At 73.2% G+C, this 57,671-nt stretch carries 45 protein-coding genes (2 of these 45 cut by a window edge); 30 read left to right on the top strand and 15 right to left on the bottom strand.

Annotated features, from left to right (window positions below):
* A protein-coding gene (locus tag ACFYZL_RS06525; protein ID WP_384745773.1) for a helix-turn-helix domain-containing protein crosses the window boundary here: on the top strand, positions 1-912 show its 3' portion. 228 nt of this gene lie to the left of the window's left edge; the window shows 912 of its 1,140 coding nt (coding positions 229-1,140); its start codon lies off the left edge, out of view; its stop codon occupies positions 910-912.
* A 91-nt stretch (positions 913-1,003) separates the two neighbouring features.
* On the opposite strand, the gene ACFYZL_RS06520 is transcribed toward ACFYZL_RS06525, so the two are convergent.
* Both ACFYZL_RS06520 and ACFYZL_RS06515 read right to left on the bottom strand, forming a co-directional pair.
* Entirely contained in the window at positions 1,004-2,164 is a 1,161-nt protein-coding gene (locus ACFYZL_RS06520; RefSeq protein ID WP_388676618.1) for a copper resistance D family protein, read from the bottom strand.
* Positions 2,165-2,321: 157 nt separating this feature from the next.
* Positions 2,322-3,131, bottom strand: coding sequence for a TIGR02452 family protein (locus ACFYZL_RS06515; RefSeq protein WP_388676616.1), 810 nt, complete (start codon positions 3,129-3,131; stop codon positions 2,322-2,324).
* 322 nt (positions 3,132-3,453) lie between these two features.
* Here ACFYZL_RS06515 and ACFYZL_RS06510 point away from each other — a divergent pair, with 322 nt between their 5' ends.
* The 6 genes from ACFYZL_RS06510 to ACFYZL_RS06485 all read left to right on the top strand — a co-directional run bounded on the left by ACFYZL_RS06510 (position 3,454) and on the right by ACFYZL_RS06485 (position 8,776).
* Complete coding sequence (locus tag ACFYZL_RS06510; RefSeq protein ID WP_388676614.1) at positions 3,454-3,765, top strand: hypothetical protein; 312 nt, start codon at positions 3,454-3,456, stop codon at positions 3,763-3,765.
* Positions 3,766-3,831: 66 nt separating this feature from the next.
* Entirely contained in the window at positions 3,832-4,104 is a 273-nt protein-coding gene (locus ACFYZL_RS06505; RefSeq protein ID WP_384745779.1) for a DUF3253 domain-containing protein, read from the top strand.
* 653 nt (positions 4,105-4,757) lie between these two features.
* Entirely contained in the window at positions 4,758-5,627 is an 870-nt protein-coding gene (locus ACFYZL_RS06500; RefSeq protein ID WP_388676938.1) for an endonuclease/exonuclease/phosphatase family protein, read from the top strand.
* Between the two features lie 39 nt (positions 5,628-5,666).
* A complete protein-coding gene (cseB, locus tag ACFYZL_RS06495; protein WP_384745780.1) occupies positions 5,667-6,455 on the top strand; it encodes a two-component system response regulator CseB in 789 nt (262 codons plus the stop codon).
* Between the two features lie 16 nt (positions 6,456-6,471).
* Entirely contained in the window at positions 6,472-7,746 is a 1,275-nt protein-coding gene (locus ACFYZL_RS06490; RefSeq protein WP_384745782.1) for a sensor histidine kinase, read from the top strand.
* A 241-nt stretch (positions 7,747-7,987) separates the two neighbouring features.
* Positions 7,988-8,776, top strand: coding sequence for a tetratricopeptide repeat protein (locus ACFYZL_RS06485; protein WP_388676611.1), 789 nt, complete (start codon positions 7,988-7,990; stop codon positions 8,774-8,776).
* A 212-nt stretch (positions 8,777-8,988) separates the two neighbouring features.
* Here the strand turns inward: ACFYZL_RS06485 and ACFYZL_RS06480 are convergent, their stop codons facing one another.
* Positions 8,989-9,195: a hypothetical protein gene (locus tag ACFYZL_RS06480; protein WP_388676608.1), complete on the bottom strand. Its 207-nt coding sequence runs from the start codon at positions 9,193-9,195 to the stop codon at positions 8,989-8,991.
* Positions 9,196-9,613: 418 nt separating this feature from the next.
* On the opposite strand from ACFYZL_RS06480, the gene ACFYZL_RS06475 reads away from it, so the two are divergent.
* Positions 9,614-11,836 (top strand): ATP-binding protein, encoded by a 2,223-nt coding sequence (locus tag ACFYZL_RS06475; protein ID WP_388676605.1) that lies wholly within the window; start codon positions 9,614-9,616, stop codon positions 11,834-11,836.
* A gap of 542 nt (positions 11,837-12,378) precedes the next feature.
* Here ACFYZL_RS06475 and ACFYZL_RS06470 read toward each other — a convergent pair.
* Positions 12,379-12,771 carry a hypothetical protein gene (locus tag ACFYZL_RS06470; protein ID WP_388676602.1) on the bottom strand — a complete coding sequence of 131 codons (393 nt, stop codon included), beginning with the start codon at positions 12,769-12,771 and terminating at the stop codon, positions 12,379-12,381.
* 395 nt (positions 12,772-13,166) lie between these two features.
* Between ACFYZL_RS06470 and ACFYZL_RS06465 the strand changes: the two genes are divergently transcribed.
* A complete protein-coding gene (locus tag ACFYZL_RS06465; protein WP_388676599.1) occupies positions 13,167-16,727 on the top strand; it encodes a S8 family serine peptidase in 3,561 nt (1,186 codons plus the stop codon).
* Between the two features lie 131 nt (positions 16,728-16,858).
* On the opposite strand, the gene ACFYZL_RS06460 is transcribed toward ACFYZL_RS06465, so the two are convergent.
* Positions 16,859-17,590, bottom strand: a complete 732-nt coding sequence (locus tag ACFYZL_RS06460; RefSeq protein ID WP_388676596.1) for a DUF4839 domain-containing protein — start codon at positions 17,588-17,590, stop codon at positions 16,859-16,861.
* A gap of 364 nt (positions 17,591-17,954) precedes the next feature.
* Between ACFYZL_RS06460 and ACFYZL_RS06455 the strand changes: the two genes are divergently transcribed.
* Positions 17,955-18,515, top strand: a complete 561-nt coding sequence (locus ACFYZL_RS06455; RefSeq protein ID WP_384745793.1) for a DUF4396 domain-containing protein — start codon at positions 17,955-17,957, stop codon at positions 18,513-18,515.
* Positions 18,516-18,606: 91 nt separating this feature from the next.
* Here the strand turns inward: ACFYZL_RS06455 and ACFYZL_RS06450 are convergent, their stop codons facing one another.
* Entirely contained in the window at positions 18,607-19,026 is a 420-nt protein-coding gene (locus ACFYZL_RS06450) for an arsenate reductase ArsC (protein ID WP_384745794.1), read from the bottom strand.
* A 106-nt stretch (positions 19,027-19,132) separates the two neighbouring features.
* On the opposite strand from ACFYZL_RS06450, the gene ACFYZL_RS06445 reads away from it, so the two are divergent.
* Genes ACFYZL_RS06445 through ACFYZL_RS06435 form a run of 3 tightly spaced genes read left to right on the top strand, consistent with a single transcriptional unit; the run spans position 19,133 to position 21,324 of the window.
* Positions 19,133-19,447 carry an ArsR/SmtB family transcription factor gene (locus ACFYZL_RS06445; protein ID WP_384745796.1) on the top strand — a complete coding sequence of 105 codons (315 nt, stop codon included), beginning with the start codon at positions 19,133-19,135 and terminating at the stop codon, positions 19,445-19,447.
* A 39-nt stretch (positions 19,448-19,486) separates the two neighbouring features.
* Positions 19,487-20,269 carry an aquaporin gene (locus tag ACFYZL_RS06440; protein ID WP_384745798.1) on the top strand — a complete coding sequence of 261 codons (783 nt, stop codon included), beginning with the start codon at positions 19,487-19,489 and terminating at the stop codon, positions 20,267-20,269.
* Positions 20,266-21,324 (top strand): ArsO family NAD(P)H-dependent flavin-containing monooxygenase, encoded by a 1,059-nt coding sequence (locus tag ACFYZL_RS06435; RefSeq protein ID WP_388676591.1) that lies wholly within the window; start codon positions 20,266-20,268, stop codon positions 21,322-21,324. The genes ACFYZL_RS06440 and ACFYZL_RS06435 overlap by 4 nt, the downstream gene beginning before the upstream one ends.
* Positions 21,325-21,364: 40 nt before the next feature.
* On the opposite strand, the gene ACFYZL_RS06430 is transcribed toward ACFYZL_RS06435, so the two are convergent.
* The 3 genes from ACFYZL_RS06430 to ACFYZL_RS06420 all read right to left on the bottom strand — a co-directional run bounded on the left by ACFYZL_RS06430 (position 21,365) and on the right by ACFYZL_RS06420 (position 23,221).
* The gene (locus ACFYZL_RS06430) at positions 21,365-22,180 is read right to left on the bottom strand and encodes a sulfite exporter TauE/SafE family protein (RefSeq protein WP_384745802.1); all 816 of its coding nucleotides are present in this window, start codon (positions 22,178-22,180) and stop codon (positions 21,365-21,367) included.
* Positions 22,181-22,361: 181 nt separating this feature from the next.
* Positions 22,362-22,856, bottom strand: a complete 495-nt coding sequence (locus tag ACFYZL_RS06425; RefSeq protein ID WP_384745804.1) for a GNAT family N-acetyltransferase — start codon at positions 22,854-22,856, stop codon at positions 22,362-22,364.
* Positions 22,853-23,221 (bottom strand): ArsR/SmtB family transcription factor, encoded by a 369-nt coding sequence (locus ACFYZL_RS06420; protein ID WP_388676587.1) that lies wholly within the window; start codon positions 23,219-23,221, stop codon positions 22,853-22,855. Before ACFYZL_RS06420 ends, ACFYZL_RS06425 begins: the two co-directional genes overlap by 4 nt.
* 218 nt (positions 23,222-23,439) lie before the next feature.
* Between ACFYZL_RS06420 and ACFYZL_RS06415 the strand changes: the two genes are divergently transcribed.
* From ACFYZL_RS06415 to ACFYZL_RS06400, 4 genes are all read left to right on the top strand, one after another.
* Positions 23,440-23,646, top strand: a complete 207-nt coding sequence (locus ACFYZL_RS06415) for a hypothetical protein (RefSeq protein WP_388676584.1) — start codon at positions 23,440-23,442, stop codon at positions 23,644-23,646.
* A 60-nt stretch (positions 23,647-23,706) separates the two neighbouring features.
* Positions 23,707-25,071, top strand: coding sequence for an NAD(P)-binding domain-containing protein (locus ACFYZL_RS06410; RefSeq protein ID WP_388676582.1), 1,365 nt, complete (start codon positions 23,707-23,709; stop codon positions 25,069-25,071).
* Between the two features lies 1 nt (position 25,072).
* Positions 25,073-26,302, top strand: coding sequence for an MFS transporter (locus ACFYZL_RS06405; RefSeq protein ID WP_388676579.1), 1,230 nt, complete (start codon positions 25,073-25,075; stop codon positions 26,300-26,302).
* A gap of 268 nt (positions 26,303-26,570) precedes the next feature.
* Positions 26,571-27,059, top strand: coding sequence for a carboxymuconolactone decarboxylase family protein (locus tag ACFYZL_RS06400; RefSeq protein WP_388676576.1), 489 nt, complete (start codon positions 26,571-26,573; stop codon positions 27,057-27,059).
* 199 nt (positions 27,060-27,258) lie between these two features.
* On the opposite strand, the gene ACFYZL_RS06395 is transcribed toward ACFYZL_RS06400, so the two are convergent.
* Complete coding sequence (locus ACFYZL_RS06395) at positions 27,259-27,861, bottom strand: barstar family protein (protein WP_388676573.1); 603 nt, start codon at positions 27,859-27,861, stop codon at positions 27,259-27,261.
* 232 nt (positions 27,862-28,093) lie between these two features.
* A complete protein-coding gene (locus tag ACFYZL_RS06390; protein WP_384749934.1) occupies positions 28,094-28,372 on the bottom strand; it encodes a hypothetical protein in 279 nt (92 codons plus the stop codon).
* A 145-nt stretch (positions 28,373-28,517) separates the two neighbouring features.
* Between ACFYZL_RS06390 and ACFYZL_RS06385 the strand changes: the two genes are divergently transcribed.
* From ACFYZL_RS06385 to ACFYZL_RS06335, 11 genes are all read left to right on the top strand, one after another.
* Positions 28,518-29,024, top strand: coding sequence for a DinB family protein (locus ACFYZL_RS06385; protein WP_388676570.1), 507 nt, complete (start codon positions 28,518-28,520; stop codon positions 29,022-29,024).
* 591 nt (positions 29,025-29,615) lie between these two features.
* The gene (locus ACFYZL_RS06380) at positions 29,616-36,977 is read left to right on the top strand and encodes an amino acid adenylation domain-containing protein (RefSeq protein WP_388676567.1); all 7,362 of its coding nucleotides are present in this window, start codon (positions 29,616-29,618) and stop codon (positions 36,975-36,977) included.
* 108 nt (positions 36,978-37,085) lie between these two features.
* Entirely contained in the window at positions 37,086-38,654 is a 1,569-nt protein-coding gene (locus ACFYZL_RS06375; protein WP_388676563.1) for an argininosuccinate lyase, read from the top strand.
* Entirely contained in the window at positions 38,620-39,600 is a 981-nt protein-coding gene (locus ACFYZL_RS06370) for a kinase (protein ID WP_384749944.1), read from the top strand. Before ACFYZL_RS06375 ends, ACFYZL_RS06370 begins: the two co-directional genes overlap by 35 nt.
* A 2-nt stretch (positions 39,601-39,602) precedes the next feature.
* Entirely contained in the window at positions 39,603-41,870 is a 2,268-nt protein-coding gene (locus ACFYZL_RS06365; RefSeq protein WP_384749947.1) for a pyridoxal-phosphate dependent enzyme, read from the top strand.
* A gap of 74 nt (positions 41,871-41,944) precedes the next feature.
* Positions 41,945-42,169: an MbtH family protein gene (locus ACFYZL_RS06360; RefSeq protein WP_189741799.1), complete on the top strand. Its 225-nt coding sequence runs from the start codon at positions 41,945-41,947 to the stop codon at positions 42,167-42,169.
* The gene (locus ACFYZL_RS06355; protein ID WP_384749950.1) at positions 42,162-43,979 is read left to right on the top strand and encodes a condensation domain-containing protein; all 1,818 of its coding nucleotides are present in this window, start codon (positions 42,162-42,164) and stop codon (positions 43,977-43,979) included. Before ACFYZL_RS06360 ends, ACFYZL_RS06355 begins: the two co-directional genes overlap by 8 nt.
* Complete coding sequence (locus ACFYZL_RS06350; RefSeq protein WP_388676557.1) at positions 43,976-47,191, top strand: amino acid adenylation domain-containing protein; 3,216 nt, start codon at positions 43,976-43,978, stop codon at positions 47,189-47,191. The genes ACFYZL_RS06355 and ACFYZL_RS06350 overlap by 4 nt, the downstream gene beginning before the upstream one ends.
* A 19-nt stretch (positions 47,192-47,210) precedes the next feature.
* Complete coding sequence (locus ACFYZL_RS06345) at positions 47,211-50,462, top strand: amino acid adenylation domain-containing protein (RefSeq protein WP_388676554.1); 3,252 nt, start codon at positions 47,211-47,213, stop codon at positions 50,460-50,462.
* 125 nt (positions 50,463-50,587) lie between these two features.
* Positions 50,588-52,126 (top strand): amino acid adenylation domain-containing protein, encoded by a 1,539-nt coding sequence (locus ACFYZL_RS06340; protein ID WP_388676551.1) that lies wholly within the window; start codon positions 50,588-50,590, stop codon positions 52,124-52,126.
* Between the two features lie 47 nt (positions 52,127-52,173).
* Positions 52,174-53,511: an MFS transporter gene (locus tag ACFYZL_RS06335; RefSeq protein ID WP_388676548.1), complete on the top strand. Its 1,338-nt coding sequence runs from the start codon at positions 52,174-52,176 to the stop codon at positions 53,509-53,511.
* Here ACFYZL_RS06335 and ACFYZL_RS06330 read toward each other — a convergent pair.
* The gene (locus tag ACFYZL_RS06330) at positions 53,505-53,732 is read right to left on the bottom strand and encodes a response regulator transcription factor (protein WP_384749964.1); all 228 of its coding nucleotides are present in this window, start codon (positions 53,730-53,732) and stop codon (positions 53,505-53,507) included. The genes ACFYZL_RS06335 and ACFYZL_RS06330 overlap by 7 nt on opposite strands.
* A 252-nt stretch (positions 53,733-53,984) precedes the next feature.
* On the opposite strand from ACFYZL_RS06330, the gene ACFYZL_RS06325 reads away from it, so the two are divergent.
* Entirely contained in the window at positions 53,985-55,019 is a 1,035-nt protein-coding gene (locus tag ACFYZL_RS06325) for a LuxR C-terminal-related transcriptional regulator (RefSeq protein ID WP_384749967.1), read from the top strand.
* Between the two features lie 99 nt (positions 55,020-55,118).
* Positions 55,119-55,685: a hypothetical protein gene (locus tag ACFYZL_RS06320; RefSeq protein WP_388676544.1), complete on the top strand. Its 567-nt coding sequence runs from the start codon at positions 55,119-55,121 to the stop codon at positions 55,683-55,685.
* Positions 55,686-55,773: 88 nt separating this feature from the next.
* Here the strand turns inward: ACFYZL_RS06320 and ACFYZL_RS06315 are convergent, their stop codons facing one another.
* The 3 genes from ACFYZL_RS06315 to ACFYZL_RS06305 form a co-directional block, all read right to left on the bottom strand.
* Positions 55,774-56,022 (bottom strand): hypothetical protein, encoded by a 249-nt coding sequence (locus tag ACFYZL_RS06315; RefSeq protein WP_384757785.1) that lies wholly within the window; start codon positions 56,020-56,022, stop codon positions 55,774-55,776.
* Between the two features lie 175 nt (positions 56,023-56,197).
* Positions 56,198-57,529 carry an MFS transporter gene (locus ACFYZL_RS06310; protein WP_384757783.1) on the bottom strand — a complete coding sequence of 444 codons (1,332 nt, stop codon included), beginning with the start codon at positions 57,527-57,529 and terminating at the stop codon, positions 56,198-56,200.
* 84 nt (positions 57,530-57,613) lie between these two features.
* Positions 57,614-57,671, bottom strand: the end of a protein-coding gene (locus ACFYZL_RS06305) for an MbtH family protein (RefSeq protein WP_388676540.1). 143 nt of this gene lie beyond the right edge of the window; only the last 58 of its 201 coding nucleotides appear in the window; its start codon lies off the right edge, out of view; the stop codon is at positions 57,614-57,616.

The following is a 57,671-nucleotide window of genomic DNA, read 5'->3' as shown; positions in this document are numbered from 1 at the left end:
GACGACGGCGGTGACGCGGCCTACGAACTGGGCCGCGGTGAGGTGCGCGACGGCCGTTCGATGGACGCGCTGCTGAGCGCCTACCGGGTCGGCGCCCGCGTGGCCTGGCGATGCCTGGCGGCGGGCGCCGTCCCCGCGGGCCTGCCCGCCGCCGAGGTCGCCAAGTTCGCCGAGCTGACCTTCGCCTACATCGACGAGCTCTCCGCCGCGAGCGCCGCGGGCCACGCCGACGAACTGGCCGCCCAGGGCCGGGCCCACGAGCGCCACCTGGAACACCTGGCCCGCGACCTCCTCGCAGGCGCGAGCCCGGACGTGCTCCTGGCCTCCGTTCAACGGGCCGGGTGGCAGCCTCCGGCTTCACTGACCGCGGTCCTGCTGCCCGCCGACCAGGCCCGGCCCGCCTTCCGCACGCTCGACCCGAACACCCTCGTCCTCGACGACCTGCCGGACGCCACCGGTGTCCTGCTCGTCCCCGACGCCGACCGGCCGCACCTCCTGCGGCAGCTGACCGACCGCGCCGCCGTGGTCGGCCCGGCACGGCCATGGAGGCGCGCGTCCGCCTCGTACGCACGAGCCGCACGCGCGCGCTCCCTCTCCTCCGATATCCGCGACACCGAGAGCCACCTTCCCGAGCTGGTGCTGAGCGCCGACGCGGACGCCTTCGCGGACCTGCGCGCCCGCGCCCTCGCGCCGTTGCGGACCGTGTCCGTCACGACCGCACGGCGGCTGGAGGAGACGCTGCGGGCGTGGCTGCTGCACCAGGGCAGGCGGGACGAGGTGGCGGCGGCGTTGTTCGTCCATCCCCAGACCGTCCGGTACCGGATGTCGCAGCTGCGGGACCTGTTTCCGGATCTCGCATCGCCGCACCGGGTCCTGGAACTGACCCTGGCGGTCGGTCTGCGGACCGGCTGACGGGTATGGGCCGGAGTGTGCAGGAGGAACGGCGAGCGACCCCGCTCCGGGCCGGCCTCGGCTGCGGAGCGGGGTGATGGGGGGTATCGGGTCAGGGAGTCAGTGGGGTCTGGCGTCGGGCGAGGGCGTCGGAGGTCTTCGCGGTGATGTAGAGCGACGCGATGAGCGTGAGGGCGATGGCCCCGCCGACGGCGAGGATGCTTCCGGTCGCCACGGGGGCGGGGCTGCCGGGCTCCCGGGCCGATCCGGTGAGGAAGGGGACGATGGCCAGTACGCCGACCCCGAGCGCGACTTCCGCCCAGACGACCTTCGGGAAGTGGCTCAGCGTCAGGCGCAGGAGCGAGGCCTTCTCGTCCGCTTGGCGGGCACGGGTGATGCGGGGCATCAGCCAGAACTGGTTGGCGGCGCCGGCCGCGACCATGCCGAGCACCAGCAGGATCTTGATCAGGAGGAAGACGCCGTACGTCGTGGTGAACAGTTGCCCGACGCTGCCCACGTGCTTCCAGGACATCCACAGGCCGGAGATCATGACGGCGGCGACGCAGATCAGGGCGACGAGGCTGAAGCGTCGCCACGTGTCAGCCCAGAGCAGGCCGGCGTTCTCGCTCAGCTGCCGGCGGGCACCGGCGAGGCCGACGAGCACGGCGAGGCCGCCGAGCCAGAGCGTGCCACCGATGATGTGCGCTTGCCCGAAGACGAGGTCGAGCACGCGGTCAACGTCGGGGGTGGTGGCCGGTATCGCCCCGACGAGCGAGACCGCGACCGACAGCGGCAGCGCGGTCAGGGCGATGGCGTCCAGCCGGTTTCGGGCCGTGCCGGTGAAGAGCGAGACGAGCGCGAGGGACGCCAGGACGAGGACGACGTTCTGGGCGGTGTGGATGGTGCCCTGCGCCACCCAGGCGCCCTTGGCCGCAGGGGCCGTGAGGTAGTCGGCGATGCGTCCCGGAGCGAGCGCGTCACCGAAGGCCATGCCCTTGCCCGCGCGGGCCACACGGGCGGCGAGTTGGAAGTAGCCGGCCACCAGCAGCACGACCCCGGCCCAGGCCAGGTAGATCCCGGTGCGTCGCCGCAGCGCTGTCGCGTCCGCTTCCTGCGTCTGCGGCGCGCGCAGCGCCGGGCGGACCGCTGCGGCGTAGGTGATGGTGGAGCCGATGGCGCCGCACAGGCCCATGAAGTAGCCGGACTTGGTCAGGACTCTCCACAGGGGAGGGGCGGTGTAGGCCGCAGCCGCAGCGAGGTCAGGATGAATCATATAGGTGAGGCTAACCTAAATAAAGATGATGTGAAGAAGGTGGGTTGACTCTGCCCCCGCACCACCATCACGCACCGTCACCCGCTTCGCGAACCGCTATGGCCGATGCCGGTGAGCCGGCCGGTCTGCTCACCGATCCCGATGGCGCGGAACATCGTTAACCGGCGAACCTGGCGCGGAAGGCGGCGCGGTTGGGGGAGTCGGCCGAGCGGTCCCAGACGGCGAAGGTGACGCGGACGAACGGGGCGCCGTGGGTGTCCAGGGCCTCGGCGAATGCGTCTGCCACCTCGGCCGGGTCGTTGCCGAACACGCCGCAGCCCCAGGCGCCGAGGACGAGCTCACGCACCCCGTGGTGGGCGGCCACGCCGAGGACGCGGCGGGCGCGCGTGGTGAGGGTGCCCTTGACGTCGACCTTCTCGCCGGGCGAGTTCAGCGCCAGGCGTCCGGCGTTGGGGGCGGGGGAGGTCAGGAAGGAAACCTGGTACGGCTGATCGAGCAGAGCGCGGGAACCGTCGCGGATCACCGGTACGTGCGGGGAGAAGATCACCCGGTGGCTGTAGTTGAGGTCGGTGGACGCCCGATGGGCCGCGTAGTAGTCGGGGGCTTCGAGCAGGCAGGGGTAGAGGAGGGCGGTGCGGCAGAGGTCCTCCTCCTGGGCCTTGGCCCCGCGCAAGTACCCGCCACCCGGGTTCCGGGCCGAGGCGAAGTTGAGGACGGCGAGGTGCTCGACGCCTTCGTCGGTGAGGCGGCGGGCGGCGCGCAGGCTGTCCTCGCCGGTCACCTCGGCCCCGCCGGTGAAGGGGCCGGTGGGCGCAGGGGTGAAGGCGGGGGAGTAGGAGACGGTCCCGGAGCGGGCGGCGGCGAGCGCGGAGGCGATGGGGACCCGGGTACCGGTGGCGGTGGTGTACACGCCGGCGGTCGCGACGCGCTCGTTCTGGATGGCGATGTCTTTCAGACGGTTGCTCATGGGGGCGATGGTAGCGAGGAATTATTGTCAGAGTGACTATTTTTCGGGGTTGAACGGTGCCGGTGCCGGCACCGCCGTGGTCGAGCGAATGCGCGGCCCCGCGGAAGGGCTTCGACGCCTGCCACCGCGGTGAGGTGCGGTACTCGGTCTGGCCGTGGCTCCTCCACGACACCTCGTCGCCGCGGCGGGGTTCCCTGTCGCCGTTCATCGCGTCTCCCGTCCGTCTGGGTTCCGGCGGGCTGCACCTGCCCCGGCCTGGCCGGGGCATGCCGTTCGGCCGCGGGGAGGGTTCGTGGCCGCCCGCAGCGGGCACGCGCCAATCGTGAACGGCAAAGCGTCGCCGCCCCTCACCCCGGACGGGCACCACGTCGTCATCGGCGGTCGCCGGTGGCGCGCCACCGACCCGGCCGTCCCGGCGGGGGCGTCCGCCCGACTGCGCGCCCACCTGATGGCCGCGCGCCGCGCGGTGGCCGCCGCACGGCGCACCGGTGACGCGGCGGCGGAGCGCGTCGCCCGGGACCGGGTGCAGACGGCGAAGGTGGCTCTCGGTGAGCGCGGCCTGCCCTGGTGGGACCAGAGCGCCGAGGAGCGAAGGGCCCGCTGGGGCGAAGGCCTGCGGGCGCTCGGTTCCTGAGCCGGGGAATGCGAGCGGCCGGCCCGTCGGCAGCGCGGCGCGACGCAGTGATGGGAGGCTGGAGTGGTGACGCGCACCGCGAGACAGACGGGCCGGGTCCTGGAGCGCGCCATCCTGGACCTGCTGGACCGCCGTGGTCCGGCCTCCACGATCTGCCCCTCCGACGCCGCACGAGCCGTGTACGAGGGGGATGGTGACGGCTGGCGCGCGCTCATGGAGCCGGCCCGCCGCGCAGCCCGACGGCTGGTCACGTCGGGCGAGGTGGAGATCACCCAGGGCGGCCGCCGGGTCGAACCGGGGGCGGCCCGCGGCCCGATCCGGATCCGACGCGTTCGCTGAGCGGGTGTGGCCGGCGCCGTCGGCTTCTACGGCTACCCCGACGCCCTCAACGGCTCGCCCGGTCCCCTCCGGCTCGCCCCGGAGCTGACCGCTCCCATCCTCGCCATCTGGGGCGGCGCCGACGAACACCTACCGCCCGCCACCGTGGACGCCGTCGGCTGGGCCCTCGGCCCGCTCACCCCGCGTGGCGACGGAAGCCGGCCACGCGGAGGTCGCACGCGGACTGACGCATCGCGTCGGCCGGGCCACGTGCCCGGACACGCACTCCCGCTCGACCGCCCCCGGCCGTGGCGGCACCCGGACCGGGCGGACACAGCCCCGGCCGAGGCGGCCGCTCCCGCGCGTCGTCGGTCCGCGCTTCCGCTCCGTATGACCGATACCCGGCTGATACGCAACCGCGGGGCCCTCGAAGGGCTCTCCTGACGCCCTGGAAGCCCGCCTCTCCGAGGCTGTGCCGGTACCGGATCACCGGCTGTACGCGACATCGGAAGGCAATTGCCGTGCTGAGCACCCCGTACCGTTCCGAGGCCCCTGGGGAAGAGGCGCCGCCAGGCCCGCCTCCGCCCCTTCCCGCCGGCCGCCGTTTCCGCGCACTCGTGCCCACGGGCCGTGGCCTGCTGATCGCCGCCGGCGCGGTGTGTGCGGCGCTGACGATGGCCCTGCACACCTGGATCCCGAACCGGGGCGTCAACCTCGGCAGCCTGTTCCAGACCTTCCTGCCCTGGGCCGGGCTGAGCGTCCCCGTCCTCCTCCTGGCGGCGGCGGTACGCCGCTCCCGGCTCGCGGCCGTCGCCGTCCTGGCCCCCGTGACCGTCTGGGGCTGCCTGTTCGGCGGGACCCTCACCGACAAGCGATCCGAGCGACCCGGCGCCGGTGACTTCACCGTGGTCAGTCACAACGTGGACGAGGAGAATCCCGATCCGGCGCGGACCGCGCGAGCGCTCGCCGCATCGGGCGCGGACGTGCTCGCCCTGGAGGAGATGTCCTCGAAGGCGACGCCCGTCTACGAGCGCGAGCTCGCCGCCGGCTATCCGTACCGCTCCGACACCCTCGGCGTCAGACTGTGGAGCAAGCACCCGCTGAGCGGGGTGGAAGCCGTGCCGATCATGCCGTGGACGCGTGCCGTACGAGCCACCGTCGAGACCCCCGGCGGTCCCGTCGCGATCTACGCCGCCCACCTCGCTTCGGTACGCGTGACCCCGGCCGCCGGATTCACCACCGCCCGCCGCAATGATGCGGCCCGGAAGCTGGCCGCGGCCGTGCGGGCGGAGCCGCTGACCCGGGTCGTCGTGATGGGCGACTTCAACGGGACGGCCGAGGACTCGGCCCTGCGACCGGTGACCTCCCAACTGCGCTCCGCGCAAAGCGAGGCGGGCGCCGGCTTCGGCTTCACCTGGCCCGCTCCGTTCCCCGTGGTCCGCATCGACCAGATCCTGGTGAAGGGGATGAGCGCGACCTCCGCGCGGACCCTCCCCGCCACCGGCAGCGACCACCTCCCCGTCGCCGCCTCCTTCCGACTGTGACCGCACCGCAGGCCCCACTGATTAGGATGAACTCCATAAATGTCCGTTTCTGAGCAGGTAGGTGGCGTGTCGACACCTCGGGTCCCCGACCCCGTCAGCGTCCTCGTCGTCGAGGACGACGCCACCATCCGCCGCGCCGTACAGCTGTCCCTGGAGCGGTACGGCTATCACGTCGCGGTGGCCGCGAACGGACTCGACGGCCTGGAGGCGTTCCGGGCCGGCAGGTACGACCTGCTGATCCTGGACGTGATGCTGCCCGAACTCGACGGCATCGGGCTGTGCCGCCGGATCCGCGAGGAGAGCCTGGTCCCGGTCCTGATGATGTCCGCGCGCGGGGACGCCCTCGACGTGGTGTCCGGACTGGAGGCGGGCGCCGACGACTACGTCGTCAAGCCCGTCGACACCCCCGTCCTCGTCGCCCGCATCCGGACGCTGCTGCGGCGCGCCACCTTCCGGCCCCCCGAACCGGAGACGACTCCGGCGCGGGGGAAAGGACCGGTGCATCCCGCCGGCGTCCCCGTGGATGCCAGGACGACGCCGGGGGAGTTGGTCTTCGGGGACCTGTCCGTGAACACCCTCGGTCTGGAGGTACACCGGGGCGGACGGCCCGTTCCGCTGACTCCCACCGAGCTGCGGCTGCTGCTGGAGTTCGCGGCGGCTCCCGGTGCCGTGCTCGACCGCCGTCGTCTCCTGCGGGACGTGTGGGACTACGGCTGGGAGGGCGACACCCGGGTCGTGGACCTGTGCGTGCTGCGGCTGCGCAAGAAGATCGGAGCCGAACGGATCGAGACCGTCCGGGGCTTCGGCTACAAACTCGTCCGCGACTGAGGGGCCGTCCGCACTCATGGCACTCCTCAACCCGCGCGCCCTGCGCTGGAAGATCGCCGCCCTGACGGCGGCCGCCTGCTGCGCGGTGGCCGCCGTGATCGGCGTCCTCGTCCACCAGGCGATGGCCGTACGAAGCGACCGCACCGGGAACGAACGCCTCTCGGCCCGCCTGGCGGCCGCCGAGCGCGAGTACACCCGCACGGGCAGCACGCCGCTCGACGTCGAAGTCCTCACTCCGGAGCGACTCGACACACCGCTCGCGCGGGCGCTGGCCGCCAAGGACCCGGCCGCCCTGTATGCGACCTGGAACGACCGCAAACCCCCCAACTGGTACTGGATGTGGGCGGCCATGCCCGTCGAGGGCGGCCGGGTACTGGTCGCCCGGACGGACATGAGCTCCGAAGTACGCGGCCTCCAGCTCCTCGACCGCAGCATCGTCGAGGCCGTGCTCGCCGCCCTCCTGGTCGTCGTCCCACTCGCCGCCCTGGCCACCGAACCGATGAACCGCAGGCTGCGCCGGGGATCGCGCACGGCCCGGGCCATCGCCGACGGCGACCTCGACGCCCGGATCGGACCGGGCGGCCGGGCCCGTGACGAGATCACCGAGATGTCGGCGGCCGTGGACGAGATGGCTGCGGCCCTGCAGCGAAAACTGGAGGGCGAGCGCCGCTTCACCGCGGACGTCGCGCACGAACTGCGCACCCCGCTGATGGGGTTGTCCACCGCGGCCGGGCTTCTCCCGGAGGGCGACGAGGTGGCCGAACTCGTCCGGGACCGTGCCCGGGCCCTGAACGGGCTGGTCGAGGACCTCCTGGAGATCTCCCGGCTCGACGCCGGAGCCGAACGGGCGCGGACCGACGCGGTGCCGCTGGGCGAACTGGTCACCGACATCGTCCGCCGCACGGGGACGCCGACCGCCGTGGCGGTCCGTACCACCAGGAGCGTGGAGACCGACCCGCGCCGGGTGGAACGGATCGTCGTCAACCTCGTCACCAACGCCCACCGGCACGGAGCCGACCCCGTCGAAGTCGCCGTGGAGGACACCGCCACGGGCGCGCGGATCCTCGTACGGGACCAGGGGCCCGGCTATCCCGCCGCGCTGCTCACGGAAGGCCCGCAGCGCTTTCGCACGGGAACCCCCGAGCGGGGGCGCGGGCACGGACTCGGGCTGACCATCGCGCTCGGACAGGCGGGCGTCCTCGGTGCCAGGCTGGCCTTCGACAACGCTCCGGAAGGGGGCGCGGTCGCCACCCTCGACCTGGACGGCGGACACGGTCGCTCCGGTGCCTGAAACGGAACCGCGACACGCCTCCCCGACGGCGGGAGCAGACTCGCGCCGGTCCGGAAACACGGCTCCTCGATCCATCACCCGGGAAGGGAGGCCCTCCCGAGCTGATCCACAGGTTCTGGGCAACCGCCGGTCCGGGGGCGTCGCGTACGGGTCGGGAACAGGCACGACGTGGCGTGTGCGGCATTTGTATGCTCCGGGCATGAAACTCTTTCGGCGGCGTGGCCGGGGCGAAGCCCGTCAGATGACGAGAACGCCTTTGGCCCGGGCCACGGCCCTGTACCAGGCGGGGCGTTATGCCGAGGCCGAGGCCGAGGCGCGCTCCGTGGCTGCGGCCCGGTCCGGGCCGCGCGACGACACGTTCGCGCCGCTGGCACTGGGTATTGCCGCGCTCGCTGCGGGCGCTCAAGGCCGGCATGTCGAAGCCGTCACCACGTACGACGCACTGCTGCCGGTCTTCGGCCGGATCTTCGGCGCCGAACACTCGCAGACCTTGAGGCTGCGCTCGAACCGCGCCCAGGCCCTGAGCTCCCTCGCGCGGCACACGGAATGCGAGGCGGAGTGCGCGGCCGTCGCCCGCGTCGCAGCCCGCGCCGCAGGGCCGGAAATGCCGCTCATCGCCACGGCCGCCCGCAACGGGCAGATCTACGCCCTCAATGCGCTGGGGCGGCACTTGGAGGCCGAGGCGCTGGCGCGCGGGGCAATCGACGCCCATCGCGTACCGGACCGGTTCACCCTGGTCCTGCGTCTCGGTCTGGCCCGCAGCCTCAACGGCCAGGACCGCCACGAGGAGGCCCTCGCCGAGGCGGGACGCGCCGACGAGTTGAGCCGCACCCTGCCCAAGGAGCAGCGCCGCGCGGAAACCGGCGCCGTCGAACTGGCCATGGCGACCGCCCTCCTCGGGCTGGGCCGTGGCACTGAGGCCCGCCCGCTGGCCGAAGCCGCCCAGGACGCCTGCGTGACGACCTTCGGCCCGGATCACCGCCGAACCACCGAGGCCATGGCACTGCTCGCCCGCATGGGCAGCGCCTGAGCAGGCACGCCGCGCAGTCCGGCGCCACCCGCCGGGTCTCGGCTCCCGGCTCCGCAGCGCCCATCCGAGTCGGACCGTCAGCGCGGATCCGAGCATGAACTTGGCCGGACGCGTTGTCCGATGGGGAAGTCATGCCGCGGAGTCCGCGCTGACGGTCGGTCAAGCGGCCTCCTGGCGACCTGTCATCGGCAGGGGACCGGATCCGAGGCGGCTCAGGCGCGTGGCGTCCGCCGGCCGACGCCCCACTCGCCCATCGGCGTGACGAGGTCGGAGTCGAGGGCCACAGTGGCGTGCGGCGCGGGGGTGGAAGCGGTCCGCCCGTGGTCCGCCGAGGACTCCTGGCCGGCGGCCGGGGACGCGATGAGGAGACCGGCGGCCACGGCCGCGGCACCGGCGAGCAGAATGAACTTCTTCTTCATGCTGGGTGTTGCCTTTCGTTTCGTTCGACGAACCCCACGTGGGATTCCCGGACCACCGAGGGCCGGACGGGGGCGCCGTGCGTGGGCGGCGGGGTCGTCCGCCGATGCGGAGCGGCACCCCTGCGGCAGGCCCAGTCGATCACGGTGGACGGTCACGTTCCCAGGCACTTCCACCAGCAGAAGTACGGTCGGCGTCCTTTGCCGGGTTCCGCATCCACCGTGTGCGTGCGGGTGCGGGTGCGTGCGCCGTCGCTGCCTCCCTGTCCGCCGCGACGCCGCCTCTCGTGCCGAGCCCGTGCCCGAGCCCGTGGGGGAGTCGGCCGGAGCAGCGCGTTTCACCCGCAAAACCGTGTCGGGCATACTTTTGCGGGCGAGGTACGGCGTTCCGCTGGGCCGCACCGACCAGGGGACTTCAGACATGCACACCGGTTCACCGGCCACCGGCGACTTCGGTGCCCTTCTGCACGATCTGCGCAAGCGGGCCGGGCTGAGCCAGGAGCAGCTGGCCCACGCTGCCGGGGTCAGCGTGCGGGCGCTGTCGTACATGGAGCGCGGACACTCCCGAGGGCCCCAGCGCCGCACCGTGCAGGCATTGGCCGCGGCCCTGGGCCAGGACGCGGCCGGTGCCCGGGAGCTGGAGCACGCGGCGAGCCTGGGCCGCCCCCGCCGGGCTTCCGTGAGGCATGCCCCGCCACCTGCCGTCGTACCGGACGCCGCCCCGCCGACCGGCCGGCCCGATCTGCTGCCGCGAGCGCCGCGCGGCTTTCACGGGCGGGCGGCGGAGCTCGTCGCGCTGTCCCGGGCCGCCGCGGGCGAGGCGCCCGTCTGCCTGGTCGTCGGGCCCGCAGGGGTCGGGAAGACGGCCCTCGTGCTGCACTGGGCCCACCGCCGGCGTGCCGACTTTCCCGAGGGGCAGCTCTACGCCGATCTGCGCGGATTCGGCGACACGGGCGAACCCGCCCTCGTCGAGGTGCTGCGCGAGTTCCTGTCGGCGCTCGGGGTGCCCCACGACCGGATACCGGAGTCGGCGAACGGCGCGGCCGCGCTGTTCCGGTCGCTCGCCGCCGACCGCCGGCTCCTCGTGGTGCTCGACAACGCCCGGGACTCCGAGCAGGTCAGGCCGCTCCTGCCCGGCGGTCGCCACTGCGTCACCGTCGTCACCAGCAGACACCGGCTGTCGGGACTGATCGTCACCGACACCGCCCGGCCCGTCGCCGTGGACGTGCTCGGACCGCAGGACGCCACGATGCTCCTCGCCGAAGTGCTCGGCGAGGAACGCGTGCGCGAGGAGCCGGAGGCCGCGCTCCGGCTGGCCGAGCTCTGCGACGGGCTGCCCCTCGCGCTGCGCGTGGCAGCCGCCCGTCTTGCGGGCCGTCCCGCCTGGTCGCTCGGCGCGATGGCCGCCGAACTCTCCGACGAGACGCGCCGGCTGAGCCTGCTGGACGTGGAGGACACCGGCGTGCGGGCGGCGCTGCGGGTGACGCTGCAACAGCTGCCGCGGGAGGTCTCCCGTCAGTTCGCCCATCTCGGCCGCCACCCCGGCACGCACGTCGACCGGTTTGCGGCGGCGGCCCTGGCGGGTACGGACCCGGCAGCCGCCGAGGCTTCCCTGGAGCGGCTGGCCGTGGCACACCTCGTCACGGAGACGGCGCCCGGCCGGTGGACGATGCACGATCTGGTGCGGCTCTACGCACGCACCCTGGAGGGCGGGTCCGAGGCACTGGGGCGCGTCCTGGACCACTACATCGCCACGGGCATCGCGGCCGTGGCGGCGGCCGAGCCCGGCAACGAGGACTGCTTCCCGCTACCGGCGGACTACCTGCCGCCCGCCGTGGTGCGGGAGTTCGGCGACCGGTCCGCCGCCGTGGCCTGGTACGCGGCCGAGCGGGACGACCTCACGCAGGCGGTGGCCGCGGCACACGCCGCCGGGCTGCACGAGCGGACCTGGCGGATCGTCCTGACGATGTGGCCACTGATCGTGTGGCGCGTCCGGGACGGCTGGGCCCCGCTCCTGGAGACCGCGCTGGAGGCCGCACGGGCCGGCGGCGACCAGTACGGCGAGTCGAGGGTCCTGAACGTGCTCGGCTGGGTGCTGACCGAGGAAGGACGCATCCCGGAGGCGCTCGCCCACCTGGAGGCCGCTTCCACGCTGGCCTCCCGGGCGGGTGACGCGGTGGCCGAGGCGAACGCCCTGGTCGTCCTGGCCGTCGCACAAGCCGCACTCGGCAGCCTGGACGAGGCCGCGCGAGGATGCGAGCGCGCCGTGGAGCTGGCGCGCAAGGCCGAAGACCGCACCATCGAGAGACTGGCCATGCAGCACCTCGCCCGCCACTGGGCCGACGCCGGGAAGTGGCGCCAGGCGCTCGACACCGCGACCGAGGCGCTGGCCTTCGACGACCGCTCGGACACGGCAGACGTGCCGCGCATCCTGCTCCTCGTGGTGCGGGGAGAGGCGCTGCTGGGGCTCGGGGACGAGGCCGGGGGCATCGGGCAGCTCGACCTGGCGGCCCGGGAGGCGGAGTCCTCCGGCTACGACGACGGCGCCGTACGCGCGCTCGGGGCGCTGCTGCGCGCATCGGCGGATGAGGGACTCCAGGCCCGGTACGACGCGGCGGTCGCCAGGCTCATGACGCGGGCCTGAAGCCGGAGGGCGGAGGCTGTTCGGCACGGAGCCGCACCGGCCTTGGCGACGTGGACGTGTCCTCGTGCGCGGGGATCGGGTGCGCGGGGATCGGGTGCGCCCGGGGCGGGGGCCGGCGGGGGGACCGGTACCCGCCCCGGGCGCGGTTCGGGGGCGCAGTGCGCAGGCGCAGTGCGCGGGCGTGCGTGCCACTTCGGGCAGGTGTCCTGGGCCGGGTTGCGATCCAGGCTCCCGGAGGCGGACGTGTACGTCACGAACAGCTCATCGGCGGGGCCGCCTACGGCCGCGTCGATGCTCTGGTGGCCGTTGAAGGTCTCGATTCCGTAGGGGTTCGCCATGCCCTCGAAACTGCCCGGAACGAGCCTGCAGCGGACCTGCGAGCGCAGCGGGAACGGTGCCCGCTCGTCCTTCGTCACCGACGGCGCGTAGAAGCGGCCGGGGTACGGGCTCAGGCAGCGGCCGAAGATCTCTTCGATCTTGGCGTGGTCCACAGTGCTCGGGTCGTCCGCGCATCGGGTGCTGTCCCCACCCGTGACGGGGCATCAGGCGCGGAGCCGCATGACGAGGGTCTCGCCAGGACGGCCCGCAAGGAAAACGCGTGCTTTTCCCAGGACATCGTCGACGTTGGCCTCCTGCGTCTGCGCGAGCCGCCCGCCGTGGATGGACAGGATGTCGTGGGTACCGGGCAGGGACACGGCGGCCGGCCAGGTCCCGACCGAGGCGTTCTCCATCCAGGCGGCGGCGCGGTTCGGCTCGCCGATGTTCCGGTACGCGTCGCCATTGCCCGACCCGGCCGCGTCCGCGGCCCCCGCGGGGCCGGGGACGAGCAGGACCGCGCCGAGTGCGACGCAGGCCGCGATCAGGCGGGCCGACGGGCGGGAGAGCCACCGCCGCCGGGATCCGTCGCCCGTGTCGGATGGGGTGGTGTGGGGCATGGGACTCCTGTCCGGGTACGCGCTGAAGAACTCACGGCGCGGGAGGCCGGAGGGGACAGGCCCGCCCCGCGTCCGTGATGCTCCGAGCCAACCCGATGCGGCCCGCGCAGAACATGAAGTTCCACCCGCAAAAGTGCCGTTCCGCCCAGACTTGCGGGGTCGGCCCGGTGCCCCGGGCGCCCCGGCCCGCGACCCACCTGGTGCGATCGAAACCTGCTCGGTGGCGCTCCGCGGGCGTCGACGCCTGCTCGTCGGAGAGGCGACCTCCGGTCACCTCCGGGGGCGCGGCTCAATAGGTGCTCTTGTAATGGGCATGACGTTCCATCAGCATCATCCGCGCGCATCACGCACTCTCTTCCCGCACAACCTTCACACGGCGCACGAGGAGACAACACGTGGTAAAACGCACCAGAGGTTCCTTGCGCACGGCGCTCGCCGCCCTCGCCTCTCTCCTGCTCCTTCCGCTCGGCTCGGGTGCCGCCTCGGCCGCGCCGGACCCCGGCTCTTCGTCCGGTGCGGCCGGACGCAAGATCGAGCCCGAGCTCCGCGCCCAGCTCGAAGCCTCCGACAAGGCCGTCTTCTGGGTCTACCTCGACAGCGCCGCCGACCTCACCGCCGCGAGCAGGCAGTCGACCCGCGCGGCCAAGGCCGAGACCGTACTGCGGACCAAGAAGGAGCACGCAGCGCGCAGCCAGGCCGGGGTGGTCAAGGCCATCGAAGGCGCCCAGGCCGAGTACACCTCGTACTGGATCGTGAACGCGCTCCGCGTCGTCGGCAGTGAGAAGCTGGCCGGCGCTCTGGCGGAGCGCCCCGAGGTGTCCCGGGTCGCCGCCGACGACAAGGTCGACTTACCCAGGCCCGCCGAGGGCCGGCGGGAGCAGGCCGTCGCCGACGCGATCGAGTGGAACATCGACCGCGTCAAGGCCCCGCAGGTCTGGGATCAGACCGGGGTGCGCGGCGAGGGCATCGTCGTCGCCAACATCGACAGCGGCGTGGACTACACCCACCCCGCGGTGAACCGCCAGTACCGCGGGAAGAACGCGGACGGCAGTTACACCCACGCCTACAACTGGTTCGACCCCGCCAGGATCTGTGCCGGTGCCGCCCCGTGCGACAATAACGACCACGGCACCCACACGATGGGCACGATGGTCGGCGACGACGGCGGTGCCAACAAGATCGGCGTCGCCCCCGGCGCCAAGTGGATCGCCGCCAAGGGCTGTGAGTCCGACTCCTGCTCCGAGGCGTCCCTGCTCGCCTCCGGCCAGTGGATCGTCGCCCCGACCGACGCGAACGGTCAGAACCCGCGGCCCGATCTCGCCCCGCACGTCGTCAACAACTCCTGGGGAGGTCCGGGCGGCGACACCTGGTACCAGGAGATCGTCGACACGTGGCGGGCCGCCGGCATCTTCCCGGCGTTCTCCAACGGCAACTCCGGACCGGGTTGCTCCACCAGCGGCTCACCCGGTGACTACGCGAGCTCGTACAGCTCCGGTGCGTTCGACATCAACAACGCCATAGCGTCGTTCTCCTCGCGCGGCGCCGGTCCCGGGGGCGTGGTCAAGCCGAACATCGCCGCCCCGGGCGTGAACGTACGCTCCTCCACCCCGGGCGGTGGCTACAAGGCCTTCTCCGGCACGTCCATGGCCTCGCCGCACACCGCGGCCACCGTCGCCCTGCTCTGGTCCGCGGCGCCCGCCCTCGAAGGCGACGTCACTCAGACCGAAGCACTCCTCGACGGCACGGCCCAGGACACCGACGCCGCGCAGTGCGGCGGCAGCACCGCCGACAACAACGTCTTCGGCGAGGGCAGGCTCGATGCCCTCGCCGCCGTGAACGCCGCCCCGCGCGGGGCGATCGGCGCGCTCGCCGGCACCGTCAGCGCGGGCGGCGCGCCGGTCGCGGGCGTCACGGTCACCGCCGACGGTCCCGTCGACCGTACGACGACCACCGCCGCCGACGGCACCTACCGGTTCCCCACGCTCTCGGTGGGCGACTACACCCTGACCGCCGCCAAGTTCGGCTACGGAACGCAGACCGCCACGGCCGCGGTCACCGAGAACGCCACCGCCACCGGGGACTTCACCCTCGTCCAGGCCCCGACCGGTAAGCTCACCGGCACGGTCACCGCCGCCTCCGGACCCATGGCGGGCGCCTCCGTCACCATCGCCGACACCCCCGTGACCGCGATTGCCGACGCCCAGGGCCGCTTCGAGGTCACCCTGCCCCACGGCACCTACGACGTACGGGCCACCCACCCGTCCCGCTGCGTCACCGGCGGATCCGCCAGGGCCACCGTCGCGGGCGACACGACCGTCTCGGTGAACCTGCCCGAACGCACCGACGGTTACGGCTACGCCTGCGCCACAGCCAACGACCGCCCGTACACGCCGGGCAGCCGCCAACTCGCGCTCACCGGCGACAACACCACCGAACGCGTCGACCTGCCGTTCCCGTTGCCGCTGTACGGCAAGACGTACGCGCAGGCCTGGATCGGCACCAACGGCACCGTCAGCTTCGGCGGCAACCACACCGCCGACGTCAACGGAGACCTGCCGAGCACGGCCACCCCCAACGCCGCGCTCTACCCCTTCTGGGACGACCTGGTCGTCGGCGCCGCAGGCAGCGGATCAGGTGTCTTCACCGCCGTCACCGGCACCGCGCCGCACCGCAGCTACGTCATCGAGTGGCGCGAGGTGTCCCACTGGTCGGCGCAGGCCGACAAGTTCTCCTTCTCGGCCTCGATCGGTGAGGACGGCACCGTCTCCTACGTCTACAAGGGCACGGGCGGCACCGGCATCAAGGGCGGCTCCACCGCCACCGTCGGCGTGGAGAACGCCACCGGCACCGACGCCTTCACATACTCCTTCAACACCCCCGTCATCACCGACGGCCTCGGCATCTCCTTCCGCACCACCCGGAGCGGCGTGGTGACGGGACGCGTGCTCGACGCCAACGACGGCGACGGCGTCGCCGGCGCCACCGTCACGGTCGGCACCGGCGACTCGGCCGTTTCCGCCACCACGGCGGCGGACGGCGGCTACGTGGTCCAGAGCCCCTCCGGCTCGCGGCCCGTCGCCATCTCGGCACCGCAGTACGAGTCCGGGCAGGCGACCGTGGACGTGAAGGCGGCCGACGTGACGTCCGTGACCCAGTCGCTGCGAACGGGTCGGGTGACACCGTCCAAGCCCGCCGTGGAGGTGGTCCTCCAGCCGAACCAGCAGCGGACCCGAACCCTGGACCTGACCAACCCGGGCCTCGCCACGGCCTTCACGGTGACCGAGGGAGCGGCCTGGCTGACGGCCACGCCCGGGGCGGGGGATCTGCCGACGGGAGCCAAGGCCCCGGTCACCCTCACCGTCGACACGACGGGACTGGCCCCGGGGTCGGTCCTGACCGCAGACCTGAAGATCACCTCGGCCAGCGGCCGGACCCCGGTCCTGACCGTCCCCGTCAAGGTGGTCGTCCCGCGCTACCAGGTCGCCCTGGACGCGGGATCGAACTCCGCGAGCACGGACGCGCTGGGCGACGCCTGGTCCCCGGACCGCAAGTACACCGCGGGTTCCTACGGCTACCAGGGCAACGGCTCCACCCTCTCCACCAGCCGCGCCATCAACGGCACACAGGACCAGCGGCTGCTGAGCACCGCCCGCGAGGGCATGTACGAGTACCGCTTCGACAACGTGCCGAACGGGACCTACACGGTGGAACTGGGCTTCGCCGAGCTCGCCTCCACCAAGCCGAACAAGCGGGTGTTCGACGTCCTGGCCGAGGGGCAACAGATCCTGCCCTCCCTCGACATCGCCCTGGAGGCGGGCACGTACACGGCCCTGACCCGTACGTACACGGTCAAGGTGACGGACGGTGTGCTCAACATCCGTTTCGTCACGCACAGCGGATTCGGCAAGCCCCTGCTCAACACGGTCCGGGTGACCGACCGCCCCGACCAGAGCTGACCGCACCACGAGCAACGGCGGGGCGCTCCAGAGCGCCCCGCCCGCCGCGGCCCGGCGCCGGTGCCGATGCCGGTGCCGTCGGTGTCGCCATGGACCGTGGCGGCGAGAAGCCGTTCGAATACCGGTGGCAACTACCGGTTTTCCGTCGAGACCGGGTCGAGGAAGAAGACGCACTGCTTCGCCTCGAATTCGCCCACCTCGGCGACGAAGCGGAATTTATCGCCCGCGCGGACGACGGCGGGGGTGTTCGGGCCGGTCAGTTTCAGGTCGAGGACGTTGACGTCCGCGTACTTGAAGGACGGGCCGATCCCCGTCTTGGGTCCCTGGTCGCCCGGGCCCAGGAGGAAGTCGTAACGGGTGTCGTTGTCACCGTGGGGTGCCATGTGCACGATTGAACCGTCGAAGGCGACCGTCTTGCCCTTGTACTTGGTCGCGAAGTCCGCGTTCGCACTGCCGCAGGAGTCCGGCATCTTCAGCAGCGCCGCGAATTCCGGGTTGTTCTGGGGCGTGATCACCTCGATGGCAGCCGACCCGGCAGCGGTCGGGGTCGACGTGGCGGAAGGCTCTGCGCTCGCAGTGGCCACCGTCGGCTTGCTCGACTCGTCCTTCTTCCCGCCTCCGTCCTCAAGTGCCGCGCCTACGCCTATGACGACAGCCAGGATCACGAGGCCGCCGACCGCAGTGCCGATCAAGAGCCGCGGCAGGGGCTTCTTCGGCCGGCGGAAGGCGAGGGTGGAGCGCAGCATGCCCTGGGTCTGTTCTACGAGTTCCCATCCCTCCTTCTGCATCTTCGAGATCACCAAGCCGTCGGTGCCGCGAACCGTCTGCACGGTCTTGTACTCGTACTTGATCTCGTCTGCCATGCGGCTCCGCGCCCCCTGAACGAACTGTTCATACCAAAACCCTCGCGAGCATAGGGGACTTCGCGAGGGAATCGGCCTCATCGACGTCATCCTCGGCGCCGAGCGCGAAACGCCTCGTACATGTCCTGAACCGAGCTCGAAGCCGCACTGCTCCTCGTCACCGTTCGTCACTGGCCGCAGGCGGTGCCGTTCAATCCGCCCAGCATCCCCACCCGGTCCGGCAACCGGCGGGCCGCGGACACGAGACCGTTGCTGCGCCCGCGGCCCCGGCGTCGCCGGTCCCCGGTGTCTCAGCGCCGCGCTGTCTGCGTGCGGCCAGAACGAAGGGCCCGCACACTGGAAGCGGGATTGGGGATGAAGGGCCATGGACGACAGCGCACACCACGCCCCACACGAGCGCACCGCCGCACACGCCGCCCCCGACGGCCGCAGCTCCGGTCACGCCCGCGACGAGGGTGTCCATGGGAACCACGGGCACGCCCGTCATCAGGGAGCCTCGTGGGGGACGGCGGCGAAGGCAACGCTGCACTGCCTGACCGGCTGTGCCATCGGCGAGATCCTCGGCATGGCGATCGGCACGGCCCTGGTCTGGGGCAACGTCGCGACGATGGTCCTGGCGATCGCGCTGGCCTTCGTCTTCGGCTACTCCTTCACCTTCTTCGCCGTTCGCCGCGCCGGCCTGGACCTCAGGGGCGCGGTCAAGGTCGCCCTGGCTGCCGACACCGTCTCGATCGCGGTGATGGAGCTCGTCGACAACGGCATCATCGCCCTCGTGCCGGGGGCCATGGACGCCAAGCTGTCCGACGGACTGTTCTGGGGTGCGCTGCTCGGCGGATTCGCGATCGCCTTCCTGATCACCACACCGGTCAACAAGTGGATGATCGGCCGCGGCAAGGGCCACGCGGTGGCCCACGCCTACCACTGACCCGCCGCCGACACCGCGTCCACCGCCCGCCGTCCGGGGGCATCTCTCCCTTGGATGCCCGGACGCTTGCACGCCACGCCGGTCGTGTGCCTCAGGTCCGTCGCTCGGCGTCGATCTCGCCGATCAGGCCCTCGATGAGGCCCTTGATCTCGTCGCGGATGGGGCGGACGGCTTCGACGCCCTGGCCGGCGGGGTCTTCGAGCTGCCAGTCGAGGTAGGTCTTGCCGGGGAAGTACGGGCAGGCGTCGCCGCAGCCCATGGTGATGATGTAGTCGGAGGCCTGGGCGGCCTCGGGGGTGAGGACCTTCGGCTTCTGGTCGGAGATGTCGATGCCCAGCTCGGCCATGGCGGCCACCGCGGAGGGGTTGATCCGGTCGCCGGGCATGGAGCCGGCGGAGCGGACCTCGACGCGGTCGCCCGCGAGGTGGCGCAGGAACCCCGCCGCCATCTGGGAGCGGCCCGCGTTGTGGATGCAGACGAACAAGACGGACGCGAGCGGGTTCGCGGGCATCGGCTCTTCCTTGTGGTGGCAGGTACGGCTACGTCGTCACCGTCAACCGGCGGAACGGATTATCGAGGACTGGTATCAGTCCTCGATGATGTGACAGTATCAGCGGATGATGACGTCAGTCGACACTGATCTGATCCGGGTGCTGGCCGACCCGCTCAGGCTCCGGATCGTGACCCTCCTCGCCCGCGAGACCCTCTGCACCACCCACCTCGTGGAAGAGACGGGTGCGAAGCAGACGAACCTCTCCAACCACATGAAGGTGCTGCGCGAGGCGGGGGTCGTGGATACGGAGCCGTGCGGGAGGTACGTCTACTACCGCCTGCGCCCGGAAGTCATCGAAGCCCTCGCCGGTCAGTTCACCGACCTCGCCCGGACCGCGCGAGCCACCGCCGAAGCGAACCTCAAGCGGTCCTGCCCGTAGCCTTCGCGCTTTGCCTCACCTGCCCGAGGAGAACCTGCCTTGACCGCCACCGAGCCCCTCGCGAGCGGCGCCACGGCCGCCGACGCGGCGCCGCAGCCCGCGCCCGGCGCGACTCCGCCCCGTACCCCGCTGATCGCCCGCGCGGCCGCCGAGCTGGTCGGCACCGCCGCCCTGGTCGCGATCGTGGTCGGCTCCGGCATCCAGGCCACCGAGCTCACCGACGACGTCGCCCTCCAGCTGCTGGCCAACTCCACCGCCACCGTCTTCGGCCTCGGCGTCCTGATCGCCCTCCTCGGCCCGGTCTCCGGCGCCCACTTCAACCCCGCCGTCACGCTCGCCGAGTGGTGGACCGCCCGCCGCGGCGGCGCCGGCGTCAACGCCCGCGAGCTCGCCGTTTACGTGCCCTCGCAGATCGCCGGTGCGATCGCGGGTGCGATCCTCGCGGACGCGATGTTCGGTGAGCCGCTGGTGAAGTGGTCGCAGCACGACCGCTCCGCCGGCAACCTCCTCCTCGGCGAGGTCGTCGCCACCGCGGGCCTGATCCTGCTGATCTTCGGCCTCGCGCGTACGGACAGGCTGCGCTTCGCCCCCGTCGCGGTCGCCTCGTACATCGGTGCGGCGTATTGGTTCACCTCCTCCACCTCGTTCGCCAACCCGGCGGTCACGATCGGCCGCGCCTTCACGGACACGTTCGCGGGCATCGCCCCGGCGTCGGTCCCCGGCTTCATCGCCGTGCAACTGATCGGTGCCGTGGTGGGTCTGGCGTTGGTGGCGCTCATCTTCATGCGGGGCAAGACCGGCTCCGGGACGCCTTCGGCATGACGCGGCGTACCGACGTGGTGGTGATCGGCGGCGGCCAGTCCGGGCTCGCCGCCGGCTACCACCTGCGCCGTTTGGGCATCGAGTACGTCATCCTCGACGCCCGGACGGCGCCCGGCGGAGCGTGGCAGCACGCCTGGGACTCCCTGCGCCTGTTCTCCCCGGCGGAGTACTCGTCTCTGCCCGGGCGGCTCATGCCGGTCCAGCCCGGCCGGACCCACCCCGACGCGCAGCACGTCGTCGACTACCTCGCCGACTACGAGAAGCGGTACGAACTGCCCGTGCATCGCGGGGTGTGGGTGGAAGCGGTCCACCGGGACGGCGCGTTCCTGCGCGTCGCCACGGACAGCGGCGACTGGCAGGCCCGCGCGGTCGTCGGCGCCACCGGCACCTGGACCCGCCCCTTCCTCCCGGCTGTCCCCGGCCGTCGCGAGTACACCGGCCGCCGGCTGCACACCGTCCAGTATCAGAGCCCTGCCGAGTTCGCCGGACAGCGGGTAGTGGTGGTGGGAGGCGGGAACTCCGGTGCGCAGATCGCGGCCGACCTCGCCGATGCCGGCATTGACCTGATCTGGGTCACCCGGCGTCCGCCCCGCTACCTCGCCGACGACATCGACGGCCGAGCCCTCTTCGACCACGCCACCGCCCGCCGCCGCGCCCTGGACGAAGGCCGCACCGACACCGGCGGCGTCGCCTCCCTCGGCGACATCGTCGCCGTCCCGCCGGTACGCGCCGCCCGCGACGCCGGACTCATGACCGCGACGCCGATGTTCAGCCGGCTCACCACCACCGGCGTTGAGTGGACCGACGGCACTGCCGCAGATGTCGACGCGATCATCTGGTGCACCGGCTTCCGACCCGCACTCGCCCCCTTCTCGGCACTGCGCCTGCGCGGCGCCCGCGGACACATCGCCACCACCGGCACTCGGGCCGTGGACGAACCGCGCCTGCACCTCCTCGGCTACGGCGACTGGACCGGCCCGGCCTCCGCAACCCTCATCGGCGTCGGTCGCCCCGCCCGCGACGCCGCCCGGCAGATCCGTGAGCTGCTGGCCTGACCGCGCTTCGGTGGACTTGAGGACTCAAGGCCCGGTGACGTCAGTTGTGGCGGGCCAGTTTGTACGCGGAGACGAGCAGGATCACCGCCAGAGCGGGGATCAGGACCACGTTCGGGAAGACCCCGAGCAGCAGTCCGCCCACGACCGCACCGGCGATGGAGCCCGCGGCCATGATCGTGGTGAAGCGGAGGTTGGCGCCCAGGACGGCGAAGCTGCCGTCGCGGCTGTAGCGGGCAAAGGCGACGAGCATGGTCGGCAGTGACACCAGCAGCGACAGGCTTCCGGCGGTCTTGATGTCCTCGTCGAAGAGCAGCACGATCGTAGGGATCAGCAACTCCCCACCCGCCACGCCCATGATCGCCGCGACCACGCCGATGCCGAATCCGGCCGAGATACCCGCGGGAATCCGTGCCCACAGCGGCAGAGCGAGGGTGCCCAGCGTGGTGGTGTGTGTGAGGACCAGGGCCGCCGCCATGAGCACCATGAGCGCGGAGAGAACCCTGTAGAGGGTGGCGGAGCGCATCCGGACGGCCCAGGAAGCTCCGGCCCACGCACCGAGCAGGCTGCCGGTCAAGAGGTTGGCCGCGACGGGCCACCGGGCGGCCACTTCGGCGGCCGGGACCGCGGCCAGCCGGGCGGGGAGCGCGATCAGGACGACGACCAGGCTCATCGCCTTGTTGAGGATGACCGCCGAGAGCGCGGCGAACCCGAAGAGGCCGATCAGCAGAGGCAGGCGGAACTCCGCACCGCCCAATCCGATCATCCCGCCCAGCAATCCGATCGCGGCACCCGCGGCGAACACCGCGGGTGGTGTGTGTGTCGGGCGGAGACCGTCGAGGCTCGGTTCGGTACGCATCACGGCATCCTTGCTGGTCACCGGCCCTTCCGCTATGACCAGGCCGCCACTTCGGCCAATGCCACCGGGCCGCCGACCCGGACTCGTCGGGACCTCCGAGCCACAGCAGCGGCCGCCCTGCCCGGCCCCCGCCGCCCTCGCTTCTGCCTGGGGAACCCGCGCCGGCTCAAGTCGATGTGGGTCAGACGGGGCTGCGGCGCTCCAGCAGGATCACGTCCCGCCAGACTCCGTGGTGGCGGCCGATCCGTTCGCGCGTGCCGACGACCCTGAACCCGGCCCGCGCGTGCAGGGCGAGGCTGGCGGTGTTCTCGGGGAAGATCCCGGACTGGATCGTCCAGATCCCCGCGGCCTCCGTGGAAGCGATCAGCGCTTCCAAGAGGGCTCGGGCGACGCCGCGGCCCCGCGCCTCAGGGTGGACGTACACGGAGTGCTCGACCACGCCCGCGTACGCGCACCGGTCGGAGACCGCACTGGCTGCCACCCAGCCCAGCACCCGGCCGCCGTCGTCATCGAGGGCGACGAAGCGGTGTCCGGGCAGCTTGGCCTTGTCGAACGAGTCCCAGTCCGGGGCCTGGGTCTCGAACGTCGCGTTGCCTTCGTCGATCCCCGCCCGGTAGATGCCCAGTACCTGCTCGGCATGCTCCGGGAGAAGTTCCTCGACCCGCACGTCCGTCACGCCGCCTTCGAGGCGCCGGACAGCAGCGCGCCCATGGCGGCGAGCACGGACGGCTCGACCCGGTAGTAGACCCACGTACCGCGGCGCTCCGAGGACAGCAGCCCGGCCTCCTTCAGCTTCTTGAGGTGGTGGGAAACGGTGGGCTGGGAGACGCCGACGTCGGAGATGTCGCACACGCACGCCTCTCCGCCCTCGTGGGAGGCGACGGCGGAGAACAGACGCAGGCGCACGGGGTCGCCGAGGGCCTTGAACATCTTCGCGGCGACCTCCGCCTCGTCCGCGGACATGGGGCGCTCGGTCAACGGGGGGCAGCAGGGCGCGACGGCCTCGGGCTCCAGGAGCGGCAGTACCTTCGCATTCGACATACGTCTATGTTGACACATGTCGAACCAGGCCGGCAGGGGGTGTTTCGGGCGCGGGTCGGGTGGGCGGCCAAGCGGCGAACCGCCCGCGCGGCGTCCCGGCCCCCGCCGCGCAGGGAGTTCTTCCCGTGAATTAGATACATGTCTATGTTGACGTCCGTCGATACAGGTGCCATGCTGATCTAGGCCATAGACAAACGTCGAAACACCAGGGAGTCGTCATGAACGAGCCGGTCGCCCCCAGTCCGAACTCCGCCGAGGCGGTGGCCTCCTGTTGCGGCCCCGCCCCGGCCACGCCCACCCCAGAGGTGGCTCCCGCCGCGTCCTCACCGTGCTGTGGCACCCGCGAAGGCGCAGAAGCCGCCGGCGCCTGCTGCGACCCGAAGTCCAAGCACGAGGCCGTCGCCACCGGCGCCGACTGCTGCTGACCACCCGAAGCTGCGTCCCGTCCGTCCGCTGTCCGCCGTAGGAAGACCTGGAGACCTGCCATGAGCGAGACCACCACCGAGCTGCCCGTCGTCGTCATCGGAGCCGGCCCCGCCGGACTCGCGGCCGCCGCCCACCTCGTCGACCGGGGCCTTGAACCCCTCGTCCTGGAAGCCGGGACCACCGCCGGATCCGCCGTCCGCGAGTGGGCCCACGTGCGGCTGTTCTCCCGCTGGGGCGAGGTCGTCGACCCGGCCGCCGAGAAGCTCCTCGCTCCGACCGGCTGGGTCAAGCCCGATGAGGACACGTACCCCTCCGGCGGGGACTGGGCCGACCTCTACCTCCAGCCCCTGGCCCACGTCCTGGGTGCGCGGGTCCGCTACGACGCCCGCGTCACCGGCGTCTCCCGCACCGGCCGCGACCGCATCGTCGACGCCGACCGCGAGGCCCAGCCCTTCGTCGTCCACTACGAGAACACCGACGGCCGCGAGCACCGAGTGCGGGCCCGCGCGGTCATCGACGCCTCCGGGACCTGGTCCACCCCCAGCCCCGCCGGCGGCAGCGGACTCGCCGCCCTCGGCGAGAAGGCCACCGCGGACCGCATCACGTACCGCGTCCCTGACCTGAAGGAACCCGCCACCCGCGCCCGGTACGCGGGCAAGCGCACCGCAGTCATCGGCTCCGGCGCCTCCGCCTTCACCGCTCTCGCCTACCTCGCCGACCTCGCCAGGTCCGAGGACGGCCCGGGCACGCACGCGGTGTGGATCCTGCGCCGTGGGATCTCCGGCTCCACCTTCGGCGGTGGCGAGGCCGACCAGCTGCCCGCGCGCGGCGCCCTCGGTCTCGCGGCGAAGGCCTCCGTCGACGGCGGCTACGCCGACGCGGTCACCGGCTTCCGCACCGACGCCTTCGAGCGCACCGAAGACGGCCGCGTGATCCTCGTCGGCGAGGACGGCCGCCGCCTGGACCCGGTGGACGAGGTCGTCGTCCTCACCGGCCTGCGCCCCGACCTGTCGTTCCTGGACGAACTCCGCCTGGCGCTCGACGAGCGCCTCCAGGCCCCGATCGAGCTGGCCCCGCTCATCGACCCCAACCAGCACTCCTGCGGCACGGTCTACCCGCACGGCGTGGGCGAGCTCTCCCACCCGGAGAAGGACGTCTACCTCGTCGGCATGAAGTCCTACGGTCGCGCCCCCACCTTCCTCGCCATGACCGGCTACGAACAGGTCCGCTCCATCGCCGCCCACCTCGCCGGGGACCGCGAAGCGGCCGAGCGCGTCGAACTCGCCCTCCCCGAGACCGGAGTCTGCGGCGGCGCGGGCCTCTTCGACGAGCCCGCAGCCGCCGAGAAGGCCGGTGGCGGGTGCTGCGGCGCCCCGGCCACCCTCACCATCGGTGCCGCGCCCGCTTCCTCCGGCGGCTGCTGAGGTGGGTGACCTCCAAAGCGGCGTGGCCGCGACCGGGACGGGGGTCCGGTCGCGGCCACGCGCCGTCCTGCCCGCGCTCTGCCTCACCCAGATCACCAGCTGGGGCATCGTCTACTACGCCTTCCCCGTCCTCAACCCGGCCATCACCGCCGACACGGGCTGGAGCCCGGGCGCGACCACCGCAGCGTTCTCCGCCGCCCTCGTCGTCTCCGCCGTGGCGGGGATCCACGTGGGCCGCGTCCTGGATCACCGCGGCCCCCGCACCGTCATGACCGCGGGCTCCGTCCTGGCCTCGCTGAGCCTGCTGGTGATCGCCGCAGCCCCCAACCTGCCCGCCCTCTTCGCCGGATGGCTGCTCGCCGGAGCGGCGATGGCCGCCATCTTCTACCAGCCCGCTTTCGCCGCCCTCACCCGCTGGTGGGCCCCTGACCACATCCGCGCGCTCACCATCGTCACCCTCGCCGGCGGACTCGCCTCCACCGTCTTCGCACCCCTGACTGCGATGCTCGCCGACCACATGTCCTGGCGCGCCACCTACGCCGTCCTTGCCGGCATCCTCGCGGTGCTGACCGTCCCGGCCCACGCAATCGCCCTCAAAGCCCCATGGCCACCGGCCCCGCCGAGCCCGCCGCACGTCCCTGGCGGTCACGAACACGTCGTGCGCAGCCGCGCGTTCCGGATGCTGGCCGTCACCTTCACCCTGTCCGCGTTCGCCATGTACGCCGTCGTCATCGGCCTCGTGCCCCTCCTGATCGAACGCGGCTACACCACCACCGAGGCCGCGTGGGTCCTCGGCCTCGGTGGCGCCGGCCAGACCCTCGGACGGACCCTGTACGCGACCCTCGCCCGCCGCCTGGGCGTCACCGCCCGCACCGTCACCCTGATCGCATCGGGCGCCGTCACCACCGCAGCGCTTGCCGTCGTGGCCGGCCCGTACGCCCTACTCGTTGCCGTGTCCGTCCTTGCGGGGGTGATCCGAGGAAACCTCACCCTCCTCCAGGGCACAGCCGTGACCGATCGCTGGGGCACCGCTCACTACGGCCGACTCTCCGGCCTCCTCGGCGCACCCGCCCACGCGGCCGCCGCCCTCGCACCCTTCGCCGGCGTAGTCCTGGCCGGACCCCTGGGCGGCTATCCTGCGCTGTTCGTGTTGCTCGCAGCCCTTTCGAGCGCTGCCGCCGTGACAGCCCTGGGGGCCTCCTCACAGAGACGGCTGAACCCGCTTCGGTGATCGAGCGCGCATCTGACCGGTTGATGGGGCGGGCCCGGCCGCTGGTACGCGCCAGGGCTCTGGGCGGCAGGAGGGTGGCCGGCTCGCGCGCTGGGCGCTGGACGGCCTGGCCAAGCTGCGTCTGCACCACATGGCCGCCAACGGCGACGGACCGAAAGCGCCCGAAGATCGCCGGAAGAATTCTCCCGGCTTCCTGTCACACTCCCGCGATCCGAGGGGTCAGTGCTGTGTGGACGCCAGACCGGCGGCCAGAAGGAGAGCAGCAGCCATGACGAAGACCCACATCTCGCGGATGCCCAACCCCGGCGAATTCGTCCCCGAGCTCGCCGACATCAGCGCAGCCCTCTTCCGGGCCACGGGCAACCGCTCCGTGCCGCGCGCCACGATGAGCCTCGTGCACCTGCGCGCCGGGCAGATCGTGGGCAACACCTACCTGACCGTCCTGAACACGGCCTTCCTGCGCAAGGCGGGGGAGTCCGAGGAGCGGATCACCGCCGTCTCCTCCTGGCAGGACGCACCGTACTTCGACGACGCCGAGCGGGCCGCGCTCGCGCTGGTCGAGGCCACCCTCCAGCCCGCCCCGCACGGCAGGGAGCGGGTCTCGGACGAGCTGTACGCCGAGGTGGCCAAGCACTACGACGCGAAGGCGTTGGCCACCCTCACCATCGCGATCGGCCAGATCAGCTTCTTCATCGCCCTCGCGGTCATCGGCAAGCCGCAGCCGGTCGCCTCGCTGGCCGACGAGCAGTGGGACTGAGCCCGGGCTCCGGACGCCGCGGGGGCGGGACGCCTGTGGGCTGACGGAGCCGCCCCGGCCCACCGGCCCGGTCCGGGCGCCGGTGACGTCGGTGCCTCGCTTCTTTGGCCCGCTCACCGGCAAGGCGGGCGGGCCTTCTTGTCCGATCTCGCGCCCCGTGCCAAAGGCGCGGGAAGGCGGCGCACTTCGCCGCATCCGCTCAGGGCGTCCGGGAGTCGAATCCAACGGGCGGCCAGACGGGGTCGCCGCCCCACGTGTCCTCGGCGGTCAGGGTGAGGACCAGCCGGCCGTCCACCACGGCTGCGGCCACGTCCTCGTCGTTGACGGCGGCCTCGGCGAAATCAGCGGGTGCGACGTGGTCGAGCAGGAAGACGAAGTGGAGGGCGAAGGGCGAGCCGTACGAGTGGGGCTCACCGTCGGCGTCGACCATGAAGTTGGCCCGCCAGGCACCCGTGCACAGAGTCCACACGAGATCACCCAGGAACTCCGAGCCCAGCAGCGGGTCTGCGCCGTCGATCAGTACCGCGACGTCTTGCTTGCCGTGCCCGGGCCCGTGCCAGTCGCCGAGGCAATCAACCATGGCGTCCCAGTTGTGTCCGAAGTAGCCGGGGAACCCCAGTTCACGGGCGAACGCCCGGTACAGACAGCCCTTCTCGTGCAGCTCCTCGCCGTCCAGGCGCAAGACGATCCCACCCCGGGCCCGCAACTCGGCCGTGTCCGCGGCCACCCAGGGGTCGGCGGAGGAGGTAAAGGTGACCCAGGGCGATCGGCGTTCGGTGAGAGTGGGAAGGAAGCTGCTCATGCGGCATGCTCGCACCCCGCCCTCCGGGCGCGCATCCGGGATTACGTCCACCACCTGACCGGCTACAGCGAAGTCGGCAAGGGCAATCCCGGCGTCGCTGTCCGCACCGTGCATCGGCGGCTTCGCCGTTGAGGTCGGAGTGGGCATCGTGCTCGATGAGAAGGTCCGTTCGACTCGTGCCCGCTCCAGCAGCGCGGCCGCGCGTCGCCGTACCACCAGGTCCAAGACGAGCCTACGAGGTCGTGCAGCGGGTCCGAAAAGCCGCCGGGGACGCGATCCGCAGTCGGGTTCCGTCCCACACCACGGTCTCCGCGGGCAGGACGAGCAGCCCCGCCTCCCCGTCCTGCCAGGCCGCATCCGTGCGCCGTACCTGGACGGCCGCGCCGCCCGCGCCGGCCATGTAGACCGTCGGGTCGACCTCCCAACCGCGCTCCGCGAGCCATGCCTCCAGCCGGACCATGTCCGACGATGTGGCCCCGCGCGGCCACGTGTAGGTGCGATCGCTGTCCATATCGGTCCCCCCCGTCATGGCCGGGTTGCCGACCACGGGGGATCCTGTCACCTGCCACCGACATCGAGCCCGGTAATTTTCGGGGCCCGGGCAGCGGGGCGGCGATCGAAAATGCCGCGACATCGGTCGCGGTACGCTTCGCGCGATGACAAGAATCGACGACACACCGTCCGCGTGGGACGAGCGCACCCAGCTCACCACCTTTCTCGACTACGCACGGGACACCGCCCGCGCCAAGTGCGATGGCGTCTCCGCGGAGAATGCCCGTAAGGCGCTCCTGCCGGGCTCACCGCTGATGACCATGAGCGGAGTTGTGAACCATCTCCGCTGGGTCGAGTACTACTGGTTCCAAGTGATCTTCCTCGGCGAGGAAGACCGGGCCCCCATGACGGATGAGGACCCGGACCGCGAGATGCGGATCGCCGTCGAGTTCCCGCTCACGCAGTTGCTCGACGAATACGCCGAACAGAGCGCCCGCTACCGCGAATTGGTCGCCGGGAACGACCTGGACAAGAAGGCCCAGGGAACCATCCGCAACGGCCTCCACGTCGACCTGCGCTGGATCCTCCTCCACCTCACGGAGGAGACGGCTCGCCACAACGGCCACCTGGACATCCTGCGCGAGATGCTGGACGGCACGACCGGCGGCTAGATCCGGCGGAGATCGCGGGCGGAGCCGGAGCCGGAGCCGGAGCCGGAGCCGGATCGAGGCGACGGTGACCGGGTTGATGATCCCCGGCGGCCGGCCCAACGGCCGCCCGGGCGACAGGACTTCGGCCGATGCGGCTTCGGCCGACCCGTTCCGCGCTCGTGAGATCCCCCCGCCCCATGAAGATGCCAACGAGCCCAACCCGGCGCGTACGGCTCGTTCCAGTGGTGGCACCGTGTGACGGGGGGTTGTCGGCGGCCGGGCCTGCCGGTGGCCATGGGGGCCAGGGCATGGTCTCGTATCGCCGGGCGAGCGGTTTGCGGGTTCGGCGTCGCAGGGTTGTGAATTCCGCGATGAGTGCGCCGGTGACGGAGGCGTCCGCGGTCGGCAGTGTCCCGACCCGAGGTCCCCGAACGGCGTCGGAACACGGCCTTCGGCCAGTGCTCACGCGGGCCGTCACCGGCTCGTGTCACGTGAACAGGGGACCGGAAACAGGCGACTTCACCCGAATCGATGCCGTTCCTAGGCTGGACGGGCAAGCAAGCGGAGCATGCGTCGCGGGCCGGTCACCGGTGCGGCGCCGAGGGAGTTGTCTTGGCCAGTCACGATCCGATCGAACGCCCTGCGGAGCCGTCGTTCAGCGCGTTCCGCGCGTCCGGAGCGCAGCAGCGGATGTACTTCCTCCAGCAGCTGGAGGAGGGCAGGCCGACCTACCACATGCCCGTCTTCTACGGCCTCGAAGGCCCGGTGGACGAAGCCGCGCTCCGCGCCTGCGCCCAGGGTCTGGTCGACCGGCACGAGGCGCTGCGCACCCGCTTCGTCCTGCGGGACGGCGAGCTGTGGCAGCACATCGACACCGAGGCCGTGCTCGCATGGTCCTCCGCCGCGGCGAGCGGAGCCGGGGACGTAGAGGAGTGGATGGCCGCCGAACACCACCGGCCCTTCGACCTGGAGTCCGGACCGCTCTTCCGCGCGGCCCTGCTGCACACGCCCGAGGGCGCGGTCCTCGCGCTCGGCATGCACCACATCGTCGCCGACGGCTGGTCCGTCGGGATCCTCGCCCGCGAGCTCCTCGCCTCGTACGCCCACCACGGCGACGGGACCGGCGGCCCCGACGGCACCGACCGGTGGCGCTCGGCCGGGATCGTGGCTCCGGAAGCTCCGGAGGCCCCCGAGTACCAGTACGCCGACTTCTCCGAATGGCAGGAGGAATGGCTCCGCGGCGCCGCCGCCCAGCGCCAGCTCGCCTACTGGGAGAAGCAGCTGGACGGCGAACTGCCCGACGCGCCCCTGCCTCGCGACGGCCGCCCCGCCGAAGGAGCGGCCCGCGGCGCGGCGGCGCTGCACTCCTTCGAGGTGCCGGCCCCGGTGCTCGCCCGGATGGAGCGCCTGTGCCGTGACACCCGCAGCACCCCGTACACGCTGATGCTGGCGGCCTTCCAGATCGTGCTGGGCCGCTACACGGGCACCGACGACGTACTCGTCGGGACGCCGGTGGCGGGCCGGAGCCGCAAGGAGTTCCAGGACACCGTCGGCCTGTTCGTCAACACGCTGGTGATCCGCGCCGACCTGTCCGACGATCCCGCCTTCCGGGTCCACCTGGAGCGCGTACGGGACACCGTGCTCGACGCCCAGGACCACCAGGACCTGCCCTTCGAACGCGTCGTCGACCGGATCGCCGCCGGACGCACCGGCGAGGAGGCCGCCCCCTTCCAGGTCATGTTCGGCCTGCACGACGAGGACGGCATGACCGACGGTCTGCCCGGCCCGAAGGCGACGCTGCTCGAAGGACCGGCCGGAACCGCCAAGTTCGACCTGACCTTCGACGTCGTACGCACCGGCGGCGCGCTGAGCTGCCGGCTGGAGTACCGGGCGGACCTGTTCGACGCCGCCACCGTCCGACAGTTCGGCCGGCACTTCGCCCGCGTCCTGGACGCCGCCACCGAGAACCCCGAACTGCCGGTCAGCGGCCTGCCGATGCTGTCGGCCGACGAGCGGACCGGCATCGGCTCGCCGCTTCCGGAGCGCGCCGCCCTCCCGCACTCGCCGGGCGAGCGGACTTGCGTCCACGAGATCTTCGCCGGACACGCCGCCCGCACTCCCGACGCGGTCGCCCTCGTCCACGAGGGCGCCTCCCTCACCTACCGCGAGCTCGACACCCGCGCCAACCGGCTCGCGCACCGGCTGCGCGCCCTCGGCGTGGGCCCCGACACCCTCGTCGGACTGTGCCTGCCCCGCTCCGCCGACCTCGTCGTCGCCCTGCTCGGCATCCTCAAGGCCGGAGGCGCCTACCTGCCGCTCGACCCCGACAACCCGCCCGAGCGGCTGCGCCACATCGTCCAGGACGCCCGCCTGGAGCACGTCGTCGGGACCACCGAGACCCGCGCCTTGTGGGACGCGCCCGGCCTGCACACCGTCGACCTGCTCGCCGACGCCCCGCTCCTGGCCGCCGAACCCGACACCGCCCCCGACACCGGCGTGACCCCGGACCACCTGGCCTACGTCATCTACACCTCCGGGTCCACCGGCCTGCCCAAGGGCACCCTGGTGCCCCATGCCAACGTCACCCGGCTGTTCTCCGCCACCGACCACTGGTTCGGCTTCGGCCCCGACGACGTGTGGACCCTCTTCCACTCCATCGCCTTCGACTTCTCCGTCTGGGAGCTGTGGGGAGCCCTCGCCCACGGCGGCCGCCTCGTCGTGGTCCCGTACGGGACCAGCCGCTCGCCCGAGGAGTTCCACCGGCTGCTGCGCGCCGAACGGGTCACCGTCCTCAACCAGACCCCGTCCGCCTTCTACCAGTTGGCCCGTGCCGACGAGGAACACCACCGCACGGCCGGACCGGCCGACCCCGGGCTCGCCCTGCGCCACGTCGTCTTCGGCGGGGAGGCCCTCGACGTCGCCGCCCTCGCCGGGTGGTTCGCCCGCCACGGCGACACCGCACCCCGACTGGTCAACATGTACGGCATCACCGAGACGACCGTGCACGTCACCTACCGGCCGCTGACCGCCCGCGACGCGGAGGAGGGCTGCGGCAGCGTCATCGGCGTGCCCATCCCCGACCTGCGCCTGCACCTGCTCGACGCGCGCGGTCGGACCGTCCCCCGCGGCGCCGTCGGTGAGCTGTACGTCGCCGGAGCGGGCCTCGCCCGCGGCTACCTGCGCCGGCCCGAACTCACCGCCGAGCGCTTTCCCGCAGGCCTCGCCGACCGCGGCGAAGGCCGCGTCGCCGACGGGCCCGCCGGCCTCGTGGAGGGCGAGCGGCTGTACCGCACCGGAGACCTGGCGCGCGCCCTGCCCGACGGGGACCTGGAGTACCTCGGTCGCATCGACCACCAGGTCAAACTGCGCGGCTTCCGGATAGAACTCGGCGAGGTCGAGGCGGCGCTGGCCGCCCACCCCCTCGTCGACGCCGCGGTCGCACTCGTCGCACCGGATCCCGCGGGAACCGACGTCCTCGTCGGCTACCTGGCCGTGACCGGGTCCGAGGACGGCGCCGGCCCCACCGTGGAGGAGATGCGCACCCACCTCGCCCGGCGGCTGCCCGGCTACATGATCCCCGGCGCCTTCGTCACCCTGCCCGCCTTCCCGCTGACCGCCAACGGCAAGACCGACCGGCGCCGCCTGCCCACCCCCGGCTCGGTGCCCCGGACCCCCACCGCCGCCTACGAGGCGCCCCAAGGGCCGGTGGAGACCGCGCTCACCGAGGTCTTCGCCCAGGTCCTCGGGCACGAACGGGTCGGCGCCCTGGACAACTGGTACGCCCTCGGCGGGGACTCCATCCGCTCCCTCCAGGTCCTCGCCCGGATCCGGGAACGCGGCCTCGACCTGACCGTCGCCGACCTCATGCGCCGTCAGACGGCCCGCGCGCTGGCCCCCGTCGTGACCCGACGGGAGGCGGCGGCCGGCGCCGAAGCCCCGTACCGGCCGTTCGCCCTGCTCACCCCCGAGGACCGCGCCGCCCTGCCCGAAGGGCTGGAGGACGCCTACCCGATGACCCGGCTCCAGGCGGGCATGCTCTACCACAGCGACCTGCCGTCGGCCGGCGGACGCGTCTACCACAACGTGGCCTCCTACCTGGTCGAGGCGCCCTACTCCGAGGACGCCTGGCGCACCACCGTCGAGGTCCTCGCGGCCCGGCACGAGATGCTGCGCACCTCCTTCGACCCGCACGGGTTCGGCGAGCCACTCCAGCTCGTCCACCGCGGCGCCCGCCCGGAGATCACCTTCGAGGACCTGTACGGCCTCGACCCCGAGGCACAGCGGACCGCCGTCGCAGCCCGCTACGCCGCCGAGCGCGACAGGCCGTTCACCTGGGACAGGCCCCCGCTGATCCGCTTCCACGTCCAGCGGCTCTCCGACACTCGGCTCCAGCTGTTCGTCGCCGAGCACCACGCCGTCCTCGACGGCTGGAGCGAACGCTCGCTCCTCACCGAACTGGCCTCCTGCTACACCGAGGCGCTCGCCGCCCGGACCCCTGCGGAGGGTCCCTCCCCGGACGCGGGCCCCCGCTCCCGGTTCGCCTCCTTCGTCGCCCTGGAACGGGCCGCGCTCGCGGACGCCGGACAGCGTGCCTTCTGGACCGGCAAGGCCGCCGACGCCCCCGCGACCCGGCTGCCCCGCCCGGCGGCGACCGGCGGACCCGCCACGATGTCCTGGTACCTCGCGCCGCTCCCGGAGGGGCTGCACGCCCGGCTGACCGCCCTGGCCGTCGAGTGCGGCGCACCGCTGCGCACCGTCCTGCTCGCCGCCCACCTCAGGGCCATGGCCCTGCTGGGCGGCGGCGACGCCGTCACCACCGGAGTGGTCCACAACGGCCGGGCGGAGGAGACCGACGGCGACAAGGTCGTCGGAGTGTTCCTCAACACCCTGCCGCTGAGCGCCGAGATCACCGGTCTCAGCTGGCGCGGCCTCGTCGCGCACGTCGCCGAGCTGGAGGCGGAGCTGCACGCGCACCGCCGCTTCCCGCTCGCCGAGATCCAGCGCCTGTCCGGCGGCGGCCCGCTCTTCGAGACCTTCTTCAACTACACCCACTTCCACGTGGAGCGGGACGGGCCCGCCGACGGCGCGTTCACCGTGCTGGAGGAGACCGGAGAGGCCGGCACCGACTTCGCCTTCGGCGCGGAGTTCTCCCGCAGCCCCGACGGCTCCCTGCTCGAACTCGGCCTGCGCTTCGACGCCGCCCAGTTCTCCGAGGCGCAGATGGAGGGCGCGCACGCCTCCTACACCGCCGCCCTGTGCGACATGGTCGAGGCCCCCGATCGCGACTGCACGACCGCCGACCTGCTGTCCGAGGCCGAACACCGCCGCTACGCCGACTGGAACCGGACCGTCGTCGACTACCCGCAGCCGCACGTCCTGACCCGGCTGATCGACGCGCAGCGCGACCGGACCCCGGACGCCCCGGCCGTGCGGTTCGAGAACGCCGAGCTGACCTACCGCGCCCTCGACATCGAGGCCGAGCGGCTGTGCGCGGCCCTGCGGGAGCGGGGCGCGGGCCCCGGTACCTTCGTCGGCCTGCTGCTGGAACGCTCCCTCGCCCTCCCCGTCGTCCTGCTCGCCGTCCTGAAGTCGGGCGCCGCCTACGTCCCGCTGGACCCGGAGCACCCGGCGCCGCGCGTGCGGTCCCTGCTCGCCGAGTCCGGCATCGGCCTGGTGGTCACCGAAGACGCGTGGGCGGAGCGGCTGGAAGGCTCCGGGGCCACCGTCGTCCGGCCCGACGCGGCCGCGACCGGCACTGCGGGTCCCGCCGGCACTGCGGGTCCCGCCGGGGCGCCCGAGCCCTCCGACCCCGCGTACATGATCTTCACTTCGGGCTCCACCGGAAAGCCCAAGGGCGTCGTGGTCTCCAACCGCGCCATCGCCAACCGGCTGCTCTGGATGCAGGACGAGTACGGGCTGGTCCCGGGGGAGCGGGTGCTGCACAAGACCCCGTACACCTTCGACGTCTCCGTGTGGGAGCTGTTCTGGCCCCTGCTGACGGGCGCCACCCTGGTTCTCGCCCGCCCCGGCGGGCAGCGCGACCCCGGCTACCTCGCCGACCTGATCCGCGACGAGGGCGCCACCACGGTGCACTTCGTCCCCTCCATGCTCAGCGTCTTCCTCGACGACCCCGCGGCCGTGACCGGCGCGGCCGGGCTCACCCGGGTGGTGTGCAGCGGGGAGGCCCTGCCGTACGAGGTCCAGCGCAGGTTCTTCGAGCGACTGCCCGGAGTCGAACTGCACAACCTCTACGGACCCACCGAGGCGGCCGTCGACGTCACGTACTGGCAGTGCCGGCCGGACGGCGGCGACACCGTGCCCATCGGCCGGCCCATCGCCAACATGCGCACCCACGTCCTGGACCGCCGCCTGGCCGAGGTCCCCCTCGGCGTCACCGGGGAACTCTTCCTCGAAGGCGTCGGCCTCGCCGACGGCTACCACGGACGTCCGGAACTCACGGCCGAGCGCTTCATCGAGCACACCGGGCCCGACGGCGTCACCCGCCGCCTCTACCGGACCGGCGACCTGGCCCGGCACCGCCCCGACGGAGCCCTGGAGTACGCGGGTCGCACCGACCACCAGCTCAAGATCCGCGGCTTCCGCGTCGAGCCGGGGGAGATCGAAGCCGTCCTCGCCGAGCACCCCGGCGTGCGCGACTGCGCGGTCCTGCCCCGCGGCGAACGCCTCGTCGGCTACTTCGTCGCCGACGCGGCCGGCCCGGACGGCGCACCCGCCCCCGACGCGGGCGCACTCGCCGCCCACGCCCGGGAGCGGCTCCCCGAGTACATGGTCCCGTCCGCCTGGGTGCGCCTGCCGGCCCTCCCGCTGACCGCCAACGGCAAACTGGACCGCGCCGCCCTGCCCGACCCGGACCCCGCCGACCTGCGCGGCGGCGTCGAACCGACCCCGCCCCGCGACGCCCTCGAATCCCGCCTCGCCGGGATCTGGCAACGGCTGCTGGACACCGCCACGGTCGGCGTCCACGACGACTTCTTCGAGTCCGGCGGGCACTCCATCGACGCCCTGCGCCTGATCGGCCGCATCAACCAGGCCTTCGGCGAACGCCTCGGCGTCTCGGCCGTCCTGGAGCACCCGACCGTCGCCCGACAGGCCGCGCTGCTACGGGGCCGCCACGTCGCCGTGGCCCCGGAACCGGTGGTCCGCCTCCGGTCCGAGGGCACCCTGGACCCGCTCTTCCTCGTCCACCCGATCGGCGGGAACGTCTTCTGCTACCGCACCCTGGCCGCCGAACTGGGCACCGAACGACCGGTGTTCGGCCTGACGGCGCCCGGGCTGACCGACCCGGCGGCGGCCCCCGACGCAACGGTCGAGGAGCTGGCCGCCGCCCACCTGAAGACCCTGCGCCGGATCCACCCCTCCGGCCCCTACCACCTGGCCGGCTGGTCCTTCGGCGGGCTCCTCGCCCACGAGATGGCGGTCCAACTGCGGGCCGCGGGGCAGGAGGTGGCGACCCTCGCGCTGCTGGACACCGGCTACCCGGAGCCCGGCCACGTCCCCGACGACGAGTGCGAACTGCTGGAGTGGTTCCACCAGGACCTGGCCCGCTCCGCTGGCTTCGACCCGACCGACGAGAGCGTGTCCGCGCTGCGCGGCGCCCTGCGCAGCGTCGCCGACACCACGGACCGGCTCACCGTCCTCGCCGAGCAGGTGGAACGCGACGGCTTCGCCCCCGGACTGGACCCGCGGGACCTCGCCCGGCACTACGCGGTGTTCCGGACCGGGATCCGCGCCGCCGCCGCGTACGAGCCCCCGGCCGCGCCCTGCCCGGTCCTCTTCCTCCAGAGCGGGACCGGCGCCCGGGAGCAGGCCGCCGACCGATGGGCCGGGCGGGCCGGGGCGGGCTTCACCCGCCACGACGCCGCCACCGACCACTACGGGCTGATGCGGCCGCCGCACAGCACCCGGGCCGCCGCCCTCCTGCGCACCGCCCTCGCCGCGGCCGACCACCGCTGAACGGGTACCCCGGCCCGCCCGGGGTACCCGTCCCCCCTTCCCGCGCCGCGCGTCGATCAGGCATGCGCCGACGCGCTCCCGCACCAGAACAGGAACGGAACACACCACGTGACGAGTGACACCCCGGGGCCCGCCCCCGAGCTGAGCGGCCGGATCCGCGGCGGTCCCGCCGAACTCCTCCACGACGAAGTCCTCGCCCCGCAGTTCGGGTTCGAGTCCCGCCACCTGCTGCGCCACTACGTCGCCATCGAGAAGACCCTGGCCGCCGAGTACGTCCGCATGGACCTGATCACCGCAGAGGAGGCCCACCGGATCGCCGCCCTGCTGGACTCCGTCGGGCCCGACACCCTCAGCGCGCAGCCAGGCGCCAACATGTCGGACATCGCCTTCGCCCTCGAACGGCACGTCGAGGCGGGCCTGCCCGCCCAGGTCACGCACTGGCACGCCGACCGCAGCCGCAACGACCTCCAGGCCTGCGCCCAGGTGATGTACGGCCGCGACCAGCTCGCCCGCTTCGCCGACGCACTCCTCGAACTCGGATCCGTCGTGCACGAGTTGGCACAGCAGACCTGCGACCTGCCCATGCCGGGGTACACCCACTTCCAGGCCGCCCAGATCATCACCCCCGGCTTCCACCTCGCCGCACTCTCCGAGCACCTGCTGCACACCCACGCACGGCTGCTGAACGCGTACGACGGCATCGACGCCTGCCCGCTGGGCGCCGGCGCCATGGCCGGACAGGAACTGCCCTGGGACCGCGACCGGATGGCCCGACTGCTCGGCTTCTCCCGGCCGCAGCCCCACGCGCTGACCGCCGTGGCCTCGCGCCGCTGGAGCGCCGAACTGACCGCGGAACTCAGCCTGCTGGGCACCGCCCTCAGCCGCTTCACCACCGACCTGCTCACCTGGGGCGGCAGCGAATACGGGTTCATCGAACTGCCCGACGAGCTGTCCGGCATCTCCTCCGCCATGCCGCAGAAGAAGAACTACCCGGTCCTGGAGCGCATCCGGGGGCGCACCGCCCACCTGACCGCCTTCCACTTCGACGTGCTCCTGGGGCAGCGCAACACCCCCTTCTGCAACCTGGTCGAGGTGTCCAAGGAGGCCGGCACCCACCTGCTGAACGCCTTCGACTCGGCCCACGGCACCGTCCGCCTCCTCACCGAGGTGCTGCGCAGGCTCACCTTCCGCGCCGACCGCATGCGCCAGGTGTGCGAGCGCGAGTTCCTCGGCGGTTTCAGCCTCGCCAACGCCCTCTGCCTCACCGAAGGGGTGCCCTGGCGCACCGCCCAGGTCGTCGCCGGGAAGTACGTCGTGCTCGCCGCGACGGCGGGCTCCGCCCCCGCCCCGGGCGAACCCGCCCTGCTGGTCGAGGCGGCCGCCGGACACGGCATCACCCTCGCCGACCCCGCCCGGCTCCTCGCCGAGGCCTTCGACGTCGACCGGGGCCTGGAACGCATGGTGTCCGCCGGGTCGGCCCGCCCCGACGCCGTCCGCGCGGTCCTGAGCAGCCAGCAGGAGACGTACGAGCGGCTGCGCGCCGACTGGCACACGCGCGCCGCCGCGCTCCGCGCGGGCGCCGAGGAGGGCGACCGCGCCCTCTACGGAGCGCCCGACGACAAGATCCACGAGGAGGACGGCGATGGCACCCGCACCCGCGTACAGCACGCCCACTGACACCGTCGCGGGGGCGACCGCCGTCCCCGTCGGCCCCGGCTCCGGCAGCGCCTTCGGCACCTTCGGCGAACTGCTCCAGGGCGCCCTGCCCCACCCGCAGGGAGACTTCCTGGTCACCTTCCCCCTCGCCCGCTGGGCCACCGCCGTGTTCCACCCCGAGCCCGGCCGTCGAGAGGTCCGGGTGCGCCCGGCGCACAAGGCCAAGTCCCGTCGTGTCGCCGAGGCCGTCCTCGCCGCCCTCGGCACGGCGGACGGCGGCCTCCTGGAAGTCGCCGGGGACCTGCCCGAGGGCAAGGGCCTCGCCAGCTCCTCCGCCGACCTCGTCGCCACCGTACGGGCCGTCGGCGCAGCCCACGGGCGCGAGTTCACCCCGGCCGAGACGGAGGACTTCCTGCGCGGCATCGAACCGGCCGACGGGGTCATGTACGACGAGATCGTCGCCTTCCACCACCGGGAGGTGCGCCTGGGCCGCCGGCTCGGGGTGCTGCCCCCGCTCACCGTCGTCGCCCACGACGAGGGCGGCCAGGTCGACACCGTCGCGCACAACCGGGGCGCCCGCGCCATCGGCGCCGCCGACCGGGAGGAGTACGCACGCCTGCTGGACCGGCTCACCGACGCCGTGGCCCGCGGCGACCTCGCCGAGGTCGGCGCCGTCGCCACCCGCAGCGCCGAGATGAACGCCCACCGCCGCCGGCGCGCCGGCTTCGCCGAACTGCACGCCCTGTGCCGCGAGGTCGACGGCCTGGGCCTGGTGCTCGCCCACAGCGGCACCATGCTCGGCGTCCTCCTGGAGGCGAACGACCCGGCCCTCGCGGGCAAGACCGAGCACATCCGGGCCGGCTGCTCGGCCCTCGGCGGAGAGGTGTCCGTACACCGCTCCCTCGGCGCCGACGACAGCTGGAGCCCGACGGCCGCGCCCGCCCACCCCACCGAGCTGGAGATCTGACCATGCTGTTCGACACCGTGACGGACGCGATCGGCGCGACCCCGCTGGTCCGCCTGCGCCTCGGCGAGTCCCGCGGCGTGGAGGTCTACGCCAAGCTGGAACTGCAGAACCTCTTCGCCATGAAGGACCGCGTCGCCCGCAACATCCTCCTGGAGGCCCGGCGACTGGGCACCCTGAAGCCGGGCGACCCCGTCATCGAGAGCTCCTCGGGGACCATGGCCCTCGGCGTCGCCCTCGTCGGCCGCTCCCTGGGCCACGAGGTGCACATCGTCACCGACCCGCGGATCGACCCCGTCACCCTCGCCAAACTCCGCGCCCTGGGTTGCCGGGTGCACATCGTCGAGGCCATGACCAGCCACGGCTGGCAGAGCGCCCGCCTGGAGCGGCTCGCGGAACTGCAGGGCGAACTGCCCGGCGCCTTCTGGCCGCAGCAGTACACCAACCCCGACAACCCCGGCGCCTACCGCACCCTCGCCGGTGAACTCCTCGCGGATCTGGGGCGGTTCGACACCCTCGTCGGGGCCGTCGGCAGCGGCGGCTCCCTGTGCGGCACCGCCCGGGCGCTGCGCGAGAGCCTCCCCGCCCTGCACGTCGTGGGCGTCGACTGCGTGGGCAGCGCCCTCTTCGGCCAGCCCGACGTACCGCAGCGGCTGCAGAGCGGGCTGGGCAACAGCCTGCTGCCCAAGAACCTGGACCGCACCCTCGTCGACGAGGTGCACTGGCTCAACGACCACGAGGCCTTCGCCGCGACCTGGGACCTCGCCCGCGAGCAGCAGATCTTCGGCGGCAACACCTCGGGCTCCGTCTACCGGGTCCTCACCGGCCTCGCCGACCGCGCCGAACCCGGGAGCCGGATCGTCGGCATCCTGCCCGACCGCGGCGACCGCTACGCCGACACCGTCTACAACGACGAGCACTGGGACGCCCACCGGCTGCGCGAGGTGCCCACCGCCACCGCGCCGGCTCCGCTCGGCCCCGAGGGGACCGCCCGCACCTGGTCCACCCTCGCCTACAGCCCGCCGGCCGGGATCCTGCGGCACCTGCTGTTCGTGGAGTCCAACACCACCGGCACCGGCATGCTGGCCCTGGACCGGGCGCGCGAACTGGGCACCGTACCCGTCCTGCTGACCGCCGACCCCGACCGCTATCGGGGACTCGCGGAGACCGGCGCCGAGGTGGTGCGCTGCGACACCAACTCCGACGCCGCCCTGCGCGCCGCCGTCCAGGAGCGGTTCCGCCGCGAGGAGATCGCGGGCGTCACCACCACCAGTGACTTCTACGTACCGGCCGCGGCCCGGATCGCCCAGTGGCTGGGCCTGCCCGGCAACCCGCCCGACGCCGTGGCCGTCTGCCGCGACAAGGCCGCCCTGCGCGAGAGGTTGCGGACCGCGGGCGTCCGCCAGCCCCGGTACGCCCTCGTGCGCGAGCCGGCCGGGGCGGCGGAGGCCGTCGCCCGCACCGGACTGCCCTGCGTGGTCAAGCCGGCCGACGACTCGGGCTCCACCAACGTCCTGCTCTGCGTCGACGAGTCGGAGGTCCGCGCCCAGATCGAGAAGATCCTCGCGATCGACACCAACGTACGGGGCATGCCCACCGCCCGCACCGTCCTCGTCGAGGAATACCTGGACGCGCCGGAGTACAGCGTCGAGATGTTCAGCGGGGAGGGCCGGACCGTGTGCGTCGGCATCACCGCCAAGTCCGTCACGGCCACCCCGCACTTCGTCGAGCACCGTCACCTCTTCCCGGCCCCGCTCCCCGCAGCCACCGCCGAGCAGATCACCGAGACGGTGACGGCGGCCCTGGACGCGGCCGGGATCCGCCTGGGAGCCACCCACACCGAGGTCAAACTGACCGCCGACGGGCCCGCCCTCATCGAGATCAACCCACGCCCGGCCGGCGGCATGATCCCCGAACTGATCCGACTGGCCACCGGCGTGGACCTCCTCGGGGAACAGCTTCGCGCCGCCCTCGGCCGGCCCCCGCACCTCAAGGCCGAGGGTGCCGGCCACGCCGGGATCCAGTTCGTCCTCGCCGACGCCGACGGCACCCTCACGGCCGCACACGGCACCGGCGAGGCCGCCGCCGTCGAAGGGGTCGAGTCGGTGCTGGTCACCGCCGCCCCGGGCACGCCCGTACGCAAGCCCCGCAGCGCCTCCGACCGCCTCGGGCACGTGATCGCCCGCCATCCGGAGCCCGAGGGCGTGCACGCCGCCCTCGACGCGGCGCGCGCCCTGCTCCGCCTCGACATCGAGGCCGAAGCCCGCCCCTGATCCACCGTCGCACACCGTTCCACGAAGCGGCCGTACGACCGTACGGCCGCACCCGACCCGAAAGGCGAACCGCCATGAGCAACCCCTTCGAGAACGACAACGCCACCTACGTCGTGGTGCGCAACGACGAGCTCCAGCACTCGCTGTGGCCCGCGGCCAACCCCGTCCCGGCCGGCTGGACCGTGGTGCACGGCCCCGACGGCCGGCAGGCCTGCCTGGACCACGTCGAGCGGGTCTGGACCGACATGCGCCCCGCCTCCCTGGTGGCCGCCCTCGCCGGGAACGCGCCCCGTGGCTGAGCACGTCCACCCCACCGGACAGTCGGCCGACACCGGAAGCGACACCGACACGGGAGCCGACCCCGTACGGACCCTGCGCACCCTCTTCGCCGAGGTCCTCGGCCGTACCGAGGTCGACGCGGGCCAGAGCTTCACCGGGCTCGGCGGGGACAGCATCCAGGCGATCCAGGTCGTCAGCCGCGCCCGCGCGGCCGGCCTCGTCGTCAGCACCCGCGACGTGCTCCGCGCCGAGAGCGTGAGCGCGCTCGCCGCCACCGCCCGTGCCCACGGCCGGGCGGGGGAGAGCGCCGGCCCCGCCGTGCCCCCGCGCCGGCTGGGCCCGCTGACCCCCACCCCGATCATGGGCTGGCTCGCCGAACTCGGCGGTCCCGTCGACACGTACAACCAGTCGCTCGTCGTGCGCACCCCGCCGGGCTTCGGGGCGGCCGCCGCCCAACGCACCGTCCAGGCCCTCCTGGACACCCACGAGATGCTCCGTCTGCGGCTGCCCGACGGGATCGGGACCCGCGGCGCCGAACCGCTCGTGCCGCCCGCGGGCGCGGTCACCGCGGCGGACCTGATCGAGCACGTGGACGCGCGCGGGACGGGCGACGGGGAACTCCCCGCCCTGACCCGGGAACGGATGCGCGCGGCCCGTCGGCTGCTCTCGCCCCGCGACGGCCACATGCTGCGCGCCGTACTCCTGGACCGGGGCGCCGGGCAGCAGGGACGCCTCGCGCTCGTCGTCCACCACCTCGTGGTCGACGGCGTCTCGTGGCGGATCCTCCAGGACGACCTGCGGACCTGCGCGGCGGCCCTCGCCGAGGGCCGCGACCCCGTCCTGGAACCGGCGCACACCCCCTTCGCGCACTGGGCCGACCTGCTGCGCGCGGAGGCCACCTCCGGCCGCCGGACCACCGAGGCCGACCGCTGGGCCGACGCCCTGCGCGAGGCCTCGCAACCCCTCGCCGGGGTCCGCCCGCCCGGCGGCCTCGACCCCGAGAGCCCGGAGAACACCCTCACCCTGACCCTCGGGCCGGACGTGACGGGCCCCCTGCTCACCACCGCGCCCGGCCTCGTCAACGGCACCGTCAACGACGTCCTGCTGACCGCCCTCGCCCTCGCCGTGCTCGGCCGGCGCAGCGCCGACGGCGAGGACGGGGCGGACGAGGAGGGTGCCGTCCTCGTCGACGTCGAGGGCCACGGCCGGGAGGAGGTCGCCGACGGCACGGACCTGTCCCGCACCGTCGGTTGGTTCACCACCGTGTTCCCCGTCCGCCTCGCCCTCGGCCGACCCGACCTCGACGAGGCCCGCGCCGGCGGACCCGCCGTCGGCGCCGCCCTGCGCCTGGTCAAGGAGGAACTGCGCGCCGTACCGGACAAGGGCATCGGCTTCGGGCTGCTGCGCCACCTCAACTCCCGTACCGGGCCGGACCTCGCCGCACGCGGCATCCCCCAGATCGGCTTCAACTACCTCGGCCGGTTCCCGATGGGCGGCGACGCCCCCTGGGACGCCGCGCCCGGACACGCCTTCGCCCTCGACGACGCCGACGAAGGCCTGCCGATGGCCCACGCCGTGGAGGTCAACGCGGCCGCCCACGAGGGCCCGGACGGCCTCACCCTCAGCGCCACCTGGACCTGGGCGGGCAACGTCTTCCCGCGGAACCGGGTGCACGACCTCGCACAGGAGTGGTTCACCATGCTGCGCGCCGTCGTCACCCACGCCGCCCGCCCGGACGCCGGCGGGCTGACCCCCTCCGACGTCTCCCTCGCCCAGGTCAGCCAGGCCGACCTCGACACCTTCGAATCCCAGCTCGGAGCCCTGCTGTGATCCCTCTGTCCCACGCCCAGCAGCGGCTGTGGTTCCACGCCCGGGACGGCGCCGACGGCGCGCTGTACCACATCCCGATCGGGCTGCGGCTGCGCGGCGCCCTCGACCGCCCGGCCCTGCTCGGCGCGCTCGAGGACGTGACCGACCGCCACGAGGCGCTGCGCACCGTCTTCCCCGACGAGGCGGGCCGCCCCCACCAGCGGGTCCTGGACCCCGCGGACGCGGCACCGGTACTCACCGTCACCGTCACCGTCTGCCCGCTCGCCGAGCGCGACCGGCAGGCCGCGGAAGCCTCGTCCCGGCCCTTCGACCTCGCCGCCGAACCGCCCCTGCGCGCCCACCTGTTCACCGACGGGCAGGAGGACCACTACCTGCTCCTGGTCCTGCACCACATCGCGGGCGACGGCCACTCCGTGAACGTCCTCGTCCGAGACCTGGCCGCCGCCTACACCGCGCGGTGCTCCGGCCGCCCGCCCGAATGGCCCGAACTGGCCGTCCAGTACCCGGACTACGCCCTGTGGCAGCGCGAACTCCTCGGCCCGGCCCAGGACCCCGCCTCCCTGCACGCCCGGCTGCTCACCCACTGGGCGGCCGTCCTGGACGGCCTGCCCGAGGAACTGGCCCTGCCCGCCGACCGGCCGCGTCCGGCCGTGGCCGGACACCGGGGCGCACTGGTGGAGGCACGGACCGACGCCGCCGTCCACGCCGGACTGGCCGCGCTGGCCCAAGGCGCCCGCGCCACGCCGTTCATGGCCGTCCAGGCGGCCTTCGCGGTCCTGCTCACCCGCCTCGGCGCCGGCACCGACCTGCCGCTCGGCTGCCCCGTCGACGGCCGCGACGACGAAGCCCTCACCGACCTCGTGGGCCTCTTCGTCAACACCCTCATCGTGCGCGCCGACACCTCCGGCGACCCCGCCTTCACCGAGGTGCTGGGGCGGGTGCGGTCCGCCGCCCTGGAGACGTACGCCCACCAGGAACTGCCCTTCGAATCGCTGGTCGAACGCCTCAACCCGGCCCGCTCGCCCGCCCGTCACCCGCTCTTCCAGGTCGCCGTCTCCGCCCAGCGCGGCGAGCCGCAGGCTCCCGCCTTCGCGGGGCTGACCGCGCAGGTCGAGGCGGTCCGCACCGACACCGCCAAGTTCGACCTCACCCTGGAGGTCGAGGAGCTCCACGACCCGGCCACCGGTCGGCCCCGGGGCCTGGCCCTCGGCCTGGAGTACGCGAGCGACCTGTTCGACGAGGCGACGGCCCGGCGCCTGCTGGACCGCCTCGTGCACCTCATCGGCGCCGTCGTCCGCGAGCCCGACGTCCCGCTGTCCGCACTCGACGTCCTGCTGCCCGGGGAGCGTGCCGACCTGCTGGAGCACTGGCAGGGCGCCCCCGTCGCCCCCGACGCCCGCACCGTCCACGGGGCCTTCGAGGAGCGGGCCGCCGCCCACCCCGGCCGCCCCGCCGTGCTCTGCGCCGGCCGGGAGACGACGTACGGCGAACTCGACGCCCGGGCCGAGCGGATCGCCGGACGGCTGCGTGCCCTCGGCGTCCGACCGGGCGAGTCGGTCGCCGTACTGATGGACCGCTCCGCCGACCTCGTCGCCGCCTGTCTGGGCATCCTCAAGGCGGGCGCCGCCTACCTGCCGTTGGACGCGCGGGCCCCGCGCGCCCGTACCGAGGCCGTGATCACGGCGGCCGCGGCCGCCGTCCTCGTCACCGACCTCCCGGACGGCGAACCCGTACCGGCGGGTCCGCGTCACGTACTGCGCCCGGACGGGGCCGTTGCCGACGCGGCCGCGGACGCGGCGACGGCCGGTCCCCCCGGGCATCCCGACGCGCTCGCCTACCTGATGTACACCTCCGGCTCCACGGGCACCCCCAAGGGCGTGGCCGTCTCCCACCGCGAGGTCGTCGCCCTCGCCACCGACCGGCGCTGGCGCGGCGGCGCGCACGAGCGGGTCCTGTTCCGCTCCCCGCACGCCTTCGACGCCTCCACCTACGAACTGTGGGTGCCGCTCCTGAACGGCGGCCTGGTCGTCGTCGCGCCGCCCGGCGAGCTCGACGTCGACGCGCTGGCCCGGCTGATCACCGAGGAGGAGGTCACCGGAACCTTCCTCACCGCCACCCTCTTCAACGTCCTCGCCGACCGCTGCCTGCCCGCACTCGGCACCCTGCACGAGGTGATGACCGGGGGCGAGGCCGCCTCGCCGTCCATGGTCCGCCGGGTCCGCGAGGCCTGCCCCCGCACCACCGTCACCAACGCCTACGGCCCCACGGAGACCACCACCTTCGCCGCGACCTTCGCCGTCGGCCCGGACCAGGAGGCCCCCGACGGGCAGGTCCCCATCGGCCGTCCGCTCGACGGTACGCAACTGCACGTCCTGGACGAGCGGCTCGGCCTCGTGGCACCCGGCGTCATCGGCGAGCTCTACATCGCGGGCGCCGGGCTCGCCCAGGGCTACCTCGGCCGGGCGGCGCTGACCGCCGAACGCTTCGTCGCCTGCCCGTACGGCGCCCCGGGCGCCCGCATGTACCGCACCGGCGACCTGGCCCGCTGGAACACCGACGGCCAGGTCGAGTACCTCGGTCGCGCCGACCGGCAGGTCAAGATCCGCGGACTGCGCATCGAACCCGGTGAGATCGAGCACGCCCTGGCCGCGCACCCGGCAGTGGGCCAGGCCGCCGTCACCGTCGTGGACACGGCCGCCGGACCCGCGCTCGCGGGCTACGTGGTCCCCGCCGAAGGAACCCCCGCACCCGACCCGCGGGACCTGCGCGAACACCTGCGCGCCCGGCTCCCCGACTACATGGTGCCCGCCACCCTCACCCTGCTGGACGCCTTCCCCGTGACGGCCAACGGCAAGACCGACCTGACCGCCCTGCCCGCACCGGACCCGGCCACGGCCGGCACCGCCGGGGCCCATCAGGAACCGCGCACCGACGACGAGCGCGCCCTGTGCGCCATCTGGGAGCAGGTCCTCGGCCTGCCGCGGATCGGCGTCCACGACAGCTTCTTCGACCTCGGCGGGCACTCCCTGCTCGCCACCCGACTGCTCGCCGAGGTCTCGGCACGGTTCGGAGCCGCCGTCGGCATCCGGCAGTTCTTCGCCGGCCCCACCGTCGCCGAACTGGCCGCCGCCCTGCCCGCCGCCGCGGCCGCCGGTGCCACCGCGCAGGACCCGCCGATCGTCCGCCGGGCCCGCCGCACCCAGACCGCCTGACCACAGAAGGAACACCACCGTGAACCACCCGCCGTCCACCCCCGACCCGGCCGCCGCACCCGCCGCACCCGCCGCACGGTCCCTGGTCGAGGACGTCCTGCCGCTCTCCCCGCTCCAGGACGGCATCCTCTTCCACGCCCTCTTCGACGAGGACGAACACGACGTCTACGTGGCCCAACTGCTCCTGGACCTCGACGGCCCCCTCGACGCCGACCGACTGCGCGCCGCCGCCGACACCGTCCTGGAACGGCACGCCAACCTCCGCGCCGGCTTCCTGCGCCGCGCCACGGGCGAGCCCGCCCAGGTCGTCCAGCGCGGCGTACGGGCCCCCTGGCAGGAGACGGACCTCTCCGGACTCGGCACGGCCGAGCGCGCCGCCGCCGTCGACACCCTCCTCGCCGAGGACCGGGCCACCCGCTTCGACCTCGCCCGGCCGCCCCTGCTGCGCTTCACCCTCATCCGCACCGGTCCGCTGTCCCACCGGCTGCTGCTGACCTACCACCACATCCTGATGGACGGCTGGTCCTGGCCGGTCCTGGTGCGCGAACTCCTCGCCCTGCACCACGCCGACGACGCGCCCCTGGGCCCGGTCACCCCGTACTCCGCCTTCTTGGGCCGGCTCCACAGCCGCGACACGGCCGCCGCCCAGGACGCCTGGACCCGCGCCCTGGACGGCCTCGCGGGCGGGACCCGCACCGCGCCCGTGTCCCCGCCGCCCGGCTCGGTCCTGCCCGACCGCGTGGAGACGTACCTCCCCGAGTCCCTGACCGAACGGCTCGGCGCGCTCGCGCGCGGCCACCGGATCACCTCCGGAACCCTGCTCCAGGGCGCGTGGGCGCTCCTGCTCGGCCGGCAGATCCGCTCCGAGGACGTGGTCTTCGGCGCCATCGTCAGCGGCCGCGACCCCGAACTGCCCGGCGTCGCCGACATCGTGGGCCTGTGCATCAACACCGTGCCGGTCCGCGTGCGGATCGACCCCGCGGAGTCCCTCATCGCCCTGTTCGAACGGCTCCAGGACGAGCAGGCGCGCCTGATCGACCACCACCACCTGGGGCTCGTCGAGATCCAGCGGCTCGCCGGAGCGGGGGAGCTCTTCGACTCCTGCGTCGCCTTCCAGAACTTCCCGGTCGACGAAGCCGGCCTCGCCGCCCTCGGCGCGGGCGGGCTCCGGGTCACCGGAGTGGACCCGTACGACGCCGCCCACTACCCGCTCTCGCTGACCGCCATCCCCGGTGACCGCATGCGCCTGCAGATCGACTACCGGCCGGACGTGTTCGAACGGGACACCGCCCAGGCCCTGCTGGAACGGCTCGCCCGGCTCCTGGAAGCCGTCGTGGAGGACCCGTCGTGCCCGGTGGGCACCGTGGACCTGCTCTCGCCCGCCGAACGCCACCGCGTCCTGGTCGAATGGAACGACACCGCGCGCGACGAGCAGTACGCGGAGGTCGTCGCACGCGTACGGCGGCAGGCCGAGCGCCGGCCCGACGCCGTCGCCACCACCGACGAGGCCGGCCGCGAGCTGAGCTACGCGGCCCTCGTCGCCCGCGCCGACGCCCTCGCCCTGGCCCTCGTCGCCGACGGCGTGCGCCCCGGCGACCTCGTCGCGGTGCTGAGCGAGCCCACCGCCCGGGTCCCCGTCGCGATGCTCGGCATCCTCGGCGCCGGAGCGGCCTACGTCCCCCTCGACCCCGAGGGCCCCGTCACCCGTACCGCCGACCTCCTCGCGAGCGGCGGGATCGCCCGCCTGCTGGCCGCCCCCGAACAGCGCGCCCGCGCCGAGGAGATCGCCGCCGCCGTCCCCGGCGGCCTCCCCGTCCTGGTCATCGACGACGCGGCGGCCACCGCCCCGGGCGAGCGGCCGGCCGCGGCCGGCGGACCCGACGCCCTCGCCTACGTCTGCTTCACCTCCGGCTCCACCGGCAAGCCCAAGGGCGCCATGGTCCACCGCCGGGGCATGAACAACCACCTCCTGGCCAAGGTCGAGGACCTCGGCCTCGGCGACGGCGACCGCGTCGTGATGAACGCCCCGCTCACCTTCGACATCTCCGTGTGGCAGATGCTCGCCCCGCTGATCACCGGCGGACAGGTCCACCTGGTCACCCGCGACACCGCCCGCGACCCGGCCGCCCTCTTCGACGACGCCGCCCGCCGCGGGATCACCGTGCTGGAGACCGTGCCCTCCTTCGTCCGCGCCGCCGTGGACCTCTGGGACACCGGCGTGCTGCCGCCGGCCCTGCCCGAGCTGCGTTGGTTCATCGTCAACGGCGAGGTGCTGCCGCCCGAACTGTGCACCCGCTGGTACGCGCGCCACCCGAAGGCCGCGATCGTCAACGCCTACGGCCTGACCGAGTGCTCCGACGACAACACCCACGCCTTCATCGGCCCCGACGTGCACGCCCAGCTGGAGCACGGCCGGCTTCCCGTCGGCCGTCCGCTGCGCAACAACACCCTCTACCTGCTGGACGCCGCGCTCGCCCCCGTACCGCCCGGCGTGCCCGGCGAACTCTTCATCGGCGGGACCGGCGTGGGCCCCGGGTACCTGCGCGACCCGCGCCGCTCCAGCGAGCGCTACGTCCCCGACCCGTTCTCCGCCGTCCCCGGCAGCCGCATGTACCGCACCGGCGACCTCGCCCGGATGCGGGCCGACGGCCAGCTCGACTTCCTGGGCCGCCAGGACCACCAGGTCAAGGTCCGCGGCAACCGCATCGAACTGGGCGAGGTGGAGACCGCGTTGCGCGCCGTACCGGGCGTCGGCGAGGCCGTCGTCGCCGTCGACCGCGACCACGCGGGCCAGCAGCGACTCGTCTGCTACTTCACCGGCACCCCGACCGCCGAGGAGGTCCGTACCGAACTGGGCCGGAACCTGCCCAACTACATGGTCCCGTCGCTGTTCCTGCACCTGCCGCGGTTCCCGCTCACCGTCAACGGCAAGCTGGACCGCAAGGCGCTCCCCGACCCGGGCACCGTGCACCGGCCGGCCGGCCGGCTGCCGGACACGCCCGCCGAAAAGGCGGTCTGCGAGATCTTCGCGTCCGTCCTCGGCCTCCAGGAGGCCGGCATGGACGACGACTTCTTCGCCCACGGCGGCCACTCGCTGCTCGCCACCCGGCTCGCCGGCCGCATCGGCACGGAGCTGGGCGTACGACTGGGCATCCGCGACCTCTTCGAGACGCCCACCCCGGCGGGCATCGCCGCCCGCCTGGCCGAGGCCGCCACCGCACCCGCCCGCCCCGCGCTGCGCCCCCGCTCCCGCTCCCGTGATCAGGGCTGACCAGGCGTGACCGGTTGACCAGGCGTGACCGCGCGGCCAGGCGCCTGCGGGCCCCTGGCCGCGCGGTCACCAACCGCACCCTCCCCGCGAAGACCCCGCCCGCACCCCCAGGAGAAACCACCACCATGAGCCCCACCGACACCACCCCCGTGCCTCAGCGCATCGCGCACCGGGCCGGGCTCACGCCCGAGGCCACCGCGGTCCGCGCACCCGAAGGGGAGCTGACGTACCGGCAGTTCGACCGGCGGGCGCGCGCGGTGGCCGAGGAACTGCTCGCCGCCGGCGCCGGGCCGGAGGACACCGTGCTCCTGGGGGTGCGCCGGGGCGTCCACTGGGCGGTGGGGCTGCTGGGGATCTGGTACGCGGGCGCGGCCCCTCTCCTGGTGGACCTCGACGCCCCCGACGAGCGGCTGCGCACCCTGCTGCGAGCGGCGGGGACCCGGCACGCGGTCGCGCAGGACACCCACGCGGCGGCGATGCTGCAACGCCGCACCGGGAGCGAGCTGTTCTGGGCCTCCACCTCGACCGCGGCCCCCGCGTCGCAGGCCCGGCCCGCCGACGTCGCCGCCGGCTCCCTCGCCTACGTCCTCTTCACCTCCGGCTCCACCGGGCAGCCCAAGCCCGTGGCGGTCGGCCACGCCGGACTCGCGGCACAGGTCGCCACCCTGGCCGAACGCTACGGGCTGACCGCCGAAGACGCGGTCCTGCAGTTCGCGGCCCCCGCCTTCGACGTCAGCCTGGAAGAGGCCCTGCCCACCTGGTGCACGGGCGGCACGGCCGTCTTCGTCAAGGACAACGTCCTCTCGCCCGCCGAACTGGAGCCGTTCCTCGACCAGGAGCGGATCAGCGTCGTCAACCTGCCCACCCCGTACTGGTCGCAGTGGGCCAAGGACCTGGAGCGCTCCCCGCGGCCGCTGCCGTCCGCACTGCGTCGCGTGGTCATCGGCAGCGACGCGGGCCGCACCGCGGACCTGGCACGCTGGACGGCCGCCGGCCGTCCCCCGGTGATCAGCTGCTACGGCCTCACCGAGTCCACCATCACCGCCACCTCCTACGAGCCGGGACCGGCCGAACTGGCCGCCTTCGCGGGTGACGAGCTGATCCCGCTCGGCGAACCGCTGGCGGGCGTACGCGCCTACGTCCTCGACGAGGACCTGCGCGAGGCACCCCCCGGCGCCGCGGGCGAGCTGTACCTGGCGGGTTCCTGCCTGGCGCGCGGTTACCACGGTCGGCCGGGCCTGACCTCCGAGCGGTTCGTCGCCGACCCCTTCGCCGAAACCCCCGGCGAGCGCATGTACCGCACGGGCGACCGCGTCACCCGCGCGCCCGGAGGCCCGATCGTCTTCCTCGGGCGCGCCGACGACCAGGTCAAGATCCGCGGCCACCGGGTCGAACTCAAGGAGGTGGAGGCGGCCGTGGCCGACCACCCCGACGTCGTCGACGTGGTCGCCCGCGCCACCCGGGGGGCCGACGGCCCGCAACTGGCCGCCTGGGCCGCCGTCACCCCCGGCAGCCCCCTCACCCCGGACGCCCTGCGCCGTCACCTCCTGGCCAAGGTGCCCGGGTACCTCGTACCGGCCGTGGTCACCCTGATGGACAGGCTGCCGCGGACCCCGGGCGGCAAGCTCGACCCCAGGGCGCTCCCCGCGCCCGACCCCCGATGAACCAGCAGCCCGCGGACCAGGTCCGCGACCAGACAAGGAACGCAACCGTGTCCGTCACCACCGAAGAGTCCGCCGAGCCGACAGGGTCCGCCGAATCCGCGGGGCCCACCGAGTCCGTTCAGGCCGTGCAGCGCCGGCGGCGCAGGGACTTCCGGCTCTTCATGTCCTCGCACATCTGCAACGAGCTGGGCGGCAGCATCACCTACGTGGCCCTGCCGCTGATGGCGGTGCTCACCCTCGACGCCTCGGCGTGGCAGGCCGGTCTGCTGGCCGCCGCGGAACACGCGGCGTTCCTGCTGCTGGGACTGCCCGCCGGGGCCTGGGTGGACCGGATGCGCAAGCGCCGCGTGATGATGGCCGCCGATCTGGCGCGCACCGTCCTGCTGACGGCGCTGCCGGTGGCCTACCTGCTGGACCTGCACTCGATGCAGCTGCTGTACGCGGTCGCCCTGCTGCTCGGCTGCGCCCGGCTCTTCGGTGACGTGGCCGATCAGAGCTACTTGCCGACCCTCATCGGCAAGGACACCCTGATCGCGGGGAACTCGAAGCTGGAGACCGTGCGTTCGGGAGCCGAGTTCGCCGGCCCCGGCATCGCCGGCTTCCTGGTGCAACTGCTGGGCGCGGCCGGGACGCTGGCCGGGCAGGCGGTCACCTCGCTGGTGTCCGTGGTCCTGCTGGGGCGGATCGGGGCCCGGGAGGAGAAGCCGGAGCCCGCCCCGCGCCGGCACCTGCTCCGTGACATCCGGGAGGGGCTGGGCTACGTGCTGAGCCACCGGATCCTGCGGCTCATCGCCCTGAACACGGCTGTCGTGAACCTGTTCCTCAGCGCGGTGATGGCCATCGAGGTGCTCTTCCTGACCCGGACGGTGGGGCTGCCGCCCGCGACCCTCGGCTGGGTGCTGACGACGGCCACGATCGGCTCGGTGATCGCGGCCACCGCCGCGGACCGGGTGACCCGGGCCGTCGGCGCGGCCCGGCTCACGTGGCTGTCCCTGTTGGTGACCATGCCCTTCGGACTGCTGCTCCCGCTCGCCGAAGACGACTGGCGGATCGGCCTGTTCGTGCTCGGGTCACTGGTCCAGTCGGCCGGCGTCACCCTGTACAACATCTGCCAGGTCACCTACCGGCAGACGGTCTGCCCGCCGCACCTGCTCGGTCGGATGACCGCCACCATGCGCTTCCTGGTGTGGGGCGTGCTGCCCCTGAGCGGCCTGCTGGCGGGACTCCTCGGCGAACTGCTGGGCGTGCGGAACGCGCTGTGGCTGTGCGCCGCCGCCCTGTCTGCGGCCCCGCTGGTCCTGCTCTGCTCCCCGTTGCGGCGGATGCGCGAGTTCGAGGACGACGCCCCGGAGGCCGGGGCCGGGGCCGCGCGGCCTGCTCAGTAACCCAGCCGGAAGGCGATGTGGGTGAGCTGGGTCCGGTTCACCGCGCCGGTCTTGCTGCGCAGCCGACGCAGGTAGGTGTCGACCGTGTGCGGGCTCAGCCCCATCCGGCAGGCGATCATCCGGTACGTGTCCCCCTGCGCGAGGTAGGCGAGCACCTCCCGCTCGCGGGGGGTCAGGGCGGGCAGCTCCGGTGCGCGGGCGGTGAGCGTGGTGTGCAGCATGGTGGGGCTCCGGATTCCGGATCGAAGGTGGTGGGGAGTGGCGAGCAGCGGGGCTCGACGCCCCGGTGACGGTGCGATCACATTGGGTGTGATCGCACCGTTTCGGACGTCCGGAGTCCGAAGTGGCCGGACACCCGCTGCTGTTCGTCGGGTACAGCCTTTCGCCCTGCATATCCTGGCGCCAGGGGGCGGGCACCTCACCAAAGTGCCTGGCAGTAAAGCGACCAGGGGCAAAAAGGGCAAAGTGGGGCAATGCAAACATCTGACGTGGAGCCGGATCCGAACAGCGCTGATGTTGACATCGATGTCTACGGCTGGGTGCTCGAACACCGCACGGTGGACGTGGACGCGGTGGCAGCCGGTACCGGGCACGACGCGGACGGGGTCCGGCGCAGCGTGGCACGCCTGCGCGCCTCACGCCTGCTGCACGTGAGCCCGATCGATCCGGCGGTGGCCTTCGCGGTGGCTCCGGACACGGCCGCCGAGCAGCTCGTCGCGCCCCTGGAGGCGCAGATCCGCGAGCAGCAGCGGGAGATCAGCGGGATCCGCGAGGACCTGGGGCGCTTCCTGCCCCACTATCTGGGCCGCCGCTCCACGGGGGAGTCGCTGGAGGTCCTGGAGAGCCTGGAGGACGTGCGCGGGGCGCTCAACCGGGCCTCCCTCAACTGCACGACCGAGATGATCAGCTCGCAGCCCGGGGGCGGCAGCAGGGTGCCGGAGGCGATGCAGGAGGCGCTGCGGCGGGACGAGACGATGCTCGAACGGGGGATCTCGATCCGGACCCTCTACCACCACACGGCCCGCTTCAACGGGCCGAGCCAGGCCTACGTCGCCGCCACCTCCGTACTGGGGGCGCAGTACCGCACCGCGCACGAACTGTTCGGCCGGCTCATCGCCTTCGACCGGGAACTGGCCTTCATACCCGTCTCGGACGGCAGTTGGGGCGCCGTGGTCATACGCGAGCCCTCGACCGTCGCGTACCTGTGCGACATCTTCGACCAGACCTGGGACCTGGCCTCCCCCTTCTCGGCCGCGGCGGGCCAGGGGCTCGAAGAGGTGGCCCGCGAGATCCACGAGACCATCATCCGGCTGCTCGCGGCCGGACTGAAGGACGAGGCCATAGCGCGGCGCCTGGGCATGTCGCTGCGCACCGCGCGGCGCCACATCGCCGACATCATGCAGGAGTTGGGTGCGGGCAGCCGTTTCCAGGCCGGTGTGGCCGCCGCCGCGCGCGGCCTGCTGGACCTGGAAGCGGATGTGGACGGTGAGCCCGTACAGCCCTCCTGACCTGGTTTGTCACGCGTTCTCGTGTCTGTCGCGAGCGGCCGGCGTGTCGCATGCTGCTGAGATGGGAGCTGCGGAGCAGCCGAACAAGAGGGGCACGTGATGGACATGCCGGATGAAGTCTGCGAACGGGAGGCCCCGCACGTGCGGGAGATCGTCCTGTTCCTCTCGGTCCACCTGGACCGGGCGCCGGGTGTGCTGTGGCCCGAGTACGACAACCCGGCGTTCGGCGACGTCGATGACGTCGATGACGTCGACGAAGCGGATGAAGCCGACGGCACCCGTGTCGTCGGCGGCGCCGGAGCGGGTCCGGCGGGTGGCGGGGTGCGCCCGGCGCAGGTGGACCGGTTCACCGCCGAACTGGCTTCCCTGACGGGCCTGTCGGTCCGCTTGGACCGGGTGGAGACGGCCGGGTCCGCCCCGGGCGTCGGGGTGGACTCCGTCTGGACCGGACAGCCAGGAGACCGGGAGCACCTGCTGATCCACCAGATCGCCGGCGCCGTGACCTGGCAGCTGACCGGAACCGGAGAGAGCGGCCGGCCGGAGTCGTTCCAGTGCCGGCTGCTGCCCGGCGAGCTGCTGTACGTACCGGCCCGGTGGTCGCGCAGGTGCGTCGGTGCACCGGAGGCGCAGTACGCCGTCATCTCCCTCAACGGTGCGGGTGACTGACGGCTCGTCGTACGAAAGGGGGGAGGGAGGATCGCGCCGCGATCCTCCCTCCCCCCTTTCGTTTCGTCGGCCCTAGGGGCCGGGGTGATCAGCCGCCCCAGGAGCTGTCGTTCGTGTCGCGCAGCCGGCCGTTCGTCGTGGCGCCGACGGTCACCACGTGGCCGCTGGGCGTGACGATCTGGTGCGGCGCCTGGGGGGTGGTCGTGCTGCCCTCGCCCCCGGTGGTGGTCGTCACGGTGGTCGCGTCCGTGGTGTCGTCGGCGGCCTGGGCGGCGCCGGCGGGCAGCAGCAGAGCGGCCGCGGTCACGGACAGGGCGATGACGTAACGCTTGAGCATGGGATCCCCAGGAGTACGAGCGGTCTGGTCCCGGCGCGAACCACTTCGTGGGCCGTCTGCGCCGGTCGGTGCATGACCAACCTTGCCGTGCCCCGGGCCCTTCGGTGATCGATCAGACTGTTCATCAAGCTGCATGACGCGATGGTGAGGGGCCGCAAAACCTCCCATGTCTCACCTATTCGGTCAGGATTCCTGCCCCTACGGCGGCCGGCGGGCCCACCTCGCGCCCGAGCGGCGCCTCCGCGGCCTCCGCGGGGCCTCGGGTGTCGAGCTCCCGCCACACCGGGAAGACCAGCGGCGCGAGCGTGACCGCGAGGTACAGCGCCCCCGTGCCCAGCAGCGCCGCCACCAGCCCCCGGGCGTCCAGGGCCAGCCCCGCGCCGAGCATCCCGAGCGGGGTCGCCGCCAGCGCGGCGGCCACCAGCAGACCGAACACCCGCCCGCGGACCTCCTCGGGCACCCGCTCGTAGGCGACCGACATCATCAGCGGACCCACGACCCCCGATCCGATGCCGGACAGGGCCAGTACCGTCAGCAGCACCGGCACCGGGGGCTCGGCGGCCAGCGCGGCACACCGCACCGCCCCCACGAGGACGAAGGCCCCGACGAAGACCGCGCGCCGTGGCATCCGGTGGCCCGCCCAGCCGTACAGGGTCGCCCCGAGCAGCGCTCCGGCGCCCATGGCGGTCACCATCGCCCCGAACAGGGCGCTGCTGCGCAGCACCTGGGTCCCGTACGCCGGATAGAGCACGCCGTTCAGCGCCCCGTCCAGGGCGTTGGTCACCATCAGGACCCCCACCATCGCCCCCAGGAGCCGGTCCCGGCGCAACTGCCCCAGCCCGAAGCGCAGTTCCCGGGCGTAGGAACCGAGCGACGGTACGCCGCCGGCCGCGCGGGCGCGGGCCGACGCCGGCACCGAGACCGCCACGAGGAGGGCGACCAGCACCATCGCCGCCACGTCCGCGTACAAGGTGCGCACGGGGCCGACCGTCGCGATGAGCAGACCGGCCAGCGGCGCCCCCGCCATCATGCCGATCCGGCGGGCTCCCTCGACGGCTCCCGTGGCCCGCTCCGCCGTGACCCCCGCACCTGCCATCGCCCCCGGCAGGAGCAATTGCTTGGAGGTGTCGGAAGGCCCGCGCGCGGCCCCCATCAGGAAGACCAGGACGATCAGGACGGGCAGGGGCAGGGCGTCCCAGGCGTGCAGGAGGGGGATCAGGCTGATCGCCGCGGCCGTCGACAGGTCCGCTCCGATGCTCGTCGCGCGCACGGGCAGCCGGTCGACCACCGGACCCGCGAACACGGCGGAACAGAGCAGGCCCAGCACTTCGGCGGTGGCGACGAGCCCCGTCCGGGTGCCGCTGCCGGTGCTGTGCAGGACGAACCAGGGCACGGCGACCAGGGTCGCCGCCATGCCGAGCGAGGAGATCCCGGAGGCGGCCACCAGGGCGGCCAGCGGGGTGCGGCGGCGCGGTGACGCGGAGCCGCCGGGGTACGAGCTGGTCATACGGGGTTCCTTCCGGCACCGCCGCGCCGCCCGGCAGCCCGCGGTGGGGTCTGCCGGGCGGCGTGGTGCCCGGGGGTCGTCGGGTCAGCCGGCCATGCTCACGCGGAGGCTGAGCGGGCGCATGTCGCTCCACACCTGCTCG

This window comes from Streptomyces sp. NPDC001717 (assembly GCF_042892775.1).
GTDB lineage: Bacteria > Actinomycetota > Actinomycetes > Streptomycetales > Streptomycetaceae > Streptomyces.
This window is presented reverse-complemented; position numbering and strand designations above follow the sequence as displayed.

What these genes read in the sequence shown, in the direction of transcription:
- ACFYZL_RS06435 (WP_388676591.1), top strand. Translation starts at nt 20,266, where the DNA reads ATGACGCGGCGTACCGACGTGGTGGTGATCGGCGGCGGCCAGTCCGGG.
- ACFYZL_RS06385 (WP_388676570.1), top strand. Translation starts at nt 28,518, where the DNA reads ATGACAAGAATCGACGACACACCGTCCGCGTGGGACGAGCGCACCCAG.
- ACFYZL_RS06310 (WP_384757783.1), bottom strand. Translation starts at nt 57,529, where the DNA reads ATGACCAGCTCGTACCCCGGCGGCTCCGCGTCACCGCGCCGCCGCACC.
- ACFYZL_RS06515 (WP_388676616.1), bottom strand. Translation starts at nt 3,131, where the DNA reads ATGAGCAACCGTCTGAAAGACATCGCCATCCAGAACGAGCGCGTCGCG.
- ACFYZL_RS06520 (WP_388676618.1), bottom strand. Translation starts at nt 2,164, where the DNA reads ATGATTCATCCTGACCTCGCTGCGGCTGCGGCCTACACCGCCCCTCCC.
- ACFYZL_RS06315 (WP_384757785.1), bottom strand. Translation starts at nt 56,022, where the DNA reads ATGCTCAAGCGTTACGTCATCGCCCTGTCCGTGACCGCGGCCGCTCTG.
- ACFYZL_RS06420 (WP_388676587.1), bottom strand. Translation starts at nt 23,221, where the DNA reads ATGTCGAATGCGAAGGTACTGCCGCTCCTGGAGCCCGAGGCCGTCGCG.
- ACFYZL_RS06475 (WP_388676605.1), top strand. Translation starts at nt 9,614, where the DNA reads ATGCACACCGGTTCACCGGCCACCGGCGACTTCGGTGCCCTTCTGCAC.
- ACFYZL_RS06410 (WP_388676582.1), top strand. Translation starts at nt 23,707, where the DNA reads ATGAGCGAGACCACCACCGAGCTGCCCGTCGTCGTCATCGGAGCCGGC.
- ACFYZL_RS06360 (WP_189741799.1), top strand. Translation starts at nt 41,945, where the DNA reads ATGAGCAACCCCTTCGAGAACGACAACGCCACCTACGTCGTGGTGCGC.
- ACFYZL_RS06490 (WP_384745782.1), top strand. Translation starts at nt 6,472, where the DNA reads ATGGCACTCCTCAACCCGCGCGCCCTGCGCTGGAAGATCGCCGCCCTG.
- ACFYZL_RS06365 (WP_384749947.1), top strand. Translation starts at nt 39,603, where the DNA reads ATGCTGTTCGACACCGTGACGGACGCGATCGGCGCGACCCCGCTGGTC.
- ACFYZL_RS06445 (WP_384745796.1), top strand. Translation starts at nt 19,133, where the DNA reads ATGATGACGTCAGTCGACACTGATCTGATCCGGGTGCTGGCCGACCCG.
- ACFYZL_RS06500 (WP_388676938.1), top strand. Translation starts at nt 4,758, where the DNA reads ATGGCCCTGCACACCTGGATCCCGAACCGGGGCGTCAACCTCGGCAGC.
- ACFYZL_RS06430 (WP_384745802.1), bottom strand. Translation starts at nt 22,180, where the DNA reads ATGCGTACCGAACCGAGCCTCGACGGTCTCCGCCCGACACACACACCA.
- ACFYZL_RS06460 (WP_388676596.1), bottom strand. Translation starts at nt 17,590, where the DNA reads ATGGCAGACGAGATCAAGTACGAGTACAAGACCGTGCAGACGGTTCGC.
- ACFYZL_RS06325 (WP_384749967.1), top strand. Translation starts at nt 53,985, where the DNA reads ATGCAAACATCTGACGTGGAGCCGGATCCGAACAGCGCTGATGTTGAC.
- ACFYZL_RS06485 (WP_388676611.1), top strand. Translation starts at nt 7,988, where the DNA reads ATGACGAGAACGCCTTTGGCCCGGGCCACGGCCCTGTACCAGGCGGGG.
- ACFYZL_RS06400 (WP_388676576.1), top strand. Translation starts at nt 26,571, where the DNA reads ATGACGAAGACCCACATCTCGCGGATGCCCAACCCCGGCGAATTCGTC.
- ACFYZL_RS06330 (WP_384749964.1), bottom strand. Translation starts at nt 53,732, where the DNA reads ATGCTGCACACCACGCTCACCGCCCGCGCACCGGAGCTGCCCGCCCTG.
- ACFYZL_RS06455 (WP_384745793.1), top strand. Translation starts at nt 17,955, where the DNA reads ATGGACGACAGCGCACACCACGCCCCACACGAGCGCACCGCCGCACAC.
- ACFYZL_RS06340 (WP_388676551.1), top strand. Translation starts at nt 50,588, where the DNA reads ATGAGCCCCACCGACACCACCCCCGTGCCTCAGCGCATCGCGCACCGG.
- ACFYZL_RS06320 (WP_388676544.1), top strand. Translation starts at nt 55,119, where the DNA reads ATGGACATGCCGGATGAAGTCTGCGAACGGGAGGCCCCGCACGTGCGG.
- ACFYZL_RS06450 (WP_384745794.1), bottom strand. Translation starts at nt 19,026, where the DNA reads ATGCCCGCGAACCCGCTCGCGTCCGTCTTGTTCGTCTGCATCCACAAC.
- ACFYZL_RS06415 (WP_388676584.1), top strand. Translation starts at nt 23,440, where the DNA reads ATGAACGAGCCGGTCGCCCCCAGTCCGAACTCCGCCGAGGCGGTGGCC.
- ACFYZL_RS06395 (WP_388676573.1), bottom strand. Translation starts at nt 27,861, where the DNA reads ATGAGCAGCTTCCTTCCCACTCTCACCGAACGCCGATCGCCCTGGGTC.
- ACFYZL_RS06390 (WP_384749934.1), bottom strand. Translation starts at nt 28,372, where the DNA reads ATGGACAGCGATCGCACCTACACGTGGCCGCGCGGGGCCACATCGTCG.
- cseB (WP_384745780.1), top strand. Translation starts at nt 5,667, where the DNA reads ATGTCCGTTTCTGAGCAGGTAGGTGGCGTGTCGACACCTCGGGTCCCC.
- ACFYZL_RS06370 (WP_384749944.1), top strand. Translation starts at nt 38,620, where the DNA reads ATGGCACCCGCACCCGCGTACAGCACGCCCACTGACACCGTCGCGGGG.
- ACFYZL_RS06470 (WP_388676602.1), bottom strand. Translation starts at nt 12,771, where the DNA reads ATGCCCCACACCACCCCATCCGACACGGGCGACGGATCCCGGCGGCGG.
- ACFYZL_RS06480 (WP_388676608.1), bottom strand. Translation starts at nt 9,195, where the DNA reads ATGAAGAAGAAGTTCATTCTGCTCGCCGGTGCCGCGGCCGTGGCCGCC.